Genomic DNA, 57,671 nt, shown 5'->3' with positions numbered 1-57,671 from the left:
CTCGCGGCCGCCGGCCTGGCACTGACCAACATGGGCGACATCGAGGTGCAGACCGTCGCCGGGGCCACCTCCACCGGCACCCACGGCACCGGCCGGGACTCCGGCTCGCTCGCCGCGCAGATCCGCGCCCTGGAGATCGTCCTCGCCGACGGCACCGTCAGGCAGTGCTCCCCCGACGAGAACCCCGAGCTCTTCCAGGGCGCCCGGCTCGGCCTCGGCGCACTCGGCGTGATCAGCGCCCTCACCCTCGCCGTCGAACCCGCCTTCCTGCTCACCGCGCACGAGCAGCCGATGGCCTTCGACGACGTGCTCGCCGCCTTCGACGACCTCGTCGCCGTCAACGAGCACTTCGAGTTCTACTGGTTCCCGCACACCGACCGCTGCTCCACCAAGCGCAACAACCGCAGCCAGGGCCCGGCCGCGCCGCTGCCCCGGTTCAAGGAGTGGCTGGAGGACGAGTTCCTCTCCAACACCGTCTGGGAGGGCGCCTGCCGGATCGGCCGCCGCTTCCCGGCCGTCGTCCCCACCATCGCCCAGGTCGCCAGCCGCGCCTGGTCGGAGCGCAGCTACACCGACCTCGCGCACAAGGTCTTCACCAGCCCGCGCACCGTCCGCTTCGTCGAGATGGAGTACGCGGTGCCGCGCGGGGCGGCCACCACCGTGCTGCGCGAGCTCAAGGCTCTGGTCGAGCGCTCGAACTGGCGGATCAGCTTCCCCGTCGAGGTCCGGGTCGCCCCCGCGGACGACCTGTGGCTGTCCACCGCGAGCGGCCGCGACACCGCCTACATCGCCGTCCACCTGTACCGCGGCACCGCCGAGCAGGGCTACTTCACCGAGGTGGAGAAGCTGATGACCGCCCACCAGGGCCGCCCGCACTGGGGCAAGCTGCACACCCGCGACGCCGAGTACCTGGCCTCGGTCTACCCGCGCTTCGGCGACTTCACCGCCCTGCGCGACGAGGTCGACCCGCAGCGGGTCTTCGGCAACGACTACCTGCGCCGGGTGCTCGGCGCCTGACCGGGCCTCAGCCCCGCGGGGACGGCGTGCCGGCCGGGGTGGCGGCGGCCTCGTCCGAGCCGGGGACGGCGCTCCCGGCCGTCCCGGCCGCCGTGGACGGCTCACCGGTCGGCGCCGCCGGGGAGCCCGCCCCGCCGGACGCCGAACCGCTCGGCGAGGGCGCCGGCGTCGGGGACGTCCCGGCACCCGGCGAGGAGCTCGGACCGCCCGACGGCGAGGCGGAGGGCTGCGCCGACGGCCGCTGCGCCGGGTCGGCGGAGGGCCCTTGCGACGGCGTCTCCCGGGGCGACTCCTGCGGCGTCGACGACCGCCGACCGGGGTTGAACGACGTCCCGCTGCCGTCCTGACCGGTGGTGATGTCGTGCATCGGCCTGCCCGCCGCCGCCTCCACCGCCACGATCGGCACCATCGCCAGGACGAACACCAGCGCGGACACCACCGTGCAGGTCTTCCACGTCCAGCGCCGCTTGGCCCGCACCACCCGTGGCTCGTTCCATTCGGACGAGAGTTCGGTGACCGGCTCGGGGCCGGCCCCGGCACCCGGCCGCGGGTCGCGGTCGACCACGCCGCGCAGCTGTTCCCCGGTGCGCCGGAAGACGTGCTGGAACACCGCGCTGCCGATGGTGGCCCCGACGCTGACCACCGCCGCGCCGAGGATCGTCCCGTACACGCCGAGCTCGGAGGCGAGCACCGCGCCGGCCACCGCGGCCAGCGCGCTCGCCGCGACCTGAGTGACGCTCAGGTCGATCCGCCGCCCGCCCTCCCCCGAGGTGTCCGGTTCCGTCACGGCCCCTCGCGTGCTCTGCTGCGGCATCCCTGTCCCTCGGTCGGCTCGGCTGGTTTGCGAACAAGTCTCTCCATCTTGCACAAAGAAGGACACAAGGGGCGAAAATCTGGTTCTCTGCGGTCGATATATGTGAAGATGATCACCGTCCACTGATCGGAGGTCGGCCATTGGGGTGCGCGCTCTTGAGATTCCGGTGATTCGCGGGAGACTTGAGCGGCGAGCCGCCCCTCCGGATGCCACGAATGGAGTACTGTTCGTGGAGTCTGAGCCTTCGGCCACCTCTGTCGACCGCCCGTCGGACGGCGGCCCGGAAGCACGGGCGCGACGTCGACCTGCGACGTGGCAAACAGGCAACCGTGCCACAGCGGCGCGCCCGGGCGAAAGCCCGACACGCCGGGTAACTCTGCAAGGTTGTGGCCAGTCGCGGGCGGGCAGGCCACACTCAGTACGGGAGCAGCGACGCAGGTGACGTCGGCAGGCACCACCCGGGAGGTAACCGTGCCCGAACTGCGGGTTGTGGCCGTCAGCAACGACGGCACACGGCTGGTGCTCAAGGCTGCCGACTCCACGGAGTACACCCTTCCCATCGACGAGCGGCTGCGCGCCGCCGTCCGGGGCGACCGGCCGCGGCTCGGCCAGATCGAGATCGAGGTCGAGAGCCACCTCCGCCCCCGGGACATCCAGGCGCGGATACGAGCAGGCGCCTCGGCCGAGGAGGTCGCGCAGGCCGCCGGCATCTCGGTCGAGCGGGTGCGCCGCTTCGAGGGCCCGGTGCTGGCCGAGCGCGCCTTCATGGCGGAGCGGGCGCGGAAGACCGCGATCCGCCGGCACGGCGAGTCCACCGGCCCGCAGCTCGGCGAGGCGGTCGCGGAGCGGCTCGCGCTGCGCGGCGCCGAGAAGGACACCGAGCGTTGGGACTCCTGGCGCCGCGACGACGGCACCTGGGAGGTCATCCTGGCCTACCGCGCCGACGGCGAGGGCCGCAGCGCGAGCTGGTCGTACGACCCGCCCCGCCGGCTGGTCCAGCCGAACGACGACGAGGCGCGCGCGCTGATCGGCGAGAACGTGGAACGCGAGGAGGACTCCGTCTTCCCGTTCATCCCGCGGATCGCCAGGCTGCCCCAGGACCGCCCGGCCCGCCCGATGATCGAGCGGCCCTCGGCCGACCGGATCATGCAGACCCGGGAGGTCCGCGAGGCCCGCGAGGCGGTCGCCGCCTCCGGCGAGCGGGATTCGCTGACCAGCCTGCTCGACGTGGTGCCCTCGTACCGCGGCGAGCTGACCCCGGTCGGTCCGACGCTGGAGCCCGCCGCCGCGGAGGAGCCGGAGGAGGTCGAGGAGACCGCCGCCCCGGCCGCCAGCGTCGGTGCGGGGTCCGCGTACGCCGACATCCTGATGCCGCGTTCGGTGGCGCCGCACCGCGAGCGGCTGGTCGGCACCACCGACCGGCAGGCCGAGGCGGACGGCGTCCGCCCGGGCCGCCGGGCGACGGTGCCCAGCTGGGACGAGATCGTCTTCGGCAGCCGCCGCAAGAAGCCGGAGTAGTCCGGACCGGAGAACGGAGAGAGCGCACCGCCGTCGGCGGTGCGCTCTTCTGTCAACGCCCCAGCGCGCACCATTCGCTCCACGAGCCCGGGTAGAGGGCCGCGCCCGGGTGGCCGGCGATCTCCAGTGCGAGCAGCTCGTGCGAGGCGGTGACGCCGGAGCCGCAGTAGACGCCGACCCGCGTGCCCGGTGCGACGCCGAGCGCGGCGAAGCGGGCGGCCAGCTCGGCCGCGGGCCGGAACCGGCCGTCGGCGGTCAGGTTCTCCGTGGTGGGGGCGGAGACCGCGCCGGGGATGTGGCCGGCCCTGGGGTCGATCGGCTCGACCTCGCCGCGGTAGCGCTCGCCCGCGCGGGCGTCGAGCAGCAGCCCGGTGCGGGCGAGCTCGGCGGCACCGTCGGCGTCGACCGCGGGCAGCCCGCCGGGCACCACCTTGAAGTCGCCGTCGCCGTCGGCGGGCACCGCGGTGTCGAGCGGGCGGCCGGCGTCGCGCCAGGCCGCGAGTCCGCCGTCCAGGACGCGGACGTCGCCGTGCCCGGCCCAGCGCAGCAGCCACCAGGCGCGGGCGGCGGAGGTGGCCGGCCCGGCGTCGTAGACCACCACCGGCCGGTCGGCGGTGACGCCCGCGCGGCGCAGGGCGGCACCCAGCACCTCCGGGTCGGGCAGCGGGTGGCGGCCGGCGGCGCCGGGCGGGGCGGCGAGTTCCCGGTCGAGGTCGAGGTAGTGGGCGCCGGGGAGGTGTCCGGCGGCGTACTCCTCGGCGCCGGGCGGGCCGCCCAGCTGCCAGCGGATGTCCAGCAGGACCGGCGGGCGGTCGCTGTCGAGCGCGGCGGCGAGGTCGGCGGCCGAGATGATCGGCGAACTGGCGGAGGTCATGCAGCCATTGTGTCCATCCGGGTCCGCCCTTTGTACGGTCTTTGCCCGGCTCGCCGGTGCGGAGGGGCATGACACGCCGGGACGGGTGGAAGCATGCGGCTGGGACGGTCGGTCCCGCGGCGGCGGAGGTGGCGCCATGACGGCGGTGAAGGTGCGGCTGGCCCAGGGCATGCCCTGCTGGGTGAGCCTGACGACCGGCGACCTGGAGGGCGCGAAGGCGTTCTACGGGGCGCTGCTCGGCTGGGAGTTCACGCCCGGCCCGACGACGCTCGGCGCGTACGTGCGGGCCGTCTCGAACGGGCTGAAGGTCGCCGGGATCGGGGTCGCCCCGGAGGGGACGAGCCACCCGGTGGAGTGGACGACGTACTTCGCCGTGGACGACGCGGACGAGGTGTCGCAGCGGATCCGGGAGTGCGGCGGCACCGTCGCGGTGGGCCCGCTGCAGGCGGAGCGGGCCGGGCGGCTGGCCCTGGCGGCGGACCTGTCGGGGGCGGTGTTCGGCCTCTGGCAGGGCGAGGAGCACCTGGGCTGGGAGGTGGTCGGGGAGCCCGGCGCCCCGGCCTGGCACGAGCTGGTGACGGCGGACGAGGCCGCGGCGGCGCTGTTCTACCGGGCGGTGCTGGGGCGCGCGGTGGTGGAGTCGGAGCGGGAGGCGGTGGCCCGGGGCGAGGACGACGCCCGGCTGCTGGTCGGCGGCCGGCCGGTGGCCGGGATCCGGCACAGCTCCGACCCGCGGCAGGGACCCGCCCGCTGGCAGGTCCACTTCGCCGTGGCCGACGCCGACCTGACGGCCCATCGGGCCGGTGCGCTGGGCGGTCGGGCCCTGGTCGGCCCGTACGACACCCCGGACGGCCGGGTGGCCCGGCTGGCCGACCCGCAGGGCGGCCGCTTCTCGGTGGTGCAGCTGCCGTGAGCGCTCAGCCCTCGAAGGGCAGCACGTCCGGGGAGAGCACCGCGACCCGGGCGGTGGCGGCGGTGAGGCGGCGGCGGTGGTGGCGGCGGCAGAGCACCTCGTAGCCGATCTCGTCCTCGTTGACGGCGACGTCGCCGACCACGACCTGGGCACCCTCGACCACCATCACCCCGCCCACCGTGCGGGCGTTGTGGGTGGCCCGGGCGCCGCACCAGCACAGCGCCTCGACCTGCAGCACCTCGACCCGGTCGGCGAGCTCGATCAGCCGCTGCGAACCGGGGAACAGCTTGGTGCGGAAGTCGGTGGTGATGCCGAAGGTGAAGACGTCGATGGAGAGCTCGTCGACGACCCGGGCCAGCTGGTCGATCTGCCCGGCGGAGAAGAACTGGGCCTCGTCGCAGATCAGGTAGTCCACCCGGCCGCCGGCCGACAGCAGGTGCACCACGTACGCCTGGAAGTCGAAGTCGTCGCCGGCCTCCACGGCGTCCGCCCGCAGGCCGAGCCGGCTGGAGATGGTGGCCGCCCCGGCCCGGTCGTGGCGGGTGAAGATGATGCCCTTGCGGCCGCGCGCGGCGTGGTTGTGGTCCATCTGCAGGGCGAGCGTCGACTTGCCGCAGTCCATCGTGCCCGAGAAGAACACCAGTTCAGCCATGGGTAGCGCAGGAGCCTTTCAGGGGAAGGGGGTTCAGGCGCGGACTTCGAGCAGCGGGACGAGCTGCTCGACCGGGGTCATGGAGCCGTGCAGGCCGACCATCGAGGACTCCCCCGGCTCGCTCCGGGAGGCGATCACCGCGATGTCGTCCCGCGCGGCGGCGACCACGTCGCCGATCCGGTGGTACACCCGCTCGTCGACCACCGGGCCGAACCACCCGGCCGCTATCGCCTGGTCCCGGGTGGCCACCCACATCCGGTCGCCGAGCACCTCGCTCCAGACCGTGTGCACGTCCGCCTCCGCACCGGGCACCGCGTACACGTGCCGGGCGCGGCCCTCGCCGCCGAGCAGGGCGACGCCGGCGGACAGCTCCCAGTCCTCGTCGAAGTCGATCCGGTCCTCCGGCGCGATGTCGATCATGCCGTGGTCGGCGGTGACGTACAGCGCCGAACGCGGCGGCAGCTGCTCGGCGAGCCGCCGGGCCAGCCGGTCCACGGTGGACAGCATCAGCCGCCACTCGTCGGAGTCCACGCCGAAGCGGTGCCCGGCGCCGTCCAGCTCGCTGACGTACGTGTACACCAGCGCGCGGTCGTGGTCGGCCAGCCAGCGGGCCGCCAGGTCCATCCGCTCCTCGCCGGTGGTCCGGCCGAGGAAGGTCCCGCCGGACAGCGCGACCTGGGTCAGCGGCGTGGTGGAGAACAGCGGCGAGGAGACCTGCGCGGTCGCCACGCCCGCCGCGTGCACCTGCTCGAACACCGTCGGGTACGGCTGCCAGCTGCGCGGGTCCACCGGCGGCTGCCAACGCAGCTGGTTCATCAGGTGGCCGGCGCCCGGCACCGCCACCGTGTAGCCGGCCAGGCCGTGCACGCCCGGGGTCAGACCGGTGCCCACCGAGGCCAGCGAGGTCGCGGTGGTCGACGGGAACCCGGCGGTGATCGGCGCCGAGGCGGCCATCAGCGAGGTCAGGAACGGCGCCCAGTCCGGGTGCCGGCGCAGCAGCTCCCAGCCCATCCCGTCGACCAGGAAGACGCAGACCCGGTCGGCCGGCTCCAGCGGCAGCCCGCTGGAGAACCCGTCCACGCCCAGGCCCGCCGCCACCGCGGGCAGCAGGTCCGCGAGCGAGGCGCAGCCGTACTGCGGGGCCGGCGCGTCCGAGGGGTCGAGGATCTCGAAGGAGTCGTAGCCGAGGTGCATGCGGGCGGCTCAGACCCGGTTGGTCATGGTCGCCTCGGACAGCGCCCGGGCGAACACCAGCGCCTGCGACACCGTCTCCGGGCCGTCGCCGGCCTCGCTCACCCGCAGCGACAGGTCGTCCGCCGTCGCCGAACCGGTGTAGCCGTGGTCCGCCTCGCAGTTGGGGTCCGAGCAGCCGGCCGGCTCCAGGTCCAGGCGCTGCACCGCGCCCCACCCGATGGTCAGCACCACCTCGCGCGGCAGCGTGCCCGGGGTGTACGTCTCCGGGTTGGCCACCATCCGGCTCACCACCACCGAGTTGATCCGGTCCAGGCGCACCGACTCGGTCGAGGTCGTCGCGTACGGCACCGGGGTCGCCGCGTCGCCGTTCTGCTCGTCGGTGTGGCTCACCACGAAGCGGGACGGGGTCAGCACCAGCACGGTGACGTGCCGGCGCACCTCGTTGGCGTCGAAGGTGGTCTCCTGGTGCACCAGGTAGGAGGTGATCGGCTCGGCGCCCACCGCGGACTCAACCGCCTCGGACACCAGCGCCGGGTAGTAGCCGCTGCGCTCGATCGCGGACCGCAGGTCCTGCGTGGTGGTACCGGTCTTCGCCATAACTCCATCCTGGCATGTCCCGCCGACGTAGCGGGTCGCACTGCGCCGGGCGTTACCGGCGTTCCCGGAGGGGAACCACGCAAGGTTACAGGGTGCTCATGGCGCGCGGCCCCAGATCGGTGCGGACCGGCAGCGGAGCGATCCGCACCCGCGCGCCCAGGACGGCCAGCCCCCGCGGGGCCACCACCACCGGCTCCAGGTCCACCGAGGCGACCTCCGGCAGGTCGTCGACCAGCCGCGACACCCGCAGCAGCAGCTCCTCCAGCGCCCCCGTGTCCACCGGCGCCGCACCCCGCCAGCCGAACAGCAGCGGCGCCGCCCGCACCTCGCGGATCAGCTCCGCCACGTCCCGGTCGGTGGCCGGCACCAGACGGTGGGCCACGTCGCCCAGCAGCTCCGCCGGAGCGCCCGCCAGCCCGAACGACAGGATGGTGCCCACCGCCGGGTCCACCGCCGCGCCGATCACCGTGTCCACCCCGCGCGGCGCCAGCCGCTGCACCACCAGCCGGGCCTTGTCCGCCCCGCCCAGCAGCGCGTCCAGCTCCCGGAACGCCCGGCGCAGCCCCGGCTCGCCGGTCAGGTCCAGCCGCACGCTGCCCAGGTCCGGGCGGTGCCGCAGGTGCTCGGCCGTCGCCTTCAGCGCCACCGGGTAGCCCAGCGTCGCCGCCGCCCGCAGCGCGCTCTCCTCGTCCGGCGCGGACAGCACCGGACTCACCCGAATGCCGTAACGGGCGAGCAGCGCCACCGCCTCCGCGTCCGGCAGCGTCACCCGCGCCCCACCCGCCTGCAGCCGGGCCGCCACCGCCTCCCGGGTGGTGAGCGCGGCCTCCACCAGCACCCGGGCGCCGGTCTCGTCCACCCCCTCCAGCTCCGGGACCCGGGCCGTCTGCTCCGCCTCCGCCGAGCGGCGCCGCCACTGCGCGTACCCGACCGCGTCGGCCAGCGCGTGCACCGCCCGCTCCGGCGCCGGATAGGCCGGCACCCGGCCCGCCTTCAACCGCCCGGTCAGCCCGGACAGCGCCAGCTGCGTCACCAGCAGCGGCTTGCCCAGGTCACGGCCCAGCCCGGCGGCGTCCAGCAGCGCCAGGGCGATCTCCGGATCGTCCTCCACCGGTTCCCGGCCAGGCTCCCCGCCCCGCCCCTCGCCCCGCTCCGGCCCGCCGTGCGACGCCGGGTCCGGCGCCGCACCCTGCACGCCGATCGGCGGGATCGCCACCGCGATCACCGCGTCCACCGCCGGATCGCGCAGCGCCGTGTGCAGCGCCACCCGGAAGTTCTCCCCGGTCGCGCCGGTGGTCAGGTCCACCGGGCTGCGCGGCCGCAGGCCCGCCGACAGGCAGGCGTCGTACGTCAGCAGCCCGAGCGAGTCCGAATTGCCCACCACCGCCACCCGGTCCCCGGCCGGCAGCGGCTGGGTCGCCAGCAGCTCACCGGTGTCGAACAGCTCCGTGATGGTGTCCACCCGCACCACCCCGGCCTGCTGGAACAGCGCGTCCACCGTCGCGTCCCGCAGCCGGCTCGCGGCCGGCTGCACCGCGTGCCCCGGCGGGAGGCTCCCGGTGTGCCGCGCCCCCTTCAGCACCACCACCGGCTTCGCCGCCGCCAGCCGCCGCGCGATCCTGGTGAACTTCCGCGGATTGCCGAACGACTCCAGGTACAGCAGCACGACCTCGGTCGCCGCGTCCTCTTCCCAGTACTGCAGCATGTCGTTGCCCGAGACGTCCGCCCGGTTGCCCACCGAGGCGAACGACGACACCCCGAGGCCCCGGCGGTGCGCCGCCTCCAGCAGCGCCACCCCGATCGCCCCCGACTGGCAGAACACCCCGAACGGCCCGCGCTCCGGCAGCACCGGCGCCAGCGAGGCGTTCAACGGCCGCTCCGGATCCGTGTTGATCAGGCCGAAGGCGTTCGGGCCGATCACCCGCATCCCCGCCGCCCGCGCCTGCCGCACCAGCGCCCGCTGCCGGTCCCGCCCCTCCGGACCGGTCTCCGCGTACCCCGCCGACACCACCACCAGGCCCTGCACCCCGTGCGCCCCGCACTGCGCCACCGCCGCCGGCACCGCCGACTGCGGCACCGCCACCACCGCCAGGTCCACCGGCCCCGGAATGTCCAGCAGCGAACGGTACGTCGCCACCCCGTCCAGCAGCGTGCCCGGCTCGGCGTTGCGGTTCACCGCGTACACCGGGCCGCGGAACGCCGCCGCCAGGTCCCGCAGCAGCGCCCGGCCCACCGACTGCGCGCTGCGCGACACCCCCAGCACCGCCACCGAGCGCGGCGTCAGCAACCGCTGCACCGACCGCGCCTCGGCCCGGTGCTCGCGCGCCCGCATCACCGCCAGCGAGGCCGCCGTCGGCTCCAGGTCGAACTCCAGGTGCACCACGCCGTCCGCGAAGCTGCGCCGCTGGGTGTAGCCGGCGTCGGTGAAGACCTTCACCATCTTCCGGTTCTCCGGCAGCACCTCCGCGATGAACCGGCGGATCCCGCGTTCCTGCGCCACCGCCGCGATGTGTTCCAGCAGCGCGGACGCCACCCCGCGGCCCTGGTGCGCGTCCTGCACCAGGAACGCCACCTCGGCGTCGGTCCCGGTGGACGAGGGCCGGCCGTCCGCGTCGATCCGGTCGTAGCGGACCGTCGCGATGAACCGGTCGCGGACCACCACCGCCAGGCCGACCCGGTTGATGTAGTCGTGGTGCGTGAAGCGCCGCACGTCCTTGTCGGACAGCCGCGGGTAGGGCGCGAAGAAGCGGAAGTACTTGGACTGGTCCGAGACCTGCTCGTAGAACTCCACCAGCCGCTCCGCGTCGGCCTCGGTGATCGGCCGGATCCGGGCCGTGCCGCCGTCGCGCAGCAGGACGTCCGCCTCCCAGTGCTGCGGGTAGCTCTGCTCGTCGGCCGCGGGGGCGGTGTCATCCACGGTCGTCAGGTTAACCGTCGGCGAGCCGGATGGCGCCCGGCGTGCACGGGCGCCATGGTGGGAGCCGGGCCGGACCCGGCGGGAACCGGCCCGGACCTGGGCGGACGTTGGTCACCGATCGGTCCCGATTGCCGCCGCGCCGCGTCCTGAGCGGCGCGACCGCGTGAACGGCGTGCAACACTGGTCTAGACAACCTGCACCACCCTGCACCACCTGAAAGGCACGTCACATGGCAGAGCGCCGCGTCACCATCGGTTGGGCCGAGGGCCTGCACGCCCGTCCCGCCTCCATCTTCGTCCGCGCCGTGACCTCCACGGGCGTGCCCATCACCATCGCCAAGGAAGGCGGCAACCCGGTCAACGCCGGCTCCATGCTCGGCCTGCTCGGCCTCGGCGCCCAGGGCGGCGACACCGTCGTCCTCGCCTCCGACGCCGACAACGCCGACGTCGCCCTCGACCGCGTCGCCAAGCTCGTCCAGGAAGGCCTCGACGAGCTCCCCGCCGCCTGAGGCACCGCCTGCCCGGAGGGGTGCGCCGCACTGCGCGGCGCACCCCTTCCGCGCACCCGGACCACTGCGCGCCTCAGAACACCGACCAGCCCGTCGCCGTCGTCAACGCGTCCAGCGCCGCCACCCCCAGCACCGAATTGCCCGCCGCGTCCAACCCCGGGCCCCACACGCACACCGACCCCCGCCCCGGCAGCACCGCCAGCACCCCGCCGCCGACCCCGCTCTTCCCCGGCAGCCCCACCCGGTACGCGAAGTCCCCCGCCGCGTCGTACGTCCCGCAGGTCAGCATCACCGCGTTGATCCGCTTCGCCTCGCTGCGCGACAGCAGCCGCGAACCGTCCGCCCGCACCCCGTGCCGCGCCAGGAACAACCCCGCCAGCGCCAGGTCCCGGCAGGACGCGGCGATCGCGCAGTGCGCGTAGTAGTGCGCCAGCACGCTGCCCACCGGATTGCGCAGGTTCCCGAAGCTCGCCATGAAGTGCGCCAGCGCCGCGTTCCGGTGGCCGTGCCGCGCCTCCGAGGCCGCCACCGCGTCGTCCGTCCCCACCGCCGGGTTCCCCGACTCGGCGCGCAGGAAATCCCGCACCGCTCCCGCCGCGTCCCCCGTCAGCTCCAGCAGCCGGTCCGTGACCACCAGCGCCCCCGCGTTGATGAACGGATTGCGCGGGATCCCCTGCTCCGACTCCAGCTGCACCAGCGAATTGAACGGGTTGCCCGACGGCTCCCGCCCCACCCCGCCCCACAGCCCGTCCCCGCCCTCCGCCAGCGCGAGCGCGAGGCTGAACAGCTTCGACACCGACTGGATCGAGAACGGCACCTCCCACTCGCCCACCCCGAACACCGCGCCGTCCACCGTCGCCAGCGCCATCCCGAACGCCGACGGATCCGCCGCCGCCAGCGCCGGGATGTAATCCGCCGGCCGCCCCCGCGCCTCCCCCGCCAACGCCGTCGCCATCACGTCCCGCAGCAGCCGCCCGTACTCCACGTCCTGATCCACGCGGGCCATTGAACCGGACATTTCGACTTGAGCGAAAGCACCTCATCGGATGATCCGGCCCCGATCCCCGCCCGGCCGCCGAACACTCGCCGCAGGCTGGGCCCCATGGACGAGTTCACCCTCGAAGCGCCCGACCACGCCTACATGTTCGCCTTCCTCCAGGCCGACGGGCACCACTCCGCGAGCGACCGCAACCGCGGCCGCGTCAGCGTCGAGGTCTCCGCCCGGGACGCGCCGATCCTCGAAGCCTTCCAGCGGATCTGCCCGCACAACAGCAGCATCAAGTACCGCACCCGGGCCACCAACTTCGCCGCCGAACACGCCTCCGCGGCCTGGTCGGTCCATGCCCTCGAGTTCCGCGAACAGCTCCTCGACCTCGGACTCCCGATCGGCCGCAAGTCCGACTCCGTCACGCCGCCGACGGTCCCGTTCTCCACCCGCGACTACGTCCGGGGGCTCGTCGACGCCGATGGATCGGTCGGGCGGACCGGCGCAGGGCTTCCGTTCGTGAGCCTGACGACGAAGAGCGAACCGATCAAGCGCTTCTTCTGCGACTACGCCCAGCAGGTCACCGGGACACACCGGACGGTCAACCGCAACGCCCGGGACGACATCTACAACATCCTCTACACCTGCGAGGACGCCGTCGCCCTCGCCCGGGACCTCTACTACCCGGGCGCTCTCGCCCTCCCCCGCAAACTGTCCGCAGCGGCCCACGCGGCCGCATGGATCCGCCCTGCCGACCGGCCGAAGATCCACCAGCGCCGCTGGACCGCCCACGAACTCGACGTCCTCCGCGCGTGCCCCAGCGCCGAGGCGGCCGCGGCAGAACTCGGCCGCACCGTGCAGAGCTGCGCCATGCGCCGCTGGCGGATGTTCGGACCGCAAAGGGTCCGGACGCGCATCCCGCACGCCCGGGCCTGACCGATCAGCCCTTCACGCAGACGACCTGCTTGAGGTGGGCGACCACCTCGACCAGGTCGCGCTGCTGGTCCATGACCTTCTCGATGTTCTTGTACGCGCCCGGGATCTCGTCGACCACGCCGGAGTCCTTGCGGCACTCGACGCCGGCCGTCTGCGCCACCAGGTCCTGGGTGGTGAACCGCTTCTTCGCCGCGGTGCGGCTCATCTTGCGGCCCGCTCCGTGCGAGGCGGAGTTGAACGCGTCCTTGTTGCCGAGGCCGCGCACGATGTACGAGCCGGTGCCCATCGAGCCCGGGATGATCCCGTAGTCGCCGGAGCCGGCCCGGATCGCGCCCTTGCGGGTGACCAGCAGGTCGACGCCGTCGTACCGCTCCTCCGCCACGTAGTTGTGGTGGCAGGAGATCATCTCGTCGAAGACCACCTTCGCCTTCGGGAACTCACGGCGCACCACGTCCTGCATCAAGGCCATCATCATCGCCCGGTTGTGCTTCGCGTACTCCTGCGCCCAGAACAGGTCCTGCCGGTAAGCGGCCATCTGCGGGGTGTCCGCGATGAAGACCGCCAGGTCGCGGTCGACCAGGCCCTGGTTGTGCGGGAGCGAGCGCGCGACGCCCATGTGGTGCTCGGCCAGCTCCTTGCCGATGTTGCGCGATCCGGAGTGCAGCATCAGCCACACCACACCATTGGTATCTATACAAACTTCCGAGAAGTGGTTGCCCGATCCGAGGGTTCCCATCTGCTGCGCAGCCCGCTCCCGCCGCCACTTCACCTCCGGCGCGATGCCGTCGAAGCGGTCCCAGAAGTCGCTCCAGCCCGCCGCCCGGAAGCCGTGCAGGGTGCCCGGGTCGACCGGGTCGGTGTGGAGGCCGCGGCCGACCGGGATGGCCTGCTCGATCTTGGAGCGGAGGCGGGAGAGGTCGTCCGGGAGGTCCTTCGCGGTGAGGGACGTCCTGACCGCGGTCATGCCGCAGCCGATGTCGACGCCGACCGCCGCGGGGCAGACGGCGCCCTTCATGGCGATGACGGAGCCGACGGTGGCGCCCTTGCCCAGGTGGACGTCGGGCATCACGGCGAGGCCGTGCAGCCAGGGCAGGGAGCTGATGTTGCGCAGCTGCTGCATGGCCTGGCCCTCGACGGTGGCGGGGTCGGTCCACATCCGGATGGGGACCCGGATGCCGGGTACTTCGGTGTACGACATGGTGGTTCGACCTCCAAAGGTCGCTGATGACATGGTGCCGCACACACCGGTCCCGGTGCGGCTCGGGGAAGACTGGGGGCAGCGCTCAGGCTGCGCGACGGAGGAGCGACAGTCTCGGGGAGCATCGGACGTATGGCTCGACCCGCATGGTGACCGCCTCCTCTCGTGGTGTTCGGCCCGGCGCGTTGCGGGGCCGGGGACATTCACCCACGGGCGGCGGAGCACCGGCAAGGGATTAAACGACGGCGGGGCCCGACGGAGCACCAGCTCCGTCGGGCCCCGTCGGAGGTGCCTCAGTTGGCGATGACGGTGACGTCGCCGATGCCGAGGGCCTTGACGGGTTCGGCGATCACGGAGGCGTCGCCGACCAGCACGGTGACCAGGCGGTCGGGCGGGAAGGCGGCGACGACGGCGCGGGTGGCGGTCTCGGTGTCGAGTTCGGCGAGCTGCCGGTAGACCTCGGCCTGGTAGTTGTCGGGCAGGTACTGCTCGACCTGGTCGGCGAGGGTGGCGGCGACGGAGCCGGCGGTCTCGTACTTGAGCGGGGCGACGCCGACCAGGAACTGGACGGCCTCCTCGCGTTCGCCGTCGGTGAGGCCTTCGGCGGCGAGGGTGCGCAGGATGGTCCAGGTGTCGGCGAGGGCCGGGGCGGTGTTCCCGGTGTCCACGGAGCCGCTGATGGCGAGCAGCGCGCGGCCGCTGCCGTCGGCGGCCGAGCGCAGCGGCTGGGCGAAGGCCCGGACGCCGTAGGTGTAGCCCTTCTCCTCGCGCAGGACGCGGTCGAGGCGGGAGGTGAGGGTGCCGCCGAGGCAGTAGGTGCCGAGGATCTGGGCGGCCCAGGCGGGGTCGTGGCGGTCGGGGCCGATGCGGCCGATGAGGAGCTGGGTCTGGACGGAGCCGGGCCGGTCGACGATGACGACGCGCGGGGTGTCGTCGGCGGTGACGGGGGCGTGGGTGCTGGCTTCGGCGGGGGCCGCGGTCCAGGTGCCGAGGGTGGCTTCGAGCTGGGCGGTGAGGTCGATGCCGGTGAGGTCGCCGACGACGACGGCGGTGGTGGTGCTGGGGCGCAGGTGGGCCTGGTAGAAGGCGTGGACGGCGGCCCGGTCGATGGCCTTGACGGTGTCGGTCGAGCCGCTGCGGGGCCGGGAGAGCCGGTCGTCCTCGGCGAAGAGGGTGGCGTAGAAGGCTTTGGCGGCGCGCCGGGCGGGGTTGGCCTGCTCGTGGACGATCTCGTCGAGCCGGTTGGCGACGAGGCGTTCGATCTCGTCCTCGGGGAGGGCGGGGGCGCGCAGGGCGTCGCCGAGCAGGGTGAGGCCGCGTTCGAGGCGGGAGGCGGGGACTTCGAGGGAGACGCGGACGGCGGGGTGGTCGGCGTGGGCGTCGAGGGTGGCGCCGGCGCGCTCGAGTTCGCCGGCGAACTCCTCGGCGCTCAGGGTGTCGGTGCCTTCCGACAGGGCCCGGGCGAGGATGTTGGCGATGCCGTCGAGGCCTTCGGGTTCGGCGGCGAGCGGGGCGTCGAGGACGAGGTCGACGGCGACCAGCTGCTGGCCGGGGCGGTGGCAGTGCAGGACGGTGAGGCCGTTGGAGAGGGTGGTCCGCTCGGGGGCCGGGAACGCCCAGGGGGTGGGGGTGCCGGGCTGGGGCTGCGGGTGGAAGGTCATGGTGGGGGTGTAGTCGCCGGTCATGCGGCCGCCTCCTCCTCGTTCGCGTCGGTGGTGGTCGGTTCGTAGACCAGGACGGCCCGGTTGTCGGGGCGCAGCCGTGCGGCGGCGACGGCCTGGACTTCCTCGGCGGTGACGTCGAGGACCTTGGTGAGTGCGGTGTCGAGCAGCTTCGGGTCGCCGAACAGGACGGCGAAGCGGCAGAGTTCATCGGCGCGGCCGGCGACGGTGGTGAGCCGGTCGAGCCATTCGCGTTCGATCTGGGCCTGGGCGCGCTCGAGCTCTTCGGCGGTGGGGCCTTCGGCGGCGAAGCGGGCGAGCTCCTCGTCGACGGCGGCCTCGATCTGCTCGATGGTGGCGCCGGCGGAGGCCTTGACGTCGAGCCAGCCGAGGCTGGGGGCGCCGGCGAGGCGGAGCAGGCCGAATCCGGCGGCGACGGCGGTGCGGTCGCGGCGGACGAGGCGGTTGTAGAGGCGGCTGGATTCGCCGCTGCCGAGGATGGTGAGGGCGAGGTCGGCGGCGTCGGCCTGCCGGTTGCCGTCGTGGGGGAGGCGGTAGGCGGCCATCAGGGCGCGGCTGGGGACGTCCTCCTCGACGAGTTCGCGGATCTCCCGGCCGATGACGTCGGGGAGGGTGCCGTCGCGCGGGGGCTGCTTGCCGTCGTGGGCGGGGATGGTGCCGAAGTACTTCTCGACCCAGGCGATGGTCTGCTCGGGGTCGAGGTCGCCGACGATGGCGAGGACGGCGTTGTTGGGCGCGTAGTAGGTGCGGAAGAAGTTCCGCGCGTCCTCCAGGGTGGCCGCGTCGAGGTCGGCCATGGAGCCGATGGGGGTGTGGTGGTAGGGGTGCGGCTCGGGGAAGGAGAGCGCGGTGAGCTTCTCGAACGCGGTGCCGTAGGGGACGTTGTCGTAGCGCTGGCGGCGCTCGTTCTTGACGACGTCGCGCTGGTTCTCCATGGATTCGTCGTCGAGGGCGGCGAGCAGGGAGCCCATGCGGTCGGCTTCGAGCCAGAGGGCGAGTTCGAGCTGGTGGGCGGGCATGGTCTCGAAGTAGTTGGTGCGTTCGAAGCTGGTGGTGCCGTTGAGGGAGCCGCCGGCGCCCTGGACCAGTTCGAAGTGGCCGTTGTTGGAGACGTTGGCGGAGCCCTGGAACATCAGGTGCTCGAAGAGGTGGGCGAGACCGGTGCGGCCCTTCACCTCGTGCCGGGAGCCGACGTCGTACCAGAGGCAGACGGCGGTGACCGGGGTGAGGTGGTCCTCGGAGAGCACGACGCGCAGGCCGTTGGCGAGGCGGTGCTCGGTGATGGCGAGGCCTCGGGTGGAGGCGGGGGCCGGGTTGGCCATGCGGGGTCCTTCCCGTCTTCGTCGGTACGTCGGCAAGTCGGTACATCGGCAAGTCGGTGAATCCGGGGGGCTGATGTCGTTCCCCATTGTGGTGCAACGCGTGACGGCCCGGGTCGTGTCCCGCGCTGCGGGGGCGTTCGCCAGGGGCTGAAGCGGGTGCCCTGCGAAGCGCTGTCTGCGGGAGGGTCCACAATGGGGGCGATCGTCGTCGACGTCCGCAGATGCAAGGGAGCCCCGCCGCGATGGCCCGCCGCAGTTCGCCCACTCCGCCGCCCGGTGACTTCGAGGAGCGGATCCTCGATGTCGATGTCGTGGACGAGATGCAGGGCTCGTTCCTCGAGTACGCGTACTCGGTGATCTATTCGCGCGCCCTGCCGGACGCGCGGGACGGTCTGAAGCCGGTGCACCGGCGGATCCTGTACCAGGCCAACGAGATGGGCCTGCGGCCGGAGCGCGGGCACGTGAAGTGCGCGCGCCTGGTCGGCGAGGTGATGGGCCGGCTGCACCCGCACGGTGACGCGTCGATCTACGACGCGGTGGTGCGCATGGCGCAGCCGTTCTCGATGCGGCTGCCGCTGATCGACGGGCACGGGAACTTCGGTTCGCTGGGCAACGACGACCCGCCGGCGGCGATGCGGTACACCGAGTCGCGGTTGACGGCGGCGTCGATGTCGCTGGTGGAGTCGATCCACGAGGACACGGTGGACTTCGGTCCGAACTACGACGGCAGTGAGCAGGAGCCGCAGGTCCTGCCGTCGGCGTTCCCGAACCTGCTGGTGAACGGCGCGACGGGCATCGCGGTCGGCATGGCGACGAACATGCCGCCGCACAACCTGTCCGAGGTGGTGGCGGCGGCCCGGCACCTGATCAAGCACCCGGGCGCGGACCTGGACACGCTGATGCGGTTCGTGCCGGGTCCGGACCTGCCGACGGGTGGCCGGATCGTCGGCCTGTCGGGGATCCGGGACGCGTACGAGTCGGGCCGCGGCACGTTCAAGATCCGGGCGACCACCTCGATCGAGGACGTGACGGCGCGCCGCAAGGGCATCGTGGTCACGGAGCTGCCGTACACGGTGGGTCCGGAGAAGGTGATCGCGAAGATCAAGGACCTGGTCAACGCCAAGAAGCTGCAGGGCATCGCGGACGTCAAGGACCTGACGGACCGTGAGCACGGCCTGCGGCTGGTGATCGAGGTCAAGAACGGCTTCGTGCCCGAGGCGCTGCTGGAGCAGCTGTACAAGCTGACGCCGATGGAGGAGACCTTCGGCATCAACAACGTGGCGCTGGTGGACGGGCAGCCGCTGACGCTGGGCCTGAAGGAGCTGCTGGAGGTCTACGTCGACCACCGGTTCACGGTGGTGAAGCGGCGCTCGGACTTCCGCCGCCGCAAGCGGCAGGACCGGCTGCACCTGGTCGAGGGCCTGCTGGTGGCCCTGGTCGACATCGACGAGGTGATCGCGATCATCCGGTCGAGCGACGACGCGGGGCAGGCGAAGGAGCGGCTGATGGCCCGCTTCTCGCTGTCGGAGACGCAGACCGCGTACATCCTGGACACGCCGCTGCGCCGGCTGACCCGGTTCGACCGGGTGGAGCTGGAGGCGGAGCAGGCGAAGCTGCTGTCGGAGATCGCGGAGCTGACCGAGATCCTGGATTCGGACACCAAGCTGCGCAGCGTGGTGTCGTCGGAGCTGGGCCAGGTGGCGAAGCAGTTCGGTACCGAGCGGCGGACGGTGCTGCTGGAGGCGGGTGCGGCGCCGAGTGCGGCGCTGGCGGTGCCGCTGGAGGTGGCGGACGACCCGTGCCGGGTGCTGCTGTCCTCGACGGGTCTGCTGGCGCGGTCGGCGGACCTGGAGCCGCTGGAGGGCGAGGGCGGACGGGCGAAGCACGACGTGGTGGTGTCGGTGGTGGCGGCCTCCGCGCGGGCGGACGTCGGCGTGGTGACCACGGCGGGCCGGGTGCTGCGGCTGGCGGTGATCGACCTGCCGTCGCTGCCGCCGGGGACGTCGGCGCTGGCGGGCGGTGCGGCGGTGGGTGAGTTCCTGCGGCTGGACGACGGTGAGCGCGCCCTGGCCCTGACCACGCTGGACGAGTCCTCGCCGGGTCTGGCGCTGGGCACGGTGCAGGGCGTGGTGAAGCGGGTGGTGCCGGAGTGGCCGGCGAACAAGGACGAGTTCGAGGTGATCGCGCTCAAGGACGGCGACGAGGTCGTCGGCGCGGTGGAGCTGCGCTCGGGCGAGGAGGACCTGGTCTTCATCGCCTCGGACGCCCAGTTGCTGCGCTACCCGGCGTCGCAGGTCCGGCCGCAGGGCCGGCCGGCGGGCGGCATGGCGGGCATCAAGCTGGCGGACGGCCAGCGGGTGCTGTCGTTCACGGCGGTGGATCCGGCGGCGGACGCGGTGGTCGTGTCGGTGGCGGGGGCGTCGGGCACGCTGACGGGTGGCGAGCAGACCAGTTGGAAGGTGACGCCGTTCGAGCAGTACCCGCGCAAGGGCCGGGCGACCGGCGGTGTCCGCTGCCAGCGCTTCCTGCGCGGGGAGGACGGCCTGGTGTTCGCCTGGGCGGGTGCGGTGCCGGCGCTGGCGGCGACGGCGGCGGGTGCGCCGGTGGTGCTGCCGGAGCGCGATCCGCGCCGTGACGGTTCGGGTACGCCGGTGAAGGCGCCGATCGCCGCGATCGGGCAGCGGGTCTAGCCGACGGGCGGACCGGACAGGGAGCGTCCCCGCGCGGGGGCGCTCCCTGTCCGGTTCCTGAGGGTTCAGCCGAAGGCGGAGGCGATGCGGGCCGCGGACTCGCCGTCCTGCTGGGCGGGGAGACGGACGGGGGTGTCGTCGCCGAGCAGCCGGACGGTTCCGGCGAGTTCGGACAGCAGGGCGACGTAGTCGGGGAGTTCGGGCAGCGAGGGCGTGGTCAGCGACATCACCAGGAGGGACGAGGCCTCGGGGAGCGGGAGGTAGACGTCCACCTTGGCCATCGGGATCGCGGCGGCGCCGCCGGGCGGTGTCCATTCGACGCCGACGAAGGAGACGACGGCCGGGCCGGCCTCGACCTCGGTGCGGTGGACGTCGGCCGCGGGGTCGAGGGTGAGGACGTCCTGCAGGGTCCGGGCGATCGTTTCGGCGTCGGCCGGTTCGACCGTCTCGCTGCGGATGATCAGCGAGGCGCTGCTGACCCGGTCGTCCTCGGTGGCGACCATGCAGATCCCGGCGTAGGTGGCGCCGTCGGCGGCGGCCGCGTCGGCGATCCCCCCGTAGAGCTCCTGGGTGCTGCGGCGCTGGTGGTCGGTGCCGCCGCACCAGATCTCGGCCGAGATCTCCTCCAGGTGGGCGGCGCGTTCCTCGTCGGTGAGGTGCAGGCCGAGGTCGTGGAAGGCGACCGGGACGACGAAGTCGAATCCGGTCTCGGGCCGGGGCGCGGTCTCGGGCTGCGGGTCGGTCTCGGGCCGGGGCGCGGTCACGGGGCCGTCCTCCGTTCGGCGGCGGGGGCCAGGGTGATGCCGAACGGGCCCCCGGAGCGGGCGACGAGGCCGCGCGCGCCGGCGATGGTGTGGATCCGTTCGGTGGTCAGGCCCCGGTAGTCCTTCGGGGAGATGAGCAGGGTGTTGCCCTGGGAGCCGTACCGGAGGTAGGTCCAGCCGCCGGGTCCGGTGCCGCCCCGCTGGTGGCGGCGGTGGGCGCGGAGGGCGGCGTCGCACAGCCGGTTCATGTGCCGGTCCCAGCGGCGCTGGTCGGTGCCCCACTCGCGGGCGAACCTGCCCGGGCCGACCCACCGGGTCAGGGGCTTGAAGAGCACCCGGAGCACTTCGGCGTCGAAGGCGCCGTCGGTCAGCAGGTCGGAGGCGGCGATGAAGGGGACGGCGACCAGGCGCAGCAGCAGGTCCAGCGGGACGAGCAGCCACTGCAGGAGGAACCACAGGACCAGCCCGGTCCTGGACCGCGGTCCGGCGGACGGGGTGAGCGGCGGGTGCATCTAGTCCCCCCTGACTGCTGCGTAGACGTCGGTGGCGATGCCGGGCAGTTCGGCGGCGGCGAGCGGGCCGCGGGACCACCAGGACATCGGGTCGAGCGAGCCGTCGGCGCGGATCGCGGCCTTGAGGGACGGGATGTCGCGCAGGACGGGCAGTTGGGCGAGCTTGCTGGTCTTGAAGCCTTCGACCAGGGTCGCCTCGACGGTGGTGGCGACGTGGGTCTGCCAGGCGAGTTTCATCCGGTTGCCGAGGCCGGGCAGGGCCTTGAACTCGGTGACCAGGTCGCTGCCGCGGTCGGCGAGCTGCGTCACCCGGACGGCACTGCCGCGGGTGGCGTCGGCGATCCCGGTGATGATCTTGCTCTTGCCGACCTCGCGGACCATCTCGGTGCTGGAGCGGGCGCCGTTGACGACCTTGGGGACGAGTTTGGTGGTGACCTTGGCGCCGCCCTTGAGGGCGGTGCCGAAGAACTTGCCGGCGGGCAGGATGCCGAGGCCGTCGCCGACCAGGTCCAGCGCGCTGACGTTGGCCCCGCCGAGCTTCGCCATGCCGTGGGTGGCGAGCGCGCCGACCGACAGGACGCCGCCGGCGAGGGCGAGCGCACCGGCCAGCGGCGGGCACCAGGCGGTGACCAGGGCGGCGACGCCGAGGACGGTGGAGGCGATGGACAGCCAGTCGCCGATCTTCTTCAGCAGGTCGGCGTGTTTGGTGGCCCACTCCTTGATGGCGTGGCCGGCGCGCTTCAGGCCGTCCTTGAGACGGTCCCAGAGGCTGGTGTCCGGGGCGTTCTGGTTGGCCTTGCGGAGGGCCTTGGCGATCTTGGCGGCGGCGTCCTGGTGGTCCTCCTTGAGTTCCTTCGCGCGTCTGACGATGGCGTCGAAGGCGTCCTGGGCGTCCTCCAGGGCGCGCTTGGCGTCGTCGAGTTCGCCGCCGGCGGCGTCGAGTTCGCGCTGGGCGCCGTCGATCCGGGCCTGGGCCTCCCTCAGCTGGGCGTCGTCGGTGTAGAGGCGCCCGGCCAGGGCGAAGGCGGGCGAGTCGGCGGCCGTGTTGTAGCGGGTGCGGGCGCGGTCCTTGGCCTGTTCGCACTGCTCGCAGCGCTGCTTGGCGGCCTGCGCCTCGGACTCGTAGCGCCGGGCGGTGTCCTGGAAGGACGTCAGCTGGGCCTGCCAGGAGTCGAGTTGCCGGGCCGCCTCGCGGACGGCGTCGTCGCTGTCCCGGAGCAGTTTGGGCAGTTCGCCGACCTTCCCGGCGAAGGCCCGGGCGGCGTCGCCCTGCCAGCTGCTGCCGCGGGTGAGCGAGGAGAGGGTGCCGGAGGCGCGTTCCAGGGCGCCGGCGGCGGTGGTGAGCCGGCCGACCAGCGTCCCGACGTTGCCGGTGTTGCCGGGCGCGGGGTCGAACCCGAGGGTGGGGAACTCGGACGCGTCGCTCACGCCGCGCCTCCGGAGAAGGCGTCGCGCAGGGCCCGGTCGGTCTCCTGGTAGGCCTTCTTGGTGGCGGTGAGGCCCTCCTCGACCTGCCGGGTGCCGTCGGCGATCTTCTTGATCGCGTCGTCCCAGCTGTCGTGGAACTCGTCGCAGGCGTGGTCGAGCGCCGTGCTGCCGGTGGTCTTCGGGCCGGTGTCGCGCATCGCGTCCAGCGCGGTGCGCAGGTCTTCCTGGCTGCGGTGCAGGTCGGACAGCAGCCGGTCGAGGTCCCCGACCTGGACCGCGAAGTACGTTCCCAAGACTCCCCCATGGAATGGTCAACGTTCGGTAATGCCAGAGCATATCCGTGGGAACACCGACGAAGGCGCCGGGGCGCGGCGATCGCTAGGCTGGGCCGGGTGAGCACGTGTACGACGCTGTCGAGCGAACTGTCCGAGCCGCTGGCCGCCACCGCGGCGACCGCCCCGACCTGGCTGCTGGTCGAGCAGAGCGGGCCGTGGGGCGCGAAGGCGCTGACCGAGAGTCATCTGGAGACCGGGGTCGGGCGGGCGCTGGACGCGGCGGCGGCCGGCACCGGGGTGCGGGTGGCGCTGATCCGTCGGCCGGGGCGGCACGCGGACGCGACTCCGGGCGCCCGGCACGAGGTGGTCGTGGCGCACACCGCGCCGGGGCGCTCCTGGGTGCGGCGGCTGTCGGTCGCGGATCCGGCGGAGCTGCTGGCGCTGGACTTCGCGGCGCTGGGCGCGGGCGACCACGCCGGGTGCGGCTCCGACCACGTGGGCGGGCCGATCGCGCTGGTGTGCACCAACGGCCGCCGGGACCGCTGCTGCGCGCTGCTCGGCCGTCCGCTGGCGGCGGAGCTGGCGAGCGCCGGGCACAGCGAGGTGTGGGAGGTGACCCACCTGGGCGGGCACCGGTTCTCGCCGACCATGCTGGTGCTGCCGTACGGCTACGCCTACGGGCGGCTCTCGGCGACCGGCGCGAAGGAGGTGCTGGCGGCGACCGCGGCGGGGCACACGGTGCCGGAGTTCTCCCGCGGCCGGTCCTGCTGGGACCGGCCGGGCCAGGCCGCAGAGCACGCGGTCCGCGAGCTGACCGGCGAGACGGACGCCGAGGCGCTGACGCTCCGCCAGGCCGCGGACGGCGAGGGCTGGTCGGTCGAGGTGGAGCACGCCGACGGCCGCTCCTGGCGGGTCCGGGTGGCGCAGGGCGTCAGCGAGCCGGCCCGGCCGGAGAGCTGCGGAAAGGCGCCGGCCACCCCGTCCCGGATGGACGTGGTGGCCGTCGAACCGCGCTGACCGGCCCGCGATCAGCCCTTGGGCGCCTTGCTCACGAACTCGGTGGTGAAGGTCTTCGACAGGTCGATGGTCGACTCCTTGCCCTTGACGTCCGGGTGGAAGGCGCCGAGCACGGCCAGCACGGTCTTCGGGCCGTCGGCGGGCATCACCCCGTCGGTGGTGAACATCGGCAGGGTGGCCTTGATCGCGGCCGCGTACTGGTCGGCGCCGCCCTGCGCGTAGTCGGCCGGCATCTTGGCGGCGATCTCCTCGGGCGTGTGGGTGTTCATCCAGCCCAGGGTCTTCACGAAGGCGTTGGCCAGCTTCTGGACGGTGTCCTTGTTGGCGTTCACCCAGTCGGTGTTCATGTACAGCGAGGACGAGGGGTAGAGCCCGCCGAGTGCGGCCTTCGAGCCGTCCGGGGTGCGCATGTCGTACAGCACCGTGCCGAGGTTCTTGGCCAGGATGTTCGCCACCGTCGGGTCGGTGGTCATGCCGGCGTCGATCGAGCCCTGCTGCATCGCGGCGATGAAGGTCTGCCCGGCGCCGACCGCGATCGGGCTGAACTCGCTGACGCTGACGCCGTTCTTCACCGCCAGGTACTTGGTGAGGAAGTCCGTGGAGGAGCCGATGCTGGTCACGCCGAGCTTCCTGCCCTTGAAGTCGGCACCGGACTTGATGGCACCGGCCTGCTTGGCGGAGACCACCTCCACCTCGCCGGGGGCCTGCGAGAACTGGACCACCGACTCGACGCTCTTGCCCTTGGCCTGCAGGTCGACGGTGTGGTCGTAGAAGCCGACCGCGCCCTGGACGTCCCCGGCGAGCAGCGCGGTGGTGGCGTTGACGCCGGCCGGCTCGCTCATCAGCTCGACGTTGACACCGGCCTCGGCGAAGTAGCCGAGCCGCTGGGTGAGCATCGCCGGCAGGTAGATGACCTTGTCCAGGCCGCCCACCATGATCTTGACCTTGGGCCCGCCCGCGACGGTGGCACCGGCCGGGGCCGCGCCGTTGTGCGAGGTGGAGGCGGCGTCGTTGGCACAGGCGGCGAGCGGGAGGAGCAGCGCGGCGGCGAGGGCGGCGGCGAGGGTTCTGCGCATGGGGGTGGGGCCTTCCTGGAGGGTGGGGGCGGGGCGGGTCAGCGGCCGTCGCCGCTGTCGGCGGGCTTCCAGCGGAAGAGCCGCTTCTCGGCGAAGGTGAGCAGGCCCTCGGTGAGCAGGGCGACGACGGCGAGGATGGTCATCGCGGCGTAGACGCCGGCCGCGTTGAAGGTGCCCTGGGCGGCGGCGACCATCAGACCGAGGCCCTTGGTGGCGCCGATGTACTCGCCGACGATGGCGCCGATCAGGGCGAAGCCGAAGCTGACGTGCAGGCTGGTGAAGATCCAGCTGGTGGCGGCGGGGATGACCACCTGCAGGGTGACCCGGCGGTTGCTCGCGCCGAGGATCCGGGCGTTGGCGACCAGGTTGCGGTCGACCTCGCGGGCGCCCTGGAAGGCGTTGAAGAACACCGGGAAGAAGACCAGCACCACCGCCGAGGCCACCTTGGAGGCGGGGCCGAGGCCGAACCAGATCAGGAAGATCGGCGCGAGCACGATCCGCGGGATGGCGTTGAGCACCTTGATGTACGGGCCGAGGACGTCCGCCAGGAAGCGCACCCGGCCGAGGGCGATGCCGAGCAGCACGCCGCCGACCACGCCGAGCACCCAGCCGGTGAACGCCTCGTACAGGGTGTAGGCGATCTGCTCGCCGAGCGAGCCCTGGGCGGTGCCGTGGGTGGTCCACTGCCAGATCTGCGCCCAGATCTTCGAGGGCTGCGAGAAGTTGAACGGGTCGATGACGCCCTGCCGGGCGCAGAGCTCCCACAGGCCCAGCACGCCGACCAGGACGCCGGCCCGGGCGCCGTACACGCCGAGCTTCCGGTTGCGGGCGGCCCGTTCGCGGACCTGGGTGCGGGTGGTCGCGGCGGGGGCCGGTGCGACGGCGGTCTCAAGCGGCATGTCCCGCTCCTCTCTCACGGGTGATCCGGACCTCTTCGCCCAGCGAGGCCCAGATCTCGCGGTACAGCTCGACGAAGCGGGGTTCCAGGCGGACGGCCTCGACGGTGCGGGGCCGGGGCAGGTCCACGGTGAAGACCTCCTTGACGGTGGCCGGGCCGGCGGTCATCACCACCACCCGGTCGGCGAGGGCGATCGCCTCGTCCAGGTCGTGGGTGACGAAGACCACCGAGGAGCCGGTGCCGGACCACAGCTCCAGCAGCTGGTCGGACATCAGGGCCCGGGTCTGCACGTCGAGCGCCGAGAACGGCTCGTCCATCAGCAGGATCTTCGGGTCGTTGACGAAGGTCTGGGCGAGCGCGACGCGCTTGCGCATGCCGCCGGACAGCTGGTGCGGGTAGCGGTCCTCGAAGGCGGCGAGGCCGACCCGGGCCAGCCAGTCGCGGGCCTGCTCCCTGGCCTCGGCGGCCGGGACGCCGCGGAAGCGCGGGCCGGCCATCACGTTGGACAGCACGGTGCGCCACGGGAAGACGGCGTCCTGCTGGAAGACGAAACCGACCTCGGGGTCGATGCCGGTGACCGGCTCGCCGTGCACCCGCACCTCGCCCTCGGTGGGCTCCTCCAGGCCGCTGACCAGGGTCAGGGTGGTGGACTTGCCGCAGCCGGTCGGGCCGACCACGGCGACGAACTCGCCGGGGGCGACGGTCAGGTCCAGGTCGCGGACGGCGGTGTGCAGGGCGCCCGACGGGGTGCGGAACCGCTTGGTCGCGCCGGTCAGTTCGATCGCCGGGGCTGCTCCGGGCAGTTCCATCGGCCACCACCTCCAGGGTCTGTGCTGTGTTTCCGGGAGGTTAGGAGCGCAGGTCGGGGTGGTGGCAGTCTTGTCGGCGTATCGCGGTTTTCGGGCGTTGAGGGCTGTTCTGCTCGTTTTGCTTGCGCTACAACTGCGGCGGGGGCTGACGAGGAAGGAGCCCGCGATGCGGCGACCGCACTGGCCCCGGCGGGTCTTCGCCCAGCTGCTGCTGAGCCAGACGGTCGTGACCGTCGGTGTCACCGCGGTGACGGCGGGCCTGTTCCTCGCCCCGGTCAGCCGGGAGCTGGACCGCGACGCGATGCAGCGGGCGCTGTCGATCGCCCGGGTCACCGCCCAGGACGAGGCGATCGCCCGGGCCGCCGAGCAGCGCGACGCGGTGGCCGTGCAGCGCGACGCCGAGCAGATACGCCTGGCCACCGGCGCGAGCTTCGTGGTGGTGACCGACCGGGACGGCATCCGGCTGTCGCACACCGACCCGGCCCGGATCGGGCAGCGGGTCTCCACCGACCCGGAGCCGGCGCTGCGCGGGGAGAGCGTCACCGCGATCCAGCGGGGCACGCTGGGCCGTACCGCGCGCGGCAAGGTGCCGCTGCGGGCGGCGGACGGGCGGATCGTCGGCGAGGTGTCGGTCGGGATCAGCGACGACTCGATCCGCCACCGGCTGGCCGACATGGCCGCCGGGATCCTGCTCTGCGCGGGCGCGGGCCTGGCCGCCGGCCTGGCGGCAACCCTGGTGCTGGCCCGCCGGCTCAAGCGGCGCACCCACAACATCGCCGTGGCGGACATCTCGGCGCTGCTGATCGAGCGGGAGGCGATGCTGCACGGCATCCGCGAGGGCGTGGTGGCGCTCGACGCCCGGGGCCGGATCCGGCTCGCCAACGACGAGGCCGTCCGGCTGCTGGCGCTGCCGGACGGCGCGGTGGGCCGCCCGGTGGACCAGGTGATCCCCGCGGGCCGGCTCGCGGACGTCCTGGCCGGGCGGATCACCGGCACCGACCTGCCGGCCGTCCGGGACGACCGGGTGCTGGTGGTCAACCGGATGGCCACCGCGGACGGCGGGGCCGTCACCACCCTGCGCGACCGGACCGAGCTGGAGTCGCTGGTCCGCGAGCTGGACAACACCCGGAGCCTGACCGAGGCGCTGCGCGCCCAGGACCACGAGCACGCCAACCGGATGCACACCCTGCTCGGCCTGCTGGAGCTCGGCCGGCACGAGCAGGCCGCGGAGTTCATCTCCGAGCAGTCCGGTTCGCACGCGGCCCTCGCGGCGGAGGTCTCCGCACAGGTCCAGGACCCGCACGTGGCCGCCCTGCTGGCGGGCAAGACCGCGGTGGCCGCCGAGCGCGGCGTCCGCCTCACGGTCTCCCCGGACAGCCACCTGCCGGACGCGGCGGTCGACCCGCGGGCGCTGGTCACGGTGGTCGGCAACCTGGTGGACAACGCCCTGGACGCGGCCGCCCCCGGTCCGGGCGGGGCGCTGCCGGCCGGCGAGGTGTTCTACCGGACCCGGCCCGCGGTGCGGGTGGCGCTGCGCGCCGAGGGCGCGGCCCTGGTGGTGGAGGTCGCCGACTCCGGCCCGGGGGTGCCCGCCGAGCTGCGCGGGCGGATCTTCGACGAGGGGTGGAGCAGCAAGCGGGCCCCGGCGCACCGCCCGCGCGGCCTGGGCCTGGCGATGGTCGCCCGGCTGGTCGAGCGGGCCGGCGGCACCGTGGCCGTGGGGGACGACCCGCTCGGCGGCGCCCGGTTCACCGTGGTGCTGCCCGAGGCCCTGCACATCGCACCGGTGGAGGCGTGATGATCGACGTGCTGGTGGTGGACGACGACTTCCGGGTGGCCGAGGTGCACGCCGCGTACGTCGCCAAGGTGCCCGGGTTCCGGGTGGTCGGGCGGGCGCACAGCGCGGCCGAGGCACTGGCCGCGCTGGAGCGGCACCCGGTGGACCTGGTGCTGCTCGACCACCACCTGCCGGACGAGACCGGGCTGGCGCTGGTCCGCCGGATGCGGGCGGCCGGGATCGGCTGCGACGTGATGATGGTGACCGCGGCCCGCGAGGTGTCCACGGTGCACGCGGCGATGCAGCACGGCGCCCTGCAGTACCTGGTGAAGCCGTTCAGCTACGCCGGCCTGCGGGAGAAGCTCACCGGCTACGCCGAGCTGCGCCACACCCTGGCCGGGGCGGCCGCCCGGGAGGCCGGCCAGGACGAGGTGGACCGGATCTTCTCCGCGCTGCGCACCTCCCCCGGCTCGGCCGGCCTGCCCAAGGGCCACTCGGCGCCCACCACCGACCTGGTGCTGGCCGCACTGCGGCGGGCCGGACGACCGCTGTCCGCGCAGGAGGTCGCGGAGGAGACCGGCCTGTCCCGGTCGACCGCGCAGCGCTACCTCAAGCAGCTGGAGCGCGACAGCCGGCTGCGGCTGACCCTGCGCTACGGAGACACCGGCCGCCCGGAGCACCGGTACGTGCTGACGCCCGCGCGCTGAGCGCGGCTCAGGCCGCGCCGGCGCCGGTCAGCGAGCGGACCTCCAGCTCGGCGTAGCGGTCCTCGTCCGGTGTCTCGCGGAAGAGCACGGTGCCGAGCCACCCGGCGAGGAAGCCCAGCGGGACGGAGACCAGCCCGGGGTTCTCCAGCGGGAACCAGTGGAAGTCGACGCCCTGGAGCACCGAGGTCCTCGCCCCGGACACCACCGGCGAGAACAGCACCAGCAGCACGGCCGGGACGAGGCCGCCGTACACCGCCCAGACCGCGCCGCGGGTGGTGAAGCGCCGCCAGAACAGGCTGTACAGCAGGGTGGGCAGGTTGGCGGAGGCGGCCACCGCGAAGGCCAGGCCGACCAGGAAGGCCACGTTCATCCGCTGCGCGAACAGGCTGAGCAGCACGGCGAGCGCGCCGATCACCACGGCGGAGATCCGGGCCGCGACCACCTCCTGCTGCTCGGTGACCTCGCGCTCGTCGGAGCGGCGCCAGGCGCGGGCGTACAGGTCGTGTGCGAAGGCGGCGGAGGAGGCGAGGGTGAGTCCGGCGACCACGGCGAGGATGGTGGCGAAGGCGATCGCGGAGATCACCGCGAACAGCACCACCCCGGCGGTCGAGCCGGCGCCGCCGCCCAGGTCGCGGGCGAGCAGCGGCACGGCGGTGTTGCCCGCCGGGTTGGCCTTCCGGACGGCCCCGGCCCCGACCAGGGCGCCGGCGCCGAGGCCGAGCACGATCGCCATCAGGTAGAAGCAGCCGACCAGGCCGATCGCCCAGATCGTGGAGCGGCGGGCGGCCCGGGCGGTGGGCACGGTGTAGAAGCGGCTCAGGATGTGCGGCAGCCCGGCGGTGCCGAGCACCAGGGCCAGGCCCAGGCTGACGAAGTCGAGCCGGCTGACGGTGCTCGCGCCGTAGCGCAGGCCCGGCTCCAGGTAGGCCCGGCCGGCACCGCTGCGGTCGGCGGCGGTGCGCATCAGTTCGCCGAGGTCGCCGTGGAAGCGGACCAGGACCAGCACGGTGAGCAGCAGCGAGCCGGCGATCAGCAGGAACGCCTTGACGATCTGGATCCAGGTGGTGGCGCGCATCCCGCCGACCGTGACGTAGACGATCATCAGGGCGCCGACCCCGACGATGGTCCAGCCCTTGGCCTGGGCGCTGTCGGTGCCCAGCAGCAGGGCGACCAGGCTGCCCGCGCCGACCATCTGCGCGACCAGGTACATCAGGGTGACGACCAGGGAGGCGGTGCCGGCGGCGGCCCGGACCGGGCGCTGGCGCATCCGCAGCGCCAGCACGTCGGCCAGGGTGTAGCGGCCGGAGTTGCGGACCAGTTCGGAGACCAGCATCAGGACCACCAGCCAGGCGACCAGGAAGCCGATGCTGTAGAGCACGCCGTCGTAGCCGTAGAGCGCGATCAGGCCGGTGACGCCGAGGAACGAGGCGGCGGAGAGGTAGTCGCCGGACAGGGCGAAGCCGTTCTGCAGCGGGCTGAAGTCCCGGCCGCCGGCGTAGAAGTCCTCGGCGGCGTGGCCGCGGCGGCCGACCCACAGGGTGATGGCGAGGGTGATCAGGACGACCACCGCGAACAGGGCGACGGCCAGGCCGTGGTGCGAGTGGGCGCTCATCGCAGCTGGTCCTGGGTGTCCCAGCGGAGTTCGAGGGCGGCCCGGTCGCGCTTGGTGCGGGCGTTGCGGGCGTACAGCCAGGTCAGCAGGAAGGTGCTGGCGAACTGCAGCAGGCCCAGCAGCCAGGCCAGGTTGACCGGGCCGGCGACCTGGCGGGACATCAGCCGCGGGGTGAAGGCCTGCGCGGTGACGAACAGCAGGTACCAGGTGAGGAAGCCGGCCACGGCGGGGAAGGTGAAGCGGCGGTAGCCGCGCCGGATCTCCTGGAAGGCGTCGCCCGCCTGGACCGCCCGGTAGACCTCGCCGCCGCGGGTCCGTTCGGCGGGGCGCGGCACCGGCACCCGGCGGGAGGTCCGCGCGGCCCGGGCCGCGCGCGGGGCCGGCCCGCCGACCCACCAGTCGAACCGTTCCTGTTGTGCCACTGCTTGCTCCATGGTCCGACTGGGGCCGACCGAACCATGATGGAGCGTCACCGTCCGCTATTGCCAACCGGTGCAGATACGTTCACCCGATGTGGTGAGGCACCGTCAGCTCACGAACCGGCGCCGGAGAGCCCGTGCCGGAACGCGTACGCCACCGCCTGGGCCCGGTCGCGGACCCCGGTCTTGGCGAACAGGTTGTTGATGTGCGTCTTGACGGTCGCCTGGCTGATGAACAGCCGGCCGGCGATCTCGGTGTTGGACAGGCCCTCGGCGATCAGCGCGAGCACCTCGGCCTCGCGCGCGGTCAGCCCGTCCGGCAGCGCGGCCCGCCGCGGCTCCCCCGCCGGTGCGGCGGGCGCGACCGGGGCCTCGGGCCCGACGGGGGCCGCGGGCGCGGCCGGCGGCGGCGCCGAGAGGTGCTGCAGCAGCCGGAGCTGGACCTGCGGGGCGAGCCCGGCCGCCCCGGAGCGGACGTCCGCGATCGCCTTGGCGATCTCCTCGGCGCCCGCGTCCTTGGTCAGGTAGCCGCGCGCCCCGGCCCGCAGCGCCGGGAAGAGCGAGTCGTCGTCGGCGTAGGTGGTGAGCACCACCACCTCGGTGCCGGGGTGCCCGGCGCGGATCCGCCGGGTCGCCTCCACCCCGTCGCAGCGGGGCATCCGAAGGTCCATCAGCACCACGTCCGGCGCCAGTTCGGCGACCACCCGGACGGCCTCCTCGCCGTCCGCCGCGACCCCGACCACCTCGATCCCGGGCAGCAGGCCGAGCAGCATCACGATGCCCTCGCGCACCACCGTCTGGTCGTCGGCGACCACCACCCTGATCGCGTCCCCGCTCATGCCGGCACCGTCAGCCGCACGCGCCATCCTCCTGCATCGTCGGGGCCCGCCAGCAGTTCGCCGCCGAGCAGTTCGGCGCGTTCGCGCATCCCCAGCAGACCGTACCCGGAGCCGCTGCCGGCCAGCGCGGAGTCCCCGCCGCCCGGCGGGCGGGCGCCGCCGGTGTTCCCCACCTCCAGCTCCACCGTGTCGTCCCGGTAGACCAGGACGACCGTGGCCCGGCTGCCCGGAGCGTGCTTGCGGACGTTGGTGAGCGCCTCCTGCGCGGTGCGCCGGACCGCCAGTTGGGCCTCGGCGGGCAGCGGCCGGACGGCGCCCTCGATCCGCAGCTCGGCCCGCTGCAGCTCGGCGAGCTCGGCCAACTGCTCACCGAGCGGGGTGAGTTCGCCGCGCAGTGCGGAGAGCGCCCGGCGGGTCTCGACCAGCCCGTCCTGGGCCATCCGCCGGGCGGCGACCACCCGCTCGCGGATCTGCCCGCGGTCGGCGCCGCCGTCGATCATCAGCCGGGCCGCCTCCAGGTGCACCAGCTGCGCGGAGAGGCTGTGCGCCAGCACGTCGTGGATCTCCCGGGCGATCCGGGCCCGTTCGGCGAGCGCCGCGGACTCGGCGCGGGCGGCGTGCGCGGCGCGCTCCTGGGCCAGCAGTTCGCGCTGCGCCGAGCGGGCCTGGTTGTCCAGCCGCAGCAGGTAGCCGAACAGGCCGATCCCGGCGGTGACCCCGGCCACCGCGACCACCGGGTCGCCGGACATCAGCCCGTACGAGGCGAGCGCCGCGGCGCCGGTGATCACGGCGGCGCCCAGCGGCAGCCGGACCAGCGCGACCACGGCCAGGCCGCACCAGACCACCGAGGCGAGGGTGTGGGCGCCGCCCTCGGCGGCCAGGCCGGCGACCAGCAGCAGCCCGGCGGTGGCGGCGAGCACCCCCCACAGCCGGCGCGCCCGGACGGCGAGGAACCAGGCGGTGGCCAGGGCGACCGCCCCCAGCAGCCAGCCGAGCGGCGGCAGCACCCGCCATCCGCTGAACCGGCCGCCGCCGAAGGTGCTCACCACCACCGCGACCAGCAGCACCGAGCGCCCGCCGACGGCGAGCACCCGGCGCGCCGGGGTGAGCCGGTCCCGGACCGGGACGTCCCCGGCGGGCCAGCGGGTCCAGCGCTCCAGGGTGGTCACCGGCGGATCCTCTCGGGTCGGTTCAGGCGGCGAGGGTGTGGCCGTGCTCGACGCCGCGTGCCCGCCAGTCCACCACGAGGCCGCGCACCAGCAGCATGCCGCCGAGCGAGAGCAGCAGCACGGCGCTGCCCTGCCGGACGTGCAGCGCGGCGGCGGCACCGTACCAGCCGATCCGAACCGCGATCATGCCGAGCCAGGCGTACGCGGTGGCCCGGGTGCCCCTGGTCCACAGCGTGCCGCTGTCGTCGCGCCACAGCCGGACGGTCCAGCCCCAGACGCAGCCCATGGCGAGCGTGGTGAGCAGCGAGCCGGCCAGCAGCAGGCCGGCGGTGGCCCGGTGGTCGTGGTCGATCAGCGCGGGGTCGCGCAGGGCGATCACCGCGAGGACGGCGGGGACGAGCCATGGGCGGCGGCCGGTCTCCAGGGGGCGGGCCTTGAGCTGGCGGCCGACCACCAGGACGACCACCACGAGGGCGATCAGGACGTTGGCGAGGGTGGTCATCTCGGTCTCCCGGCTGCAGGGTTGCTGACCCTCTCGACGCTACGGACCGGCCGGGTCGCGGGGATCGGAGCCGGGGTGGAACCGGACGGCGAAGGGCCTCTCCACCCGGGGGTGGAGAGGCCCTTCGCAGCCGCGGGTCAGGCGTCGATCCGGGAGCGGTCCAGGGTGGCCGCCGAGTCGACGATGAACTCGCGGCGCGGCGCCACGTCGTTGCCCATCAGCAGGTCGAAGGTCTGCTCGGCCGCCTCCAGGTCGCCGAGGTTGATCCGGCGCAGGATGCGGTGGCGCGGGTCCATGGTGGTCTCGGCCAGCTGGTCGGCGTCCATCTCACCGAGGCCCTTGTACCGCTGGATCGGGTCCTTCCAGCGCAGGCCCTTGCCCTGGAACTCCAGCAGGGTGCGGCGCAGCTCCCCGTCGGAGTAGGTGTAGTGGTACTTCTCCTGGCCGCGCTTGGGATTGGTGAGCTCGATCCGGTGCAGCGGCGGGACGGCGGCGAAGACCCGGCCCTGCTCGACCATCGGGCGCATGTAGCGCTGGAAGAGGGTGAGCAGCAGGCAGCGGATGTGCGAGCCGTCGACGTCGGCGTCCGCCATGAAGATGACCTTGCCGTAGCGGGCCTGGTCGATCTCGAAGCTGCGGCCGGAGCCGGCTCCTATCACCTGGATGATCGACGCGCACTCGGCGTTCTTGAGCATGTCGCTCACCGAGGCCTTCTGCACGTTGAGGATCTTGCCGCGGATCGGCAGCAGCGCCTGGAACTCGGAGTTGCGGGCGAGCTTGGCGGTGCCGAGCGCCGAGTCGCCCTCGACGATGAAGAGTTCGCTGCGGTCGACGTCGTCGCTGCGGCAGTCGGCCAGCTTGGCGGGGAGCGAGCTGGTCTCCAGCGCGGTCTTCCGGCGCTGGGCCTCCTTGTGCTGGCGGGCGGCGACCCGGGTGCGGGCGGCGGCGACCACCTTCTCCAGGACGGCGCGGGCCTGGACCTTCTCGTCCTTCTTGGTGGAGGTGAGGAAGCCCTTCAGCTCCTTGGCGACCACCGCGGCGACGATCCGGTTGGCCGCCGAGGTGCCGAGCACCTCCTTGGTCTGGCCCTCGAACTGCGGCTCGGCGAGCCGGACGGTGACCACCGCGGTGAGGCCCTCCAGGGCGTCGTCCTTGGTGATGTCGTCCTCGGCGACGCGCAGCATCTTGGCCGAGCGCAGCACCTCGTTGACGGTCTTGGCGAGCGAGCGCTCGAAGCCGGTGACGTGGGTGCCGCCCTTGGGGGTGGCGATGATGTTCACGAAGGAGCGCACGGTGGAGTCGTAACCGGCGCCCCAGCGCAGCGCGATGTCCACGCCGAGGTCGCGGGTGACCTCGGTCGGGGTCATGTGGCCGAGCTCGTCGAGGACCGGGACGGTCTCCTTGAAGGTGCCCTCGCCGTGCAGCCGCAGCACGTCGCAGACCGGCTTGTCGGGGGCGAGGAACTCGCAGAACTCGCTGATGCCGCCGTCGAAGCGGAAGGTGTCGGTGCGGACCTTCTCGCTCTCCGTCAGCCGCTCGTCACGGACGATGATGGTCAGGCCGGGCACCAGGAAGGCGGTCTGCCGGGCGCGGGCGTGCAGCAGGTCCAGCGAGAGCCTGGCGTCCTTGAGGAAGATCTGCCGGTCCGCCCAGTAGCGGATCCGGGTGCCGGTCTTCCCCCGGGTCGCCCTGCCCTTCTTGGCCAGGCCGCTGCCCGCCTCGAACGGCGCGTCCGGGGAGAGCTCGGTGAAGATGCCGGGGGTGCCGCGGCGGAAGGAGATCGCGTGGGTGTGGCCGCCGCGGTCGACCTCGACGTCCAGGCGGGCGGAGAGCGCGTTGACCACGGAGGCGCCGACGCCGTGCAGACCGCCGGAGGCCGCGTACGAGCCGCCGCCGAACTTGCCGCCGGCGTGCAGCTTGGTCATCACGACCTCGACGCCGGACAGGCCGGTCTTCGGCTCCACGTCGACCGGGATGCCGCGGCCGTTGTCACGGACCTCGACCGAGCCGTCCTCGTGCAGCAGCACCTCGATCTTGTCGCAGAAGCCGCCGAGCGCCTCGTCGACCGAGTTGTCGATGATCTCCCACAGGCAGTGCATCAGGCCGCGGCTGTCGGTCGAGCCGATGTACATGCCGGGACGCTTGCGGACCGCCTCCAGGCCCTCCAGGACGAGAAGGTGCCGCGCGGTGTAGTTGGACCCGTCCTCCCCTGTCACCAGAGAGGCCGGGACGGTCGATTTCCCACTCACGCTGTGCACTCCTCCACCTCGTTGACGGACACCCCGCACGCTCTCAGCAACTGAGACGCCGCCCTTCGGGGCCCGCTCGGCTTGTACGCGCTGCGCGAACAAGACTTCCGGCGACCGCGCGGGTCCGAGGATGCCATCTCCTGCTGACACCACGGATCCTGTCGGAACGTGGCGGGCCGGACAGGCGGCGGAGCTGCTGTGATGCAGGCTACCGGGCGCCACGACGGGGCTATGCTCCAACCCGGCGGAGGATTATGCTACGCGGACCCGGAGCCCGAACCGATCGGGCGTTCGAGGTGCGGGGGTGCGCCGCGGAATTCGGTACGCATGAACCACCGGAGCCCGGGGCACCTCCTCATCAACAAGGCGCATCAACACCGCAGCGAAATCCTCAGAGAGAAAAGCCACGAGCGGGAACGAATTCGACCTGGTTGGATGTTGATCCTGGTACACAGCTCGTCGAGCTAGAGAAGAGGCGACGTGACTACTGTTCTGACCCCTGCGAGCCCGCTCACCGCGGCCGACCGCTGCGACCGGTGCGGCGCCCAGGCCTACCTGCGTGTCGTCCTCGCCAGCGGAGGAGAGCTGCTCTTCTGCGCCCACCACGGCCGGAAGTTCGAGCCCGAGCTCAAGAAGATCGCCGTCGACATACAGGACGAGAGCGGCCGCCTGTCGGCGACGCCGAACTCGGCCAGCGACGACGAGCGCTGACCGTCCACGGTCGTTCGCCGAGCTGAGTCGACCACGGTCGACGCCGGCCGGGCGGCGGGTCCTCGGGCCCGCCGCCCGGCTTCGCTCTTTTCCGGCCGCCACCCTGAGCGACCGTCAGACCACCGCGCGTGACGCGCCGACCGTGACTTCCGGACGCCCGGCGCCCGGCAGCACACCGGCCTACAGCACCGAGCGCACCGACTCGGCCACCGCGGCCACCCGCGTGTAGACGCCCGGGTGGGCCGCCTCCGCACAGCCGGTGCCCCACGAGACCAGACCGGCCAGCCGCCCGGCCACCACCAGCGGCCCGCCGCTGTCGCCCTGGCAGGCGTCCTTCCCGCCGCGCTCCTCGCCCGCGCACACCATCGTCCGCGCGTCGTACGCGGTGTCGCCACCCGCCGGGTACGCGTGACCACAGACCGCGTCCGAGACGATCGGCACCGTCACCTGCCGCAGCACCGGCGAATAGCTGCCGTCGCCGCGGGTGTCCCCCCAACCGAAAACCGTCGCCGGCGTGCCCTCCGCGTACGGCTCGCTCTCGCCCGGACCGACCAGCTCGATCACCGGCCGCTCCGGCTGCGCCTCGGCCAGCGTGAGCACCGCCACATCCCGGGTGTTGGCGGCGAAGCTGTAGTCCGGGTCGATCCAGACGTTCGTGACCGCGACCTCCCGCCCGGCCGTGCCGCGCAGGTCGTCCCGGCCGAGCACCACCCGGAGCCCCGGCCGGTCGGTCCGGCGGCCGGTCGACTCGTCGTAGAAGCAGTGGGCCGCCGTCACCACCTTCGTCCCGGTGACCAGCGCCCCGCCGCAGAACTGCCCGGAGTGCGCGCTGCCGAACTGCTTGCGGCTGGACAGCGCCACCATCCACGGGTGGTCCGCGGTCGAGGCGGTCGACCCGCCGACGATCCGCCGCTGGGCCCCGGCCTGCTGCGCGGCACCCAGCACCAGCAGCGGGGAGGGCAGGGCGGCCAGCGCGACGAGGGCGACGGCCCGACGGCCGAGACGGGCCGGGAGCGTGTCCAGGAAGGGCGGCACCGGATCTCCAGGTGATCGACGGGGGGCAACCGGCACAGCGTAGTCGAGCGATCACCCTCCGCACGGGAGGCGCGTCACCGGGCCACCCGGACGAGCGACAAGCGAAAGGGCCCCTCCGCCGCGGCGGAGGGGCCCTTTCGTCGAGCGACTAGTCCAGGTAGTCGCGCAGCACCTGGGAGCGCGACGGGTGGCGCAGCTTGGACATGGTCTTCGACTCGATCTGGCGGATGCGCTCACGCGTCACGCCGTAGACCTTGCCGATCTCGTCCAGCGTCTTCGGCTGACCGTCGGTCAGGCCGAAGCGCATCGAGACCACGCCCGCCTCGCGCTCGGACAGGGTGTCCAGCACGGAGTGCAGCTGCTCCTGGAGCAGGGTGAAGGAGACCGCGTCGGCCGGGACGACCGCCTCGGAGTCCTCGATCAGGTCACCGAACTCGCTGTCGCCGTCCTCGCCCAGCGGGGTGTGCAGCGAGATGGGCTCGCGACCGTACTTCTGGACCTCGATGACCTTCTCCGGGGTCATGTCGAGCTCCTTGGCCAGCTCCTCCGGGGTGGGCTCGCGGCCCAGGTCCTGGAGCATCTGGCGCTGGACGCGGGCCAGCTTGTTGATGACCTCGACCATGTGCACCGGGATACGGATGGTGCGGGCCTGGTCGGCCATCGCGCGGGTGATCGCCTGGCGGATCCACCAGGTGGCGTAGGTGGAGAACTTGTAGCCCTTGGTGTAGTCGAACTTCTCGACCGCACGGATCAGGCCCAGGTTGCCCTCCTGGATCAGGTCCAGGAAGAGCATGCCGCGGCCGGTGTAGCGCTTGGCCAGCGAGACCACCAGGCGGAGGTTGGCCTCCAGCAGGTGGTTCTTGGCCCGGCGGCCGTCCTCGGCGATGATCTCCAGCTCGCGCTTGAGCTTCGGGGCGAGCTTGTCGGCCTGGCTCAGCTTGTCCTCGGCGAACAGGCCGGCCTCGATCCGCTTGGCGAGCTCGACCTCCTGCTCGGCGTTGAGCAGCGGGACCTTGCCGATCTGCTTCAGGTAGTCCTTGACCGGGTCGGCGGTGGCACCGGCGACGGCGACCTGCTGGGCCGGCGCGTCGTCCTCGTCGTCGTCGGAGAGGACGAAGCCCTGGTCGGTCTCCTCCTCCGCCTCGCCCTCCGGCTTGTCACCGGGCAGCGCGACGTCCTCGAGCAGCTCCTCCTCGGAGACCAGTTCCTCGTCGCCCTTGGCGCCGGCCTTGCCGGCGGCGGTCTTCTTCGCGGCGGTCTTCTTCGCGGGCGCGGCGGCGGCCTTCTTGGCCACGGCCTTCTTCGCCGGAGCCGCGGCGATCTTCTTCGCCGCCGGCTTCGACTCGCCCGAGTCGATGGTCTCGACGACCGTCACCTCGGCAGCGGCCACCGAGGCGGCGACGGTCGCGGCCGGGGCCACGTTGGTCGGGGAAGGAGCGATCCGCACCGGGGGCTTCGTCGGCGCGGCAGGCGTACGGGTGGTGACCGCCTTGGTCGCAGTGCGCTTGGTGGTGCTCTTGGCGGCAACGCTCTTGCGCTTGGCGCCGGCCGGCTCGGCCGCGCTGACCATGAGGTCCACGCCTTCCTCAATCAGCACCTGATTGAGGCTGCGCATGACGTTCTTCCACTTGGTGACCGGGATCTGGTCCGCCTCGAACGCCTGGCGCACGTCGTCACCGGCGATCTGCCCCTGGGCCTTGCCCCGCTCGATGAGCGCCAGCAGTGCCGCGGACTCGGCGATCTCGGGGGGAAGCGAACGGGATGTGCTGGCCGACACGAACAACCTCTCGGACGATGAGTGGACACGAACCCGGACCCGACCGCCCGAGGACTCGGGTGGGTGGACGGGGCTGGGTCTGCGGGACGGCAGCAGCGCCGCAGACCAACACAGCATTGTGACATGTGGTGGTATTCCGGAGCTGCTTCCGCTCCGTACACATCGCTGCCGCCCCTCAAGTGTTACGCATGCCCGTCGTGGCGCGGGTCACACCGCCGGGAAACGGCCTCCACCTGCCCCGGGCAGCCTACGTCCCGCCGCTGCGACGGCCCGTCCGGCCGCGCCGATGGGGGGTCGGCGCGGCGGGGGCGGTCGATCGGTCCATCGTCCGGACCGCGCTCAGTGCTCGCGGGGGGCGGGGACCGCGTGCTCGACGTCCGGGTGGACGGTGAGCAGCGCGCGGACGGCGGCCTCGGCGGCGGTGCCGTCGCCGATGCCGAGCGCGTCGACCAGCCGGGCGTGCAGGCTGACCGCCGAGTCGGACGGGCGCTCGCAGGTGGTGCCCGGGCCGCCGGACACCTGGAGGGCGCACGAGACGATGCCGGACAGGTGCTCCAGCATCCGGTTGCCCGCCATCTGCAGGACCAGGCCGTGCAGCTCGGCGTCGGCCCGGCCGTAGCTGACCAGGTCGCCCTGGGCCCCGGCGTGGCCCATGATCTCGGTCAGCTCGACCAGGCGGGCCTGGACGTCCTCCCGGCCGTGGCCGGCGGCCAGCCGGGCGGCCAGCGGCTCGATCGCCCAGCGCAGCTCGAACAGCTCGCGGCGCTGCTCGTCGCGCTGCGGGCCGAAGGCGCGCCACTCGATGATGTCCGGGTCCAGCAGGTTCCAGTCGCCGACCGGGCGGACCCGGGTGCCGACGTTCGGCCGGGCGGAGACCAGGCCCTTGGCCTCCAGCACCCGCAGCGACTCGCGGACGACCGTGCGGGACACCTCGAAGCGCTGGCCGATCTCCTCCGGCACCAGCGGGCGGTCGGCGCCCAGGTCGCCGGAGACGATCATCTGGCCGAGCTGCTGCACCAACTGGCCGTGCAGACCGCGGCCGCGGCTGCTGGTGGTCTTCCGGCCGACCCGGCCGAGCTCCGACTCGGCGCCCTCCCAGCGGGGGGCGGGCGGGGTGGGCCGGTCGGCGTAGGGGAAACGGTCCAGCTCGCCGGCCGAGATCGACTCGGCCGCGCGGGCTGCGGTCATGGTGGGGTGCGCAAGGGTACTCACAGCTCCTTTGTCGGCGATCGGCGGAGCCGCCTTGAGGATTCTCCTGAAAAGCACACGAAAGGGTGATCGGCCGTGACTGGATAATTGACTTCTTATCAGGAAGAAATGGCCAAACCAGTCCCACTGCGGTCACATCATGCCTTCTCGGTCCTGGCCGGCGCCGGTCAGAGCGCCCGGCGACGGAACTGGACCAGCACGCCCGCCGCCAGCAGCAACACCACCGGCGCCAGCAGAGCGGCCAGCAGCAGCGGCTCCGGACCGGCCGTCGCGACGGCACCCGGCGTCCCGCGCACCCAGTCCAGCCCGTACTGGAACGGCATCAGCTCGCGCGCCCACACCGGCCATTCCAGGCCGCCCTGACGCAGCACCAGCCCCGCGGTCGGCTCCAGCAATGCCGGGAGCGCGCACAGCGCCAGCAGACCGGCCGCCGCACTGCGCACCACCGAGGTCAGCAGCAGGCCGGCGCAGCCGCCGAGCACCACCATCACCACGAACGCCAGCAGCGGACGGCCGGCCGAACCCTCCGCCAGCAGCGTGCCCGCCGCGCCGTCCGTCACCGAGGCCGCGACCGGACCCGAACCCGGGGCGGTTCCCGCCGCGGCCGTCGCGCCGACCGCCGCGCTGCCCGCTGCGGCCGCTGCGGCCGCTCCGGGGCGGAACGCCGCCAGCCCGTCGAAGACCGCCGAGCCGTCCACCCCGTCCGGCAGCGCCGCGAAGCGCACCACCACCGCGTCCACCGCCAGCGACACCGCCGCCAGCAGCGCCGACACCGCGCCGATCACGGCGAGCTTGCCGCCGACCAGACCGATCCGGCGGCCGAACGAGACCCGCGAGGCGGCGAGCCCCGGGTAGCGCACCTCGTGCCCGTACGACAGCGCGCCGAGCGCGCCCGCGCCGAGCGCCGCGACCGGCAGCGGCAGCAGCGGCACCACCGCCGCCACGCACCGCACCGCCGCCGCCACCGACAGCTCGCCGTCCGGCAACTGCCGGGCCAGCACCGCCGCCACGGCCGCGTCGGCCAGCAGGACGGCGCCCAGGATCAACCAGGTCGAACGCAGGCCGCGCAGGCGGCGCAGCTCGTAGGCCAGTACGCGCACGGGTCACTCGTTCCGGAGTTCGGGCCCGGCGCGGGTCGGGCGCGGGGCGAGGCGGGGTGGTGCGAGGGGTACGGGTGGGGGCCGCGTGGTGACGGCGGATCAGTGGCCCGCGAGCGGGCCGGGGAACGGCGGTTGCCCGCCGTCGCCCTCCGCCCGGCCGTCGAGCGCCGGCTCTTCCCGGAACAGCGGGCGCTCCGGCCGCATCGCATGGCCCTGCGCTGCGGGCGGGATCTGCGCCGCGGGCGGGATCTGCGCCGCCACCGGGGCCTGGGTCGCCGGGGTCTGGGTCGCCACCGGAGCCTGCGCCGCCATCGGTGCCTGCACAAGGTGCCCGTCCAGCGGGAACGCCTCCTGGTCCGCGAACCGGCCGGCCGGCGGCAGCACCGACTGCTGCCCCACCTGCGCTCCCGGCTGCGGCCCCAGATGCTGTGCCGCCGGGTTCGCGCCCATCTGGTGCGCTCCCACGTGGTGCGTGTCCATGTGGTGCGCTCCCGGGTGGTACGCGCCCAGGTGCTGCGGCACCGGATCCGGTGCGCGCTCGGGCTCGGGCTCGGCGGGGCGTCCGACGACCACAGCGGCCGGGACGGGCTCGTGCAGCGGTTCCTCCCGGCCGACCGGGGACAACAGCTCGGTCGCCGGCTCCGGCCGCGCCGCCGGTACGGGCTCCGCCGCGCGCCGGTCGCGCCCGCGCACCAGGACGTGCCCCGAGCGGCCCGAACCGCTCGGCAGCGACGGGTGCGGTACCGGCTGCTCCACCACCCGGTCGGCCAGCTCGTGCAGCAGGATGCCGTGGCGGTAGGCGAGTTCGCCGATCTCGGTGCGGCCGATGCCGCTCACCGCAAGGCCCGCGCCGCCGTCCCGCCGGACCTGCGCCCCCTGGCCGGTCAGCAGGTCCGCGAGGCGGGCCATCTGCGGGCCGCGCACCGCGACCTCGGGGTGCAACCGGGTCCGCCGGAACTCCGCCACCGGCTGGTCCGCGACCAGTCGGCCCCGGTCCAGGGTGACCACGCGGTCGGCGAGCGAGGCCGCCTCCTGCGGGCTGCGGGTGGTCACCACGACCGTCCCGCCGGCCACCGCGAAGGATCGGCAGAAAGCGTGGAACCACTCCTCGTTGCGCGGCGACAGCCCCTCGGTCGGGGCGTCCAGCAGGAGCGTGTTCGGGTCGCCCAGCAGGGCCGCGGCCAGGGCCAGCCGCCGGTTCATCCCGGGCGAGAAGGCGCGCAGCCGGTGCTCGGCCACGGCCGCCAGCCGGGCCTGCTCCAGCAACTCGTCCGCACGCCGGGCCGGGAGGCCGACGCTGCCCGCGAGCATCCGCAGGTGGCTGCGCGCCCGCTGCCCGGGGTGCCCGGCGGTCGGGCGCGCGCTGGGCAGCATCACGCCGATCTCGCGCTCCGGGCGCCGGATGCTGCGGTAGGTGCGGCCGTCGAACAGCGTGATGCCGAGGCCGCGTTCGAGCTCCACCATCAGCCTCAGCGCGGTGGTCTTGCCCGCGCCCGCGTCACCGAGCAGCGCGGTCACCACGCCGGGGCGGGCATCGAAGGTCAGGTCCAGCAGCGCCGGGGGCCGCCCGCGCCGGTGGACCTTGGTCAGTCCGGTGATCTGGATCATCGCTGCCGCTCCCCTGTCCGGGCGCCGTCCGCTGTGCCTGCCGCCAGCACAGTAGGACGCGGAGCGGTAGATTCCGGGCATTCCGGATGCGTCGGAGGGGGTGTGGCCGCGCGCCTCACCCGATCAGGCGACAGCTTCCGCCGGACGACCCGGCGGCGGCGTGACCAGGACCGGAGCAGGGCTCGGTCGTCCGCCGGTCAGGAGTTGCTCAGGAGTTGCTCAGGGCCTGGTCGGAACTCGGCCGGAGCCGGCCCGGCCGGAGCGCCCGGTCAGGACTCCGGGCGTAGCATCGGCGGGTTGAGCAGCGTCGCACCGCCCGCCGTGAAGAGCTGGGCCGGACGCCCGCCCTGACGGGTCGTCGTGCCCCCGGAGGGCAGCAGGAAGCCGGGCGTGCCGGTCACCTTCCGGTGGAAGTTGCGCGGGTCCAGCACCACGCCCCACACCGCCTCGTACACCCGGCGCAGCTCGCCGACGGTGAACTCGGGCGGGCAGAACGCCGTCGCCAGCGAGGAGTACTCGATCTTCGACCGGGCCCGCTCCACGCCCTCGGCGAGGATCTGGCCGTGGTCGAAGGCGAGCGGCACGCCGTCCGCCGGGGAGGCACCGAGCAGCTCGCCGACCGGCGCCCAGCGGGCACCGCTCGCGTCACCGCCCGGGCGCGGCGTCGGCAGGTCCGGCGCGAGCACCAGGTACGCCACGCTGACCACCCGCATGCGCGGATCCCGCTGCGGGTGCCCGTACGTCGCCAGCTGCTCCAGGTGGGCGCCGGCCGTCGCCTGGCCAGCCGAGGAGTGGGCGCGCAGGCCGGTCTCCTCCGCGAGCTCGCGGGAGGCCGCCTCGGCGAGGCCCTCGTCCGGGCGGACGAAGCCACCGGGCAGCGCCCAGTAACCCTGGAACGGCGCCTCGCCGCGCTTGACCAGCAGTGCGCACAGCGCGTGGTCCCGCACCGTCAGCACCACCAGGTCGACGGTCACGGCGAACGGGGGGAAGGCCGACGGGTCATAGCGCGACATGCCGACGATCATAGTCGTCTCTCTGACGATAAACACAGAGCTCGGGACGGTTGCCCCACGCACGGCCTGAGGTGCAGCCCGACCCACGGGCTGTGGGCCGACCCGAGGGACAACCCGCCCCGCAACCCGCCCCGCAGCCCGATCCACAGCCCGGCGCCGGTCCTTGGTACCGCCCGGGGTGCTGCCCGGCGCCGGCCCGGGGCACCGACCGGGTACCGGCCCCGGGATGCCGACCGGCGCCGGAGCAAGGGAACAGACCGGGGGTACCGACCGCGCCGACCCGTCAGCGGGCGCCGAGCTGCAGCGCCGCCGGGGCCTCCTCCACCACCGCCACGCCGATCCGGCTGACCCGGACCGAGAACGGCTCACCGGCGATCCGAAGCCCGGTCAGCTGCAGTTCACCCAACGGCGCGGTGCTGGCCGGACGCACCGCCACCCGCCCGGACGGCACGTCGGGCCGCACGCCGGCGAGCGACAGCACCAGGTGCACGGCGGCCGCGGCGGACACCGCAGCCGGCCGGCACGCGGCGTGGTGCGGCACCGGCGGACAGTCCGCCACCTTCTGCTCGCCCGCGTACATCTCGGGGAGCCGGGCCTCGAAGTGGGTGGAGCTGTCCAGCAGCCCCTCCAGCAGCGCTCCCGCCTCCCGTTCGAATCCCGCCTCGGCGAGGCCGGAGACAGCGAGCACCGTCTCGTGCACCCGGACCGCGCCGCTGCGGTGGCCGAGCGGGTTGAACCGGGGCGACTTGGCGCTGAGCGTCCGCAGCCCCCAACCGCAGTCGAGCTCCGGGGTGACCAGGCGCTGGGCGAGCAGTCGGGACTGCTCGCGGTCCAGCAGCCCCTCGTACGAGTCGCCGTCGCCGGCCAGGCCAACGTCGAAGAGGTGCACCAGGGTGGACGCCAGCGCAGGCAGCGGCCGGTCGTCCGGGAGCAGCGCGGCGGCCGGGCGGCCGCCCGACAGGTCGTCGATCCAGAACCGCTCGCGGAACCGCTCGCGCAGCCCGGCCGCCCAGGACCGCCACTCCTGCGCGCCCGGCCGGTCGAAGGCGTCCAGCAGGTCGGCGCCGTGCAGCGCCGCCCGGTGGGCCTGCGCCTGCACCTCGCAGCGGGCCGCGCCCGGACGGGCCGCCCGTTCCGCGGCCGACCGGCCGAGGTCGGTGACGAAACCCTCCGGTCCGTCGGTGCCGTCCGCGACCGCCGCCCGCAGCGCTCCCAGCGCCCGCTCGGCGGCGGGCAGCAGCTCCGCGACCTCGGCCCGGGGCATGCCCCAGCGCCACGCCTCGGCCAGCACCGTGACGAACAGCAGGGTCGCCTCGGTCGCGGTGCAGGTCGGCGGGAGCTCGGGGCCGCCGTGGCGCAGCGGACCGGGCACGACGCCGTCCATTGGATGCGCCGTCTCGGACGCGGCACCGCCCGCGCCGGCCGGACCGCCCGGAGCCGTGGTGGACGGGGCGGCACCCGGTGCGGCGGGGGGCGTGTGACCGCCCGCCGACCCGCCGGCGGGCGCGGCCGGGGTGACACCGCTGTCGGCGCCGGTGCCGAACACGAAGGTGGGGGCGGGGGCTGGCCCGCTGCCGGACCCGGCGACGGGTCCGGTGCTGCCGGACTGGCCGGAAGCGGGGCCGACCGGGCCGGCCGGGTTTGCCGGGTTGGCGACGTGCTGGCGGCGGGCCAGTGCCCGCAGGGTGCCCGCGGCGAGGCGGGTGCCGAGCGGGAGGGTGAGCCGGGCCGCCCACAGGGCGTCGGCGGCGGTCAGGCCGAAGCGCCAGGGGGCGCCGGAGGCGGTGTACAGGTCGGTGGGGCGGTCCGCATCGGCGAGCAGCAGCCCGCCGAGCGCGTCGAGCGAACGGGCGATCAGCCGCTCGGCCCGCTGGTCGTCGCACCGGACCTCGGGCTCCGCCCAGGGCAGCGGGACGCCCTGGCCCCGGCCCGTCGGCGGTCGGACGGCGCCGGCGGCCGACTCCACTTCCGCGTGCAGTTCGACCGACCAGCGGGCGCCGGGCTGCACCTCCAGGTCCCAGCGCAGGACGCCCGCGCCGGCCAGTACGGCGTGCGGCGAGGGGCGTGCGGACACCGCCGCTCCCCGGCCGTGGCCGGACCAGCGCAGCCCCGCCGACTGGACCTGGCCGGGCAGGTCGGCGGTGCGGCGGCCGGCCGCGATGTCGGTGAGCAGACCCAGGTCGGTGCCGAGCGCGATCTCCAGCGGGAGCCTGGCGGGGCGGAGCCCGGTGTTGCGAACGGTCACCGTCTCTATGCCGTCGGCGTGCCGCAGCCGCTCCACGGTGAGCGCGGGATCCGGGTCGGGGTCGCCGGGAATCCGGACGGCGCCGACGAAACGGGCGGCGGACGTCGAGGTGAGAGTGCCCTGGAGGGGCATCGGCTCGATTCCGCCGATGCGGATCTCCATCCGGGCGAGGGTGCGGACCCCCGAGCGGAAGAAGCCGTGCATCCCCTGGCCGCGCAGTTGGCCGTCGGACGCGGAGATCGCCATGCCGGGCGCGCTGACGCACATCACCGCGTCGTGGGACGCCACCGGCTGCGGGCGCGGCCCGGCCGGCGGCTGCGGCCCCTGCTGGCGCGGCGGCCCGAACGACTGCCCACCCGGGCCGGGCACCTGGCCACCCGGCAGCCCGGCACCACCCGGTCCCGACGAGCCCGCCGGACCGACCGGACCCGTAGGTACCCCGGCGCCGCCCGTGCCCGGCGGCGGACCGGCGGGAACCCCGGCACCGCCCACGGCCGACGGCGGACCGGCCGGGCTCCGGAAGCCGACGGGGCCCGTCGGGGCGGCCGCCGTTGCCCCGGTCGGCACGGGCGCCGTCCCGGGCGCACCCGGCGCCGCCGGCGCGCCTGCGGACGGACCCGGTCCGCCGTGGAAGCCGTCGTGGAAGCCGGCATCGCCGGGACCGCCCGGAGCGCCCGCGCGGGCCGGGCCGGGGGCGGGGCCGGCCGGGTACTGCGGGGTGGCTGCGGGGACAGGTGGCGCCGCGTGCGGCGCTGCCTGTGGTGGCCTTGAGGCGGTCACCGGGTTCTCCTCCCCTCGGTCGACCGGCGGCTGCGTCTCCGGCCGGCCGCGAGTGTGCTCGATCGCGGTCTGTGCTGCTCTCCCGCCGCCGGTGTGCGCGGCAGCGGCCCGGACGGTGGCGGCCCCCGGCCACCCGGCCGGAGCGGGTCCGTTCTCTCCTCCACGGACGTGTCCGTCCCGCCGTGACGCCGGTCGCGCGACACTGCGCGGTGGCCGCCCGACTGCGGCCAGGAGTCCGACGCCGGTGCGGAGCGCCGTGGCGTTCCGCAGGTTGAACGCCGTGCACCCGCCCCAGGTCACGCCCTGACACCGGAGGTCGGCTCGAGCGCCGGCACCGCGTGGTGCCCGCCCGGCGGCGCGCCCCCGGGCCCCCGCAGGGCGCCGGTGGTGGTCCGGTCGGGGTGTCGGCCTCGGGTCGCCGCTGTCGGCGGCCGCCCTCCACCGGATCCGGTCCGCCGTCAGGATACGGTGCGGAGGCAGTGGCGCCCGCACCGGAGACCCCGGCGGACGCCGCCCCGACTCAGCAGCGACAACCCCGCACCAAGGAGTTGCATGTCCACCGTCAGCCGACTGCCCGGGATCGTCACCACCGACCACGTCTTCCAGGTCCCGCTCGACCACCGGGCGCCGGACGGCGAGCAGATCGAGCTCTACGCGCGCGAGGTGGTCGCCCCCGGCCGGGCGCACGACGACCTGCCGTGGCTGGTCTACCTGCAGGGCGGCCCGGGCGGCAAGGCCAACCGCCCGCTGGGCAAGGACGGTTGGCTCACCCGGGCACTCGACGACTACCGAGTCCTGCTGCTCGACCAGCGCGGCACCGGGCGGTCGACGCCCGCCACCCGGCAGACCCTGGCCCGCCGGGGCGACGCCCGGCAGCAGGCCGAGTACCTGGCCCACTTCCGCGCGGACTCGATCGTGCGGGACGCCGAGTTGGTCCGGCACCGTCTGCTGGGCCCGGACGGCCGGTGGAGCCTGCTCGGCCAGAGCTTCGGCGGCTTCTGCACCCTGACCTACCTGTCGCTGGCCCCGGAGGGGCTGCGCGAGGCGTTCGTGACGGGCGGACTGGCCGGGCTGCGCCGCTCGGCGGACGAGGTCTACCGCGCGGCGTACCCGCGGGTGGCCCGCAAGAACGCCGGCCACTACCGGCGCTTCCCGCAGGACGTGGCCGCGGTGCGCCGGATCGCCGCCCACCTCGCCGATCGCCCCGCCACCCTGCCGGACGGCGGCACGCTGACCGTCGAGGCGTTCCAGGCGCTGGGCATGATGCTCGGCAGCGGCACCGGCTCGTTCAGCCTCCACTACCTGCTGGAGGAGGCGTGGGTGGACGGCGCGGCCGGGCCCGAGCTCTCCGACACCTTCCTCGCGGGTGCCCAGGCACAGCTCTCCTTCGCCCAGGGGCCGCTGTACGCCGTGCTGCACGAGTCGATCTACGGGCAGCGTTCGGTCGACGGCCGCGGCACGGAGTGGTCGGCGGAGCGCGTGCGCAAGGAGTTCCCCGAGTTCGACGCAGCGCAGGCGCTGGCCGACGACCGGCCGGTGCTGTTCACCGGGGAGATGATCTACCCCTGGATGTTCGAGACCGACCCGTCGCTGCGGCCGCTGCGCGAGACGGCGCAGCTGCTCGCGGAGCGCACGGACTGGAGCGACCTGTACGACACCGAGCGGCTCGCGGCCAACGAGGTGCCGGTCTTCGCGGCCGTCTACCACGACGACATGTACGTCGACACGGCCCACTCCCTGGAGACGGCGGACGCCGTCGCGAACACCCGGGTGTGGGTGACCAACGAGTGGGAGCACGACGGCCTGCGGGTCAGCGGGGGCGGCGTGCTGGACCGGCTGATCCGGATGGCCCAGGGCGAGATCTAGCCGGAACCGCCCGCCCGGGAGGGCGGCCGGACCGGCCGCCCTCCCCCGCGCGGCCCCGAGCACCTGCGCAAGCAGCGCGCTCACCTCGACCACCCTCCGCCCGCTCGCCCGCGCGGCATCCCCCGGCCCGGACCCGGGATCTCCGCGCCCTGCTCGGCCGCCTGCCGGACCCGCAGCCGGATCCGCCGCCGGACCGAGCGCCGGGCGCCTGCCGCGGCGTCCCCGACCGGAGGACCGTCCTCCCCCGGCTCGGGCAGCTCGGGCGGCTGGCCGCCGCCCGGGTCGCCACCGGGGTCCGGCGCCCCCCGCCGGCGAGCCCCCGCCCCGGGCCCGGCACCGCGCCCCCCGCGCTCCCCCGCACCGGCCGGGCGAACCCCGCCCTCCTCACCGGGCCCCGAGACGGCCGGGAGCCCGGGATCCGCCCGGTCCGCCCGATCCGGCCCCGCCGGCGTCACCGGTCCGTCCGGCCCGTCCGAACCCCCCGAACCTCCCGGACCCACCGGACCCACCGGACCCTCCGGCGTCGTCGGCTTCGGCGCCTCCGGCCCGCCCCGTCCGTCGGGCATGCCCGACGCCTCCACCACGCCGCCCTCCGGGCGCCCGGTACCGCTGCGCCGGATCCGCTCGGACCGCTCGTGGCGCACCGCCTCCAACAGCTTCTCCGGCGTCAGCCCGCCGTTGAGCGACTCGTAGAGCAGCTGGGCCAGCGTGTACCCGGGGTCGAGGTCCAGGGCGCGGGAGAGGACGATGCGGGCGGTCGCGCTGTCACCGCCGAGCCAGGACGCCCACGCGAGCAGGGTCATCGGCGGGGTCGCGAGGTAGTCGAACGGCGGCACGCAGCGCTGGATGAGGAAGCGCCAGAGCCGCTGGGCCTGGACCAGTTCGTGCGGTTCCGCGTACTCCGCGCCGCGGTCTCGGCCGAGCTTGTCCTGGAGTCCGACGAGCAGGCGGGCGGTCCGGGCCGCGTCGATCCCCTTGGCGCCCGCCCCGAACGCCGCCATCGCCTCGGCGATCAGCTCTCCGGTGCGGTCGACCGTCCCGGCCCGGCCGAGCGGGCCGGTCAGCTCCCGGATGAACGGCGGCCCGGCCTCCTCGATGGCCCGGCGCTGGACGTCCGAGACCGGCGGGCCCACGGGTGCGAGGCCCGCGACGATGGCCTTCCGGCTGCCCCTCGGGGCGAGCCCGGCGAAGGTCGCCGCAGCGGCCAACGGGCTCGGCAGGTGCGCGGGCCGGATCGGTGTGCCGTCGGGATCGCAGCAGCTCGCCCCGGTGCACAGGAACGAGCGCCACCGCCCGGCGGAGATGCAGAGCGACTCCTTCACCACCACTCCCTCGTTCTCGAAGGCCCGGGCCAGCGCGCGGGCCAGCGGCTGCAGGCGGGTGAGGACCGCCGGCCCTCCGCCCAGGCCCTCCGCGCGGGGGTCGGGCCCCCGGGCGGGACCTCGGCCGGACTCGAGGTCGGGCCCGGGACTGCCGCCGGGGTCGGGTTCCGCCTTCCCGTCCGGATCGGGGTCCCGGCAGAGGTAGAGCAGCACCTGGTCCGGCCTCCGGCCGCGCTGCTCGGAGAGCTCGACCAGCAGCCGCGCCGCGTCCTCTGCCACGCGGGACCACCGGGCGGCGTCCTCCGGGATGTCGATCCGGATCACGCCGCCCTGTTCGAGGGCGGGCCCCTTAAGCCCGACGGCCACGATCGAGTCGTCCGGGAAGAAGCCGAGCAGGTACGGGAGCATCTCGGCCATGTCGGCCGGTCCGCGCATGCGGACCGGGAGGAAACCGGGGATCTGGGCGGAGGGCATGGTGCCGCGGTCGTCGTTCATGACCGGAAGCGTGCCCCGATCCCCGGCCCGTGGGGTGACTCACCCGTTCGGCTGTGGACAACACGCAGGGCTCGGCATCTGCTCCTTCGTTCGAGCGACGGACGGCCCCACAGCTGTCCGGTAGTTGTCCACAGGTTCGTGCTTTGTCGGCACCGCGCGGTATCCATGAGCCATGAACCAGCGCACCAGCCACCCCACCGACGCCCCCGACCGCGCTGCCGTCCGTGCCCGCGCCGAGGCGGTGCTGCGCGAGCTCGCCGGGCCCTCGGCCCTGCTGCGCGAGGACCAGTGGTCGGCGATCGAGGCGCTGGTCGTCGACGGCCGCCGGGCCCTGGTGGTGCAGCGCACCGGCTGGGGCAAGTCCGCGGTCTACTTCATCGCCACCGCCCTGCTGCGCTCGCGCGGCGCGGGCCCGACGGTGATCGTCTCCCCGCTGCTCGCGCTGATGCGCAACCAGGTGGAGTCCGCCGCCAAGGCCGGCATCCACGCCCGCACCATCAACTCGGCCAACCCCGAGGAGTGGAACGGGATCCAGGCCGAGGTCGCGGCCGGCCGGGTCGACATCCTGCTGGTCAGCCCCGAGCGTCTGAACAACCCTGACTTCCGCGACCAGGTGCTGCCCAAGCTGGCCGCCTCCACGGGCCTGCTGGTGGTCGACGAGGCGCACTGCATCTCCGACTGGGGCCACGACTTCCGGCCGGACTACCGGCGGCTGCGCACCATGCTCACCGAGCTCGCCCCAGGCGTGCCGGTGCTGGCCACCACCGCCACCGCCAACGCCCGGGTCACCGCCGACGTCGCCGAGCAGCTCGGCACCGGCGCGGAGTCCGGTCCGACACCGGGCCGGGCCCTGGTGCTGCGCGGCGCGCTCGACCGGGAGAGCCTCAGCCTGGCCGTGCTCCCGCTGCCCGACCCGGCGCACCGGCTGGCGTGGCTCGCCGACCACCTCGCCGAGCTGCCCGGCTCCGGCATCGTCTACACCCTGACCGTCGCCGCCGCCGAGGAGGTGGCGGACTTCCTGCGGGGTCGCGGCTTCCCGGTGGCCTCCTACTCGGGCCGTACGGAGGACGCCGAGCGCCGCAGCGCCGAGGCCGATCTGCTGGCCAACCGGGTCAAGGCCCTGGTGGCGACCTCCGCGCTGGGCATGGGCTTCGACAAGCCCGACCTCGGCTTCGTGGTGCACCTCGGTTCGCCGAGCTCGCCGATCGCCTACTACCAGCAGGTCGGCCGGGCCGGCCGCGGCGTCGACCGGGCGGAGGTCCTGCTGCTGCCCGGCCGGGAGGACGAGGCGATCTGGCGCTACTTCGCGTCCTTGGGCTTCCCGGCCGAGGAGCAGGTCCGGCGGACGATCGACGCGCTGGCCGAGGCCGGCCGCCCGCTGTCCACGGCCGCCCTGGAGACTCGGGTGGATCTCCGCCGGGCCCGCCTGGAGACCATGCTCAAGGTGCTGGACGTGGACGGCGCGGTCCGCCGGGTCCGGGGCGGCTGGGAGGCGACGGGCCGGCCGTGGGCGTACGACGGGGCGCGCTACGCGAAAGTCGCCGAGTCCCGCGAGGCCGAGCAGCGGGCGATGCGGGAGTACGCGGCCGGCACCGGCTGCCGGATGGAGTTCCTCCGCCGTCAGCTCGACGACCCGGACGCCGCCCCCTGCGGGTGCTGCGACAACTGCGCCGGCCCGAAGCACTCCGCCGAGGTCTCGGCCGCCGCGCTGGACGCGGCCCGCGCCGCGCTCGGCCGCCCCGGCGTCACCTTCGAGCCGCGCCGGATGTGGCCGACCGGGATGGAGGCGCTCGGCGTCCCGCTCAAGGGCCGGATCCCGGCCGGCGAGCAGGCCGAGGTCGGCCGGGCGCTCGGCCGCCTCTCCGACATCGGCTGGGGCACCCGGCTGCGCGCCATGCTCGGCGAGCAGAGCCCGGACGGTCCGCTCCCCCGCGAGGTGCTCGACGCGCTGGTCGGCGTGGTGGCCGACTGGGCCAAGGGCCCGGGCGGCTGGGCCGGTCCGGAGGGCCCCGACGGCGCCCGGCCGGCCCGCCCGGTCGGCGTGGTGGCCATGGACTCGGCCACCCGGCCCGCCCTGGTCGGCAGCCTCGGCGAGCAGCTCGCTGCGGTCGGGCGGCTGCCCCTGCTGGGCCGGGTCGAGTACGCCACGGGCCGGCCACCGCACGGCGGGCGGAGCAACAGCGCCCAGCGGCTGCACTCGCTGTCCGGTGCGCTGGCGCTCTCCCCCGGGCTGCGGGAGACGCTGGCCGCGGCCCCGGGCCCGGTGCTGCTGGTCGACGACCTGGTGGACTCCGGCTGGACGGTCACCGTGGCCGCCCGGCTGCTCCGGCAGGCCGGCGCCACCGCCGTGCTTCCGCTTGTCCTGGCCGTCCAGGCCTGACCCCGGCAGGACGGACGGGTCCGGAGTCGGTTCACCGGGTACAACACCGGTGAAACCCTTCGGACCCCCGTCAGCCGAATGGCGGAACGGCGAACGAGGAATATATCCGGCAGAACCACGGCTTTCGGGCGGCGTTCGTCATTTCATCATTGCCGCTCGGCCCGCTGTGACCTGAGAATTGGAGCGTATCCAGCGCCCGGTCCGACGGACCCGGCCTTCGGCGTACGCCCGCGCGGGCTGCTCCACCGCAGCGGGCTCGGGAAGGAGGATCGTGATCAACGGCATCGACCGAGGTCCTTCCCGCATCGACGGCGCGCGCAGCATCGACCTCCCCAGCTGGAACGACCTCGGGGTGCCGCTGCTGCGCACCCCCCGCGAGTTCGTCGCCGAGCTGCACCAGCGGCACCTCCCGCAGCCGGGCACCACCGTGGTGGCCGTCCTCGACCCGGAGCACCGGGTGACCGCTTCCGCGTCCCTCGCCACCCGCCCGCACATCACCGACGGCTGGCACCACCGCAACGCGCTCCTCGCCCAGCTGCGCCGGGTCGTCCCGCACGACCTCCGGCTGAGCGTCCCGGTCCGCACGGCGGTGCTGCTGCGCTGCCGGGAGGGAACGCCGGAGTGGACGGAGCAGGACGGCGCCTGGATGTGGGCCCTACGGGACGCCGCTGAGCTGCACGGGTTGCGTTGTGGCTCCTACCTGACGCTGACCCCCGCCGGCTGGCACTCGATCGGCGACGGTCGGCGCGGCCGCAACCCGCACTCGGGGTCCTGGGCGGACGGGCCGATCCACACGGTCACCGAGCTGCCGCCGCGACCCGTCCGTGAGCTGGCCCGCGAGCTCGGCCGGCAGCACCCGGTCGGCGCCGCTGTCCCGGTCGTCCCCGCCGTCCCGGTCGTCCCGGCCCTCCCCGTCGTCCCGGTCGTCCCTGCGGCCCCGGTCGCCACGGTCGGTACGGTCACCGCGCTGAACTCCGTCCGCCGCGCAGCCGGCAGCTGAGGCCCGGGCCGACCCGAGGCCCGACCGGCCGGACCCGGGGCCGGCCCTCGCACGGCGGAGCAACGGGTACCGCAGGACACCACGCGGCTGCGGGAACGACAAGGAGCCCGGGAGCCGTGGGGCTCCCGGGCTGCGGCTTTCAGGGGTTCAGGCGAACAGCGGAGCGACCAGCTCGCGCTCGCCGCACACCACCAGCAGCGCGCCGGCGCCGTCGAGCGCCTTGCGCGCGGCCCGCTCGACCCGGCCTGCAGTGCCGTCGTTGACGACCAGCACCACCACGTCCCGGCTCAGCGGACGACTCGCCTCCGCGTCGGCGTAGAACACGTCGCCGCCGTCGGCCAGCTGAGCCCAGTAGCTCTCCTCGCCGAAGCTCAGCTCGTGCTGCTGCCAGGGGTGCGCCTCGCCGACCGTCAGGACCAGGACGTCGCCCGGGCGACGGCCGGACTCCAGCAGTGCGTCCACCGCCTCGTCGGCGCGCTCGACGGCGTCGCCGGGCGCGGCCGGCAGCAGTTGCACGGCAGGAGTGGCACGGCCGGGCGCCGGTGCGGGCTTGGGGCCGGGTGCCGGCCGCGGCCCGGGAACGGGGCGGTCGGCGCGCGGCGGGGCGGGCCTGGGGCCGGGCCTCGGCGTGGCGGGGCGGGGACCCGGCACCGGGACGGCGGCTACGGCGGAGGGGGAAACGGCCCGACCGGCGGCGGGCGTGCGGGGGGCGGATGCGTCCGACTTGTGGGGAAGGGGAACGCCGGGGCCCGGGATACTCTCGTGAATCTCCGGCTCCTCGGGGAAGACAGGCATACCCGGATATCTATCAAATGCCGGTCGGATGCGCACGGGCACCCCACCACTTGGGCACGTGCGCGCCGCAATCCGACCGTCGCGGGCCCGCAGGCGGACGGCCTGACAATACGTCAGAAACCGAGCGAAAGCTGCTCGCCCCGGTCCTCCTCGCCGGCCCGGTGACGCTTGAGGTGGCGCCAGCGCGGCAGCGCGTCCATGTAGGCCCAGGAGAGCCGATGGTGCTCGGTGGGCCCGAACTCGTCCAGCGCGGCGCGGTGCACCGGGGACGGGTAGCCCGCGTTCTCGTCGAAGGCGAACGCGCGGTGGTCGGCGCCCAACTCGGCCATCAGACCGTCTCGCTGCACCTTGGCCAGCACCGAGGCGGCGGAGACGCAGACGCAGGACTGATCGCCCTTGATCACCGTGCGCACCCGCCACGGGCCGCCCAGGTAGTCGTGCTTGCCGTCGAGGATGACCGCGTCCGGCACGACCGGGAGGGCCTCCAGGGCCCGGGTGGCGGCGAGGCGGAGCGCGGCGGTCATGCCGAGCTCGTCGCACTCCTGCGGGGACGCCTGGCCGATGGCGTACGCGGAGACCCAGTCCGCGAGGACCGGGGCGAGCGCGAGGCGGCGGCGCTCGGTGAGCAGCTTGGAGTCGGTCAGCCCCTCCGGCGGCTTGCGCAGGCCCGTGACGGCCGCACCGACGGTGACCGGGCCGGCCCAGGCGCCGCGCCCGACCTCGTCCAGTCCGACGACCACGCTCGCACCGGCCCGGCGCAGGGATCGCTCGACCGAGTGGGTCGGGGGGTCGTAGGGCATGGCTGATCCGTTCCGCGAGGAGCTGGCAACGCCCAGCCTACGCCGCCCGCGGACCACCCCCACGCGCCCGCCGACCCGCCCACCGGCCGCCGGCCACCGGCCACCTGGCGCCAGGTGGAGGAACGCCCCCTGCCACAGCCCCGACCCAGGCCGGCCGAGACGGCCCGCCGCGACCCGACCCGAGCGCCGCCCAGCCGAGAGGGCCCGCCACGACCCGAGCCGAGCCAGGACGACCCGAGCCACGCCGCGACCTCGACCACAGCGCGGCCGCAGCCGCGCCCAGGTCACGGCCGGACCAGCGGCACCAGCACCTCGTCGACCAGCCGCTCGCAGAACTCCCTGTCGATCCGCCCGGTACACAGCTTCGCCCGGTAGAGCATCATGGCCGGCACGACGTCTGCGACCAGCGGATCGGCGGCGCCCGGCCGGACGTCCCCGCGCTCGGCGCCGCGGCGCAGGACGGCCAGCACCGCGGAGGTGCTCGGGCCGAGCACCCGACCCTGCAAGAACTCCCGGAAGTTCTTGGCCTGTTCGTGGTCGAGCTCGGCCATCAGGACCCGCATCGCGTTGCCGACCCGGGAGTTCATCACGCTCGCGTACACCTGCATGACCTGCAGGAGCTCGCCGCGCACCGACCCCAGGTCGGGGATGGCGGTAGGGGGTGGGAGGGTGGCGTCGAGGGCGTCCATCACCAGGTCCGCCTTGGACGCCCAACGCCGGTAGAGCGCGGCCTTCCCGGTCTGCGCCGCACCGGCCACGCCCTCCATCGTCATCCGCGCGAACCCACCGGAGGTGAGCAGCTCCAGGGCCGCGTCGAAGATCGCGGCCTCCAGCGCTTTGCCGCGCTTGCGCGACACGACGGGCACGGCGGGCACGGCCGACCCGGCCGGCGCACCCGACGCGGCAGCCCCAGCAGGCACGGCAGGCGCCGCAGGCACAGCAGCCGAGGCATGCCCGCCCCGCTGCCGACCGACGCCGTCCGCCGGGCCGATCGCCGCCTGCCGCCGGACCATCTGATCCATCGTCACCCATCCTAAAGAACGCTTGCGTTCACAATGGCCCCCGGATATCGTCCCATAGTGAACGCATCCGTTCGCTAACGCAATGTGCAGTCGTCACGCACATTGAGCACAACGACCCAGAGCAACGGCCGAGCACCAACCGAACAGCAGTAGCCAGCAGGGGGCACGACAGTGGCTATCTCCGACATGCTCAGCAAGTCCGCTCCACCCAGGGCCAGTCGCGGCCAGCACAAGGGCATCGCCCTGACCGTGATCGCGGCGACCCAGCTCATGGTGGTCCTCGACGCGACCATCGTGAACATCGCGCTCCCGCACATCCAGGACGCGCTCAAGTTCTCCACCACGAACCTCTCTTGGGTGATCAACGCCTACACGCTGACCTTCGGCGGCCTGCTGCTGCTCGGCGGGCGCGCGGGCGACATCCTCGGCCGACGCCGGGTGTTCATCGCCGGCGTGCTGCTGTTCGGCCTGGCCTCGCTGCTGGGCGGCTTCGCGGAGAACGGCACCATGCTGCTGGCCTCGCGCGCCCTGCAGGGCATCGGCGGTGCGATCTGTTCGCCCACCGCCTTCGCGCTGATCGCCACCAACTTCGAGGAAGGGCCGGAACGCAACCGGGCGTTCGGCGTGTTCTCGGCGGTGGCGG

Annotated in this window: 48 protein-coding genes (2 of these 48 cut by a window edge); 14 read left to right on the top strand and 34 right to left on the bottom strand. The window is 74.1% G+C overall.

From position 1 onward, the window contains the following. A protein-coding gene (locus ABEB06_RS25960; protein ID WP_345699297.1) for a D-arabinono-1,4-lactone oxidase crosses the window boundary here: on the top strand, positions 1-1,017 show its 3' portion. 300 nt of this gene lie to the left of the window's left edge; only the last 1,017 of its 1,317 coding nucleotides appear in the window; its start codon lies off the left edge, out of view; the stop codon is at positions 1,015-1,017. A gap of 7 nt (positions 1,018-1,024) precedes the next feature. Here the strand turns inward: ABEB06_RS25960 and ABEB06_RS25955 are convergent, their stop codons facing one another. Beyond that, complete coding sequence (locus ABEB06_RS25955) at positions 1,025-1,804, bottom strand: hypothetical protein (protein ID WP_345699296.1); 780 nt, start codon at positions 1,802-1,804, stop codon at positions 1,025-1,027. 465 nt (positions 1,805-2,269) lie between these two features. Between ABEB06_RS25955 and sepH the strand changes: the two genes are divergently transcribed. Continuing rightward, positions 2,270-3,349, top strand: coding sequence for a septation protein SepH (sepH, locus tag ABEB06_RS25950; RefSeq protein ID WP_345699295.1), 1,080 nt, complete (start codon positions 2,270-2,272; stop codon positions 3,347-3,349). 52 nt (positions 3,350-3,401) lie between these two features. On the opposite strand, the gene ABEB06_RS25945 is transcribed toward sepH, so the two are convergent. Further along, positions 3,402-4,223, bottom strand: coding sequence for a sulfurtransferase (locus ABEB06_RS25945; protein WP_345699294.1), 822 nt, complete (start codon positions 4,221-4,223; stop codon positions 3,402-3,404). A gap of 136 nt (positions 4,224-4,359) precedes the next feature. On the opposite strand from ABEB06_RS25945, the gene ABEB06_RS25940 reads away from it, so the two are divergent. Next, on the top strand, positions 4,360-5,136 hold the full coding sequence (locus ABEB06_RS25940) for a VOC family protein (protein ID WP_345699293.1): 777 nt from the start codon (positions 4,360-4,362) through the stop codon (positions 5,134-5,136). A 4-nt stretch (positions 5,137-5,140) separates the two neighbouring features. On the opposite strand, the gene ABEB06_RS25935 is transcribed toward ABEB06_RS25940, so the two are convergent. From ABEB06_RS25935 to ABEB06_RS25920, 4 genes are all read right to left on the bottom strand, one after another. Next, the gene (locus tag ABEB06_RS25935) at positions 5,141-5,788 is read right to left on the bottom strand and encodes a thymidine kinase (protein ID WP_345699292.1); all 648 of its coding nucleotides are present in this window, start codon (positions 5,786-5,788) and stop codon (positions 5,141-5,143) included. A gap of 33 nt (positions 5,789-5,821) precedes the next feature. Beyond that, positions 5,822-6,982 (bottom strand): alkaline phosphatase family protein, encoded by a 1,161-nt coding sequence (locus ABEB06_RS25930; RefSeq protein WP_345699291.1) that lies wholly within the window; start codon positions 6,980-6,982, stop codon positions 5,822-5,824. A 9-nt stretch (positions 6,983-6,991) separates the two neighbouring features. Next, entirely contained in the window at positions 6,992-7,579 is a 588-nt protein-coding gene (locus tag ABEB06_RS25925) for a DUF5998 family protein (protein WP_345699290.1), read from the bottom strand. Between the two features lie 85 nt (positions 7,580-7,664). Further along, entirely contained in the window at positions 7,665-10,496 is a 2,832-nt protein-coding gene (locus ABEB06_RS25920; protein ID WP_345699289.1) for a bifunctional acetate--CoA ligase family protein/GNAT family N-acetyltransferase, read from the bottom strand. Positions 10,497-10,725: 229 nt separating this feature from the next. On the opposite strand from ABEB06_RS25920, the gene ABEB06_RS25915 reads away from it, so the two are divergent. Next, positions 10,726-11,004, top strand: a complete 279-nt coding sequence (locus ABEB06_RS25915; RefSeq protein ID WP_345699288.1) for an HPr family phosphocarrier protein — start codon at positions 10,726-10,728, stop codon at positions 11,002-11,004. A 73-nt stretch (positions 11,005-11,077) separates the two neighbouring features. Here the strand turns inward: ABEB06_RS25915 and ABEB06_RS25910 are convergent, their stop codons facing one another. Beyond that, entirely contained in the window at positions 11,078-11,989 is a 912-nt protein-coding gene (locus ABEB06_RS25910; RefSeq protein WP_345701991.1) for a glutaminase, read from the bottom strand. Between the two features lie 117 nt (positions 11,990-12,106). Here ABEB06_RS25910 and ABEB06_RS25905 point away from each other — a divergent pair, with 117 nt between their 5' ends. Continuing rightward, positions 12,107-12,925 (top strand): LAGLIDADG family homing endonuclease, encoded by an 819-nt coding sequence (locus ABEB06_RS25905; protein ID WP_345699287.1) that lies wholly within the window; start codon positions 12,107-12,109, stop codon positions 12,923-12,925. 4 nt (positions 12,926-12,929) lie between these two features. Here the strand turns inward: ABEB06_RS25905 and ABEB06_RS25900 are convergent, their stop codons facing one another. The 3 genes from ABEB06_RS25900 to ABEB06_RS25890 form a co-directional block, all read right to left on the bottom strand. After that, positions 12,930-14,123, bottom strand: coding sequence for an RtcB family protein (locus ABEB06_RS25900; RefSeq protein WP_345699286.1), 1,194 nt, complete (start codon positions 14,121-14,123; stop codon positions 12,930-12,932). A gap of 293 nt (positions 14,124-14,416) precedes the next feature. Next, a complete protein-coding gene (locus ABEB06_RS25895) occupies positions 14,417-15,808 on the bottom strand; it encodes a M16 family metallopeptidase (protein WP_345699285.1) in 1,392 nt (463 codons plus the stop codon). Continuing rightward, a complete protein-coding gene (locus ABEB06_RS25890) occupies positions 15,805-17,127 on the bottom strand; it encodes a M16 family metallopeptidase (protein ID WP_345699284.1) in 1,323 nt (440 codons plus the stop codon). The genes ABEB06_RS25895 and ABEB06_RS25890 overlap by 4 nt, the downstream gene beginning before the upstream one ends. 242 nt (positions 17,128-17,369) lie before the next feature. On the opposite strand from ABEB06_RS25890, the gene ABEB06_RS25885 reads away from it, so the two are divergent. Further along, positions 17,370-19,817, top strand: coding sequence for a DNA gyrase/topoisomerase IV subunit A (locus ABEB06_RS25885; RefSeq protein ID WP_345699283.1), 2,448 nt, complete (start codon positions 17,370-17,372; stop codon positions 19,815-19,817). A gap of 65 nt (positions 19,818-19,882) precedes the next feature. Here ABEB06_RS25885 and ABEB06_RS25880 read toward each other — a convergent pair whose 3' ends face one another. Genes ABEB06_RS25880 through ABEB06_RS25865 form a run of 4 tightly spaced genes read right to left on the bottom strand, consistent with a single transcriptional unit; the run spans position 19,883 to position 22,814 of the window. Next, a complete protein-coding gene (locus tag ABEB06_RS25880) occupies positions 19,883-20,581 on the bottom strand; it encodes a hypothetical protein (RefSeq protein ID WP_345699282.1) in 699 nt (232 codons plus the stop codon). Continuing rightward, positions 20,578-21,093 (bottom strand): hypothetical protein, encoded by a 516-nt coding sequence (locus ABEB06_RS25875; RefSeq protein ID WP_345699281.1) that lies wholly within the window; start codon positions 21,091-21,093, stop codon positions 20,578-20,580. Before ABEB06_RS25875 ends, ABEB06_RS25880 begins: the two co-directional genes overlap by 4 nt. Beyond that, entirely contained in the window at positions 21,094-22,521 is a 1,428-nt protein-coding gene (locus ABEB06_RS25870; protein WP_345699280.1) for a putative T7SS-secreted protein, read from the bottom strand. After that, complete coding sequence (locus ABEB06_RS25865) at positions 22,518-22,814, bottom strand: WXG100 family type VII secretion target (RefSeq protein WP_345699279.1); 297 nt, start codon at positions 22,812-22,814, stop codon at positions 22,518-22,520. Before ABEB06_RS25865 ends, ABEB06_RS25870 begins: the two co-directional genes overlap by 4 nt. 99 nt (positions 22,815-22,913) lie before the next feature. Between ABEB06_RS25865 and ABEB06_RS25860 the strand changes: the two genes are divergently transcribed. Beyond that, positions 22,914-23,813, top strand: coding sequence for a ferredoxin family protein (locus ABEB06_RS25860; protein WP_345699278.1), 900 nt, complete (start codon positions 22,914-22,916; stop codon positions 23,811-23,813). Positions 23,814-23,824: 11 nt separating this feature from the next. On the opposite strand, the gene ABEB06_RS25855 is transcribed toward ABEB06_RS25860, so the two are convergent. The 3 genes from ABEB06_RS25855 to ABEB06_RS25845 are packed head-to-tail and all read right to left on the bottom strand — an operon-like array spanning position 23,825 to position 26,596. Continuing rightward, a complete protein-coding gene (locus tag ABEB06_RS25855; RefSeq protein ID WP_345699277.1) occupies positions 23,825-24,889 on the bottom strand; it encodes an ABC transporter substrate-binding protein in 1,065 nt (354 codons plus the stop codon). Between the two features lie 38 nt (positions 24,890-24,927). Further along, the gene (locus ABEB06_RS25850; protein WP_345699276.1) at positions 24,928-25,788 is read right to left on the bottom strand and encodes an ABC transporter permease; all 861 of its coding nucleotides are present in this window, start codon (positions 25,786-25,788) and stop codon (positions 24,928-24,930) included. Beyond that, entirely contained in the window at positions 25,778-26,596 is an 819-nt protein-coding gene (locus tag ABEB06_RS25845; RefSeq protein WP_345699275.1) for an ABC transporter ATP-binding protein, read from the bottom strand. Before ABEB06_RS25845 ends, ABEB06_RS25850 begins: the two co-directional genes overlap by 11 nt. A gap of 166 nt (positions 26,597-26,762) precedes the next feature. Here ABEB06_RS25845 and ABEB06_RS25840 point away from each other — a divergent pair, with 166 nt between their 5' ends. Next, positions 26,763-28,394 (top strand): sensor histidine kinase, encoded by a 1,632-nt coding sequence (locus ABEB06_RS25840; protein ID WP_345699274.1) that lies wholly within the window; start codon positions 26,763-26,765, stop codon positions 28,392-28,394. Then, the gene (locus ABEB06_RS25835) at positions 28,394-29,080 is read left to right on the top strand and encodes a response regulator (RefSeq protein ID WP_345699273.1); all 687 of its coding nucleotides are present in this window, start codon (positions 28,394-28,396) and stop codon (positions 29,078-29,080) included. The genes ABEB06_RS25840 and ABEB06_RS25835 overlap by 1 nt, the downstream gene beginning before the upstream one ends. A gap of 7 nt (positions 29,081-29,087) precedes the next feature. On the opposite strand, the gene ABEB06_RS25830 is transcribed toward ABEB06_RS25835, so the two are convergent. From ABEB06_RS25830 to ABEB06_RS25805, 6 genes are all read right to left on the bottom strand, one after another. Beyond that, complete coding sequence (locus ABEB06_RS25830) at positions 29,088-30,692, bottom strand: solute symporter family protein (protein WP_345699272.1); 1,605 nt, start codon at positions 30,690-30,692, stop codon at positions 29,088-29,090. Further along, positions 30,689-31,114, bottom strand: a complete 426-nt coding sequence (locus tag ABEB06_RS25825; protein WP_345699271.1) for a DUF485 domain-containing protein — start codon at positions 31,112-31,114, stop codon at positions 30,689-30,691. The genes ABEB06_RS25830 and ABEB06_RS25825 overlap by 4 nt, the downstream gene beginning before the upstream one ends. 110 nt (positions 31,115-31,224) lie before the next feature. Next, a complete protein-coding gene (locus tag ABEB06_RS25820; RefSeq protein ID WP_345699270.1) occupies positions 31,225-31,950 on the bottom strand; it encodes a response regulator in 726 nt (241 codons plus the stop codon). After that, positions 31,947-33,119 (bottom strand): sensor histidine kinase, encoded by a 1,173-nt coding sequence (locus tag ABEB06_RS25815; RefSeq protein ID WP_345699269.1) that lies wholly within the window; start codon positions 33,117-33,119, stop codon positions 31,947-31,949. Before ABEB06_RS25815 ends, ABEB06_RS25820 begins: the two co-directional genes overlap by 4 nt. A 22-nt stretch (positions 33,120-33,141) precedes the next feature. Next, positions 33,142-33,621, bottom strand: coding sequence for a DUF1453 domain-containing protein (locus ABEB06_RS25810; RefSeq protein WP_345699268.1), 480 nt, complete (start codon positions 33,619-33,621; stop codon positions 33,142-33,144). A gap of 137 nt (positions 33,622-33,758) precedes the next feature. After that, positions 33,759-35,879, bottom strand: coding sequence for a DNA gyrase/topoisomerase IV subunit B (locus tag ABEB06_RS25805; RefSeq protein ID WP_425559702.1), 2,121 nt, complete (start codon positions 35,877-35,879; stop codon positions 33,759-33,761). 471 nt (positions 35,880-36,350) lie between these two features. Here ABEB06_RS25805 and ABEB06_RS25800 point away from each other — a divergent pair, with 471 nt between their 5' ends. Next, entirely contained in the window at positions 36,351-36,581 is a 231-nt protein-coding gene (locus ABEB06_RS25800; RefSeq protein ID WP_345699266.1) for a DUF7455 domain-containing protein, read from the top strand. 180 nt (positions 36,582-36,761) lie between these two features. On the opposite strand, the gene ABEB06_RS25795 is transcribed toward ABEB06_RS25800, so the two are convergent. From ABEB06_RS25795 to ABEB06_RS25765, 7 genes are all read right to left on the bottom strand, one after another. After that, positions 36,762-37,616: a S1 family peptidase gene (locus ABEB06_RS25795; protein ID WP_345699265.1), complete on the bottom strand. Its 855-nt coding sequence runs from the start codon at positions 37,614-37,616 to the stop codon at positions 36,762-36,764. Between the two features lie 148 nt (positions 37,617-37,764). Next, on the bottom strand, positions 37,765-39,393 hold the full coding sequence (locus tag ABEB06_RS25790) for an RNA polymerase sigma factor (protein WP_345699264.1): 1,629 nt from the start codon (positions 39,391-39,393) through the stop codon (positions 37,765-37,767). Positions 39,394-39,732: 339 nt separating this feature from the next. Further along, positions 39,733-40,659 (bottom strand): FadR/GntR family transcriptional regulator, encoded by a 927-nt coding sequence (locus tag ABEB06_RS25785; protein ID WP_425559700.1) that lies wholly within the window; start codon positions 40,657-40,659, stop codon positions 39,733-39,735. 110 nt (positions 40,660-40,769) lie between these two features. Next, positions 40,770-41,702 carry a hypothetical protein gene (locus ABEB06_RS25780; RefSeq protein WP_345699262.1) on the bottom strand — a complete coding sequence of 311 codons (933 nt, stop codon included), beginning with the start codon at positions 41,700-41,702 and terminating at the stop codon, positions 40,770-40,772. 99 nt (positions 41,703-41,801) lie between these two features. Next, positions 41,802-43,310 carry an ATP-binding cassette domain-containing protein gene (locus ABEB06_RS25775; RefSeq protein WP_345699261.1) on the bottom strand — a complete coding sequence of 503 codons (1,509 nt, stop codon included), beginning with the start codon at positions 43,308-43,310 and terminating at the stop codon, positions 41,802-41,804. 269 nt (positions 43,311-43,579) lie between these two features. Then, positions 43,580-44,323 (bottom strand): NUDIX hydrolase, encoded by a 744-nt coding sequence (locus ABEB06_RS25770; protein ID WP_345699260.1) that lies wholly within the window; start codon positions 44,321-44,323, stop codon positions 43,580-43,582. Between the two features lie 283 nt (positions 44,324-44,606). Further along, positions 44,607-46,835 carry a glycogen debranching N-terminal domain-containing protein gene (locus ABEB06_RS25765; protein ID WP_425559800.1) on the bottom strand — a complete coding sequence of 743 codons (2,229 nt, stop codon included), beginning with the start codon at positions 46,833-46,835 and terminating at the stop codon, positions 44,607-44,609. Positions 46,836-47,900: 1,065 nt separating this feature from the next. Between ABEB06_RS25765 and ABEB06_RS25760 the strand changes: the two genes are divergently transcribed. After that, entirely contained in the window at positions 47,901-49,214 is a 1,314-nt protein-coding gene (locus ABEB06_RS25760) for an alpha/beta fold hydrolase (RefSeq protein ID WP_345699258.1), read from the top strand. Positions 49,215-49,294: 80 nt separating this feature from the next. Here ABEB06_RS25760 and ABEB06_RS25755 read toward each other — a convergent pair whose 3' ends face one another. After that, a complete protein-coding gene (locus ABEB06_RS25755) occupies positions 49,295-51,031 on the bottom strand; it encodes a DUF4192 domain-containing protein (RefSeq protein WP_345699257.1) in 1,737 nt (578 codons plus the stop codon). A gap of 172 nt (positions 51,032-51,203) precedes the next feature. Here ABEB06_RS25755 and ABEB06_RS25750 point away from each other — a divergent pair, with 172 nt between their 5' ends. Beyond that, positions 51,204-53,411 carry a RecQ family ATP-dependent DNA helicase gene (locus ABEB06_RS25750; protein ID WP_345699256.1) on the top strand — a complete coding sequence of 736 codons (2,208 nt, stop codon included), beginning with the start codon at positions 51,204-51,206 and terminating at the stop codon, positions 53,409-53,411. A gap of 304 nt (positions 53,412-53,715) precedes the next feature. Further along, on the top strand, positions 53,716-54,411 hold the full coding sequence (locus ABEB06_RS25745) for a hypothetical protein (protein WP_345701990.1): 696 nt from the start codon (positions 53,716-53,718) through the stop codon (positions 54,409-54,411). Positions 54,412-54,558: 147 nt separating this feature from the next. Here the strand turns inward: ABEB06_RS25745 and ABEB06_RS25740 are convergent, their stop codons facing one another. The 3 genes from ABEB06_RS25740 to ABEB06_RS25730 all read right to left on the bottom strand — a co-directional run bounded on the left by ABEB06_RS25740 (position 54,559) and on the right by ABEB06_RS25730 (position 56,872). After that, positions 54,559-54,927: a hypothetical protein gene (locus ABEB06_RS25740; protein ID WP_345699255.1), complete on the bottom strand. Its 369-nt coding sequence runs from the start codon at positions 54,925-54,927 to the stop codon at positions 54,559-54,561. Positions 54,928-55,319: 392 nt separating this feature from the next. Next, on the bottom strand, positions 55,320-56,006 hold the full coding sequence (locus ABEB06_RS25735) for a ribonuclease HII (RefSeq protein ID WP_345699254.1): 687 nt from the start codon (positions 56,004-56,006) through the stop codon (positions 55,320-55,322). Between the two features lie 284 nt (positions 56,007-56,290). Next, positions 56,291-56,872, bottom strand: a complete 582-nt coding sequence (locus ABEB06_RS25730) for a TetR/AcrR family transcriptional regulator (protein ID WP_345699253.1) — start codon at positions 56,870-56,872, stop codon at positions 56,291-56,293. Positions 56,873-57,199: 327 nt separating this feature from the next. Here ABEB06_RS25730 and ABEB06_RS25725 point away from each other — a divergent pair, with 327 nt between their 5' ends. After that, positions 57,200-57,671: the start of an MFS transporter gene (locus ABEB06_RS25725; RefSeq protein WP_425559699.1), read on the top strand. Its footprint extends 1,076 nt past the window's final position; the window shows 472 of its 1,548 coding nt (coding positions 1-472); the start codon lies at positions 57,200-57,202; its stop codon lies off the right edge, out of view.

Source organism: Kitasatospora terrestris (assembly GCF_039542905.1).
Taxonomy (GTDB): Bacteria; Actinomycetota; Actinomycetes; order Streptomycetales; family Streptomycetaceae; genus Kitasatospora; species Kitasatospora terrestris.
Note: the sequence above shows the minus strand (reverse complement) of the source record. Positions and strands in the feature narration are given on the sequence as shown.

Excerpts from the sequence above, each read along its gene's own strand:
- ABEB06_RS25735 (WP_345699254.1), bottom strand. The coding sequence starts at position 56,006 with ATGCCCTACGACCCCCCGACCCACTCGGTCGAGCGATCCCTGCGCCGG.
- ABEB06_RS25810 (WP_345699268.1), bottom strand. The coding sequence starts at position 33,621 with ATGACCACCCTCGCCAACGTCCTGATCGCCCTCGTGGTGGTCGTCCTG.
- ABEB06_RS25885 (WP_345699283.1), top strand. The coding sequence starts at position 17,370 with ATGGCCCGCCGCAGTTCGCCCACTCCGCCGCCCGGTGACTTCGAGGAG.
- ABEB06_RS25925 (WP_345699290.1), bottom strand. The coding sequence starts at position 7,579 with ATGGCGAAGACCGGTACCACCACGCAGGACCTGCGGTCCGCGATCGAG.
- ABEB06_RS25890 (WP_345699284.1), bottom strand. The coding sequence starts at position 17,127 with ATGGCCAACCCGGCCCCCGCCTCCACCCGAGGCCTCGCCATCACCGAG.
- ABEB06_RS25940 (WP_345699293.1), top strand. The coding sequence starts at position 4,360 with ATGACGGCGGTGAAGGTGCGGCTGGCCCAGGGCATGCCCTGCTGGGTG.
- ABEB06_RS25750 (WP_345699256.1), top strand. The coding sequence starts at position 51,204 with ATGAACCAGCGCACCAGCCACCCCACCGACGCCCCCGACCGCGCTGCC.
- ABEB06_RS25875 (WP_345699281.1), bottom strand. The coding sequence starts at position 21,093 with ATGCACCCGCCGCTCACCCCGTCCGCCGGACCGCGGTCCAGGACCGGG.
- ABEB06_RS25765 (WP_425559800.1), bottom strand. The coding sequence starts at position 46,835 with ATGTGCGTCAGCGCGCCCGGCATGGCGATCTCCGCGTCCGACGGCCAA.
- ABEB06_RS25840 (WP_345699274.1), top strand. The coding sequence starts at position 26,763 with ATGCGGCGACCGCACTGGCCCCGGCGGGTCTTCGCCCAGCTGCTGCTG.
- ABEB06_RS25850 (WP_345699276.1), bottom strand. The coding sequence starts at position 25,788 with ATGCCGCTTGAGACCGCCGTCGCACCGGCCCCCGCCGCGACCACCCGC.
- ABEB06_RS25945 (WP_345699294.1), bottom strand. The coding sequence starts at position 4,223 with ATGACCTCCGCCAGTTCGCCGATCATCTCGGCCGCCGACCTCGCCGCC.
- ABEB06_RS25895 (WP_345699285.1), bottom strand. The coding sequence starts at position 15,808 with ATGACCGGCGACTACACCCCCACCATGACCTTCCACCCGCAGCCCCAG.
- ABEB06_RS25835 (WP_345699273.1), top strand. The coding sequence starts at position 28,394 with ATGATCGACGTGCTGGTGGTGGACGACGACTTCCGGGTGGCCGAGGTG.
- ABEB06_RS25915 (WP_345699288.1), top strand. The coding sequence starts at position 10,726 with ATGGCAGAGCGCCGCGTCACCATCGGTTGGGCCGAGGGCCTGCACGCC.
- ABEB06_RS25775 (WP_345699261.1), bottom strand. The coding sequence starts at position 43,310 with ATGATCCAGATCACCGGACTGACCAAGGTCCACCGGCGCGGGCGGCCC.
- ABEB06_RS25935 (WP_345699292.1), bottom strand. The coding sequence starts at position 5,788 with ATGGCTGAACTGGTGTTCTTCTCGGGCACGATGGACTGCGGCAAGTCG.
- ABEB06_RS25770 (WP_345699260.1), bottom strand. The coding sequence starts at position 44,323 with ATGTCGCGCTATGACCCGTCGGCCTTCCCCCCGTTCGCCGTGACCGTC.
- ABEB06_RS25830 (WP_345699272.1), bottom strand. The coding sequence starts at position 30,692 with ATGAGCGCCCACTCGCACCACGGCCTGGCCGTCGCCCTGTTCGCGGTG.
- ABEB06_RS25905 (WP_345699287.1), top strand. The coding sequence starts at position 12,107 with ATGGACGAGTTCACCCTCGAAGCGCCCGACCACGCCTACATGTTCGCC.
- ABEB06_RS25855 (WP_345699277.1), bottom strand. The coding sequence starts at position 24,889 with ATGCGCAGAACCCTCGCCGCCGCCCTCGCCGCCGCGCTGCTCCTCCCG.
- ABEB06_RS25820 (WP_345699270.1), bottom strand. The coding sequence starts at position 31,950 with ATGAGCGGGGACGCGATCAGGGTGGTGGTCGCCGACGACCAGACGGTG.
- ABEB06_RS25760 (WP_345699258.1), top strand. The coding sequence starts at position 47,901 with ATGTCCACCGTCAGCCGACTGCCCGGGATCGTCACCACCGACCACGTC.
- ABEB06_RS25845 (WP_345699275.1), bottom strand. The coding sequence starts at position 26,596 with ATGGAACTGCCCGGAGCAGCCCCGGCGATCGAACTGACCGGCGCGACC.
- ABEB06_RS25930 (WP_345699291.1), bottom strand. The coding sequence starts at position 6,982 with ATGCACCTCGGCTACGACTCCTTCGAGATCCTCGACCCCTCGGACGCG.
- ABEB06_RS25755 (WP_345699257.1), bottom strand. The coding sequence starts at position 51,031 with ATGAACGACGACCGCGGCACCATGCCCTCCGCCCAGATCCCCGGTTTC.
- ABEB06_RS25900 (WP_345699286.1), bottom strand. The coding sequence starts at position 14,123 with ATGTCGTACACCGAAGTACCCGGCATCCGGGTCCCCATCCGGATGTGG.